Raw genomic sequence first — 57671 nt, forward strand, 5'->3', positions numbered from 1 at the left:
GAGTTCGAAGAAACTTTTATATATTCGAAGAGAACATCTGACACTTTTTAAAACCTATTAACTGTCAGATCAAGTTGTGGCTATTACATTTTAAGATTACTAATTAATCATTGAACTAGAAGGTTAACCGTTTTCGAGTCTTTTTTATTCCATGCTTTGATAATGTAATATCCATTATCGAGCTTTTCTTTGTTAATTTCGAAGTTGTAGGATCTGTTTTTATCAAGTATTCCGTTAAAAATGGATAGTATACGCTTTCCAGTAAGGTTGTACAAAGCTACCGATGCCTCTCCCGTAATGTCTTGCAAAAAGGTTATTGTTGAAGTGTTACGTAAAGGGTTTGGATATACGTTCAAAGAAGTATTAACAGCCTTCAATTCATCCGACGGCTCTATACCCAATGTCATGTTCTCTTCTTTTGAAGCCATCAATCCCTGATTTGGTAAGCTGACTAGCTCTAAACGCCATCTTTGTCCATCAAGCCCTGTGTCATTCCATTGCCCGACGTTTGCGTTATGAGAGCTGCTGTTATATGCTACATCTAGGCACTGTGTGGTTCCCTTATGAACTAGCTTAAAATAGCCATCTGATACATGAACTATATTCCATCGTTGTGCATCACCACCATGATCTAACCACTGTCCAACATCTGCGCCTGGACTTGAAGAATTGTTTGCTACATCAAGGCACAAGCTCGTGTTTTTCCTTTTTAGTTTATAAAACCCGCCTGCTTCTAATGTAATTACCCATTGTTGACCATCGTCTCCGTTCCCGGTGGCCTGTACAACGTCCGCACCCGCTTGACTACTATTATTGTATGAAGCCAAATACTGGTTAGTGCCTTTATGTAGCAACTTATATGTCGCTCCAGAAATGACCTCGCCAACTACTTCCATTTTCCATCTTTGTCCGTCGACGCCGATATCATGCCACTGCCCTACATTGGCGCCAGCAGTACTCGAGTTATTTGCTACATCCAAACATAGAGAGCTTCCTTTACGAACGAGTTTATGGAAGCCATTGGGCTGAGGTTGAATATTCCAACGCTGGCCGTCGAGGCCGGCCTCTGTTGACTGTACCACGTTTGCACCTGCTATAGCACTATTGCCTTCAGAAGATAGCACCTGGTTCGTGTTTTTATGCAGGAGTTTATATGTTCCATCCGTTTGTAATGTGGTCACCCATTTTTGTCCATCGGACCCGTAAGGGTTCCATATTCCAACATTTGCGCCATCAGCGCTACTATTATTCGCTACGTCCAAACACAAAGGTGTCCCTTTACGCGTAATTTTATATGTTAATCCTGAAATAATTGTTCGATTGTTGGCCGGGTCAGCAGCGACGTCGCCCGAAGGCAAAAACAGGTTAGTAGAGGTCGACGCAGGCATGCCAAAAATCGGATTGTCATTAACATCCCACGTTATCTTCTGGATTCGAGTACTTCTCCCTGCCCCGCATTCACCAGCTGGATTAGTAGTTGCATGATAAACAATCCAGTCCTCTAGTCCATCAGGAGATTTAAAGAAATCGCTACCCCCAGGGCCATAAACACCATCATTTGAGGCTTTTGCGAAAACGGGATAATTTAGTTTTGTCCACGATCCGGGATTCATATAGTTTCCATCAGTATTCACTAACATTCCCACCGTATAATCTGAAGAAAAACAAGTAGACGCGGAGTAGGTCAGGAATGTTTTTCCATTCCGTTTAACTGTTGCCGGATTTTCATTTACTGCAGCGCCTACCATTTCCCATCCATAGGTAGGAGCTGAAAGGATGACTTTGTTACCGTTTACTGTCCAGGGATTACTCATAGTAGCGATCGAAATTCTAGTATTCTGATTGGATGACCATAGGTAATAAAGCGATCCATCGTCTTTGACTAAAATATTGGCATCAATTGCTCTGGCATCTTCATTTAATGGAGCTAACTTACCTTTAAATGTATAGGGGCCTAACGGGTCTAGCCCACTACTTTCTAATACATAGTTCCTGTGTATATTATTCAGCGGAGCATCAGCAGCAGAGTAATATAGATACCATCGTTTTTCACCGGGTGCACCATCCGGCTTGTTGAGCAACTTTAGATCTGGCGCCCACATGTAGCAACAGCGATTAGGGGTGCCATCTGTCCAGACTAGGCTTGGTGGCGCAGTCGCAAGACCCGCTATAGTAGCTGATTTAACAATGTCCAATTGATTGCCATTGGTAAAAGTTAAATAATAGAAGCCGTTATAGTAAACCATAGCGGGATCGGCTGCACCGGCCCGGACGGGGTTTTGAAATGTCTGGGCTTGCAAGGGTTTACTACACACAATGAGAAGAGTGATGAAATTTAACAAGATTATACAACCCAAGTTGCTCTTAAGCTGTAACCTTTTCGAAAGGAGTACGATTTGTTTCATAATACATTAGTTTTGAATGGATAGTTGGTTAATTATATTTAGGTACTACATAAATGAGATGTGACGATGTGCCTTGATTCTGTATAGGTTCCCATTTAAGGCTATTGCAGGTAAAGCTCTGAATGCCAGGGCAGATATAATCAACTTTAATTATTATGTTAATCGCTTGTATCCAAAACTAGGGCTTTAAGTTGTTATGAGAGAGCTTTCATCTGCGCTTTAAAGTATTCCACCCGTTTCATTAAGAATTAAGCCTTAATCAGTTAATATAAGCCTTGTGCCTCAGGCCAGTTGTTCAATGTTAGGGGAGTTTAGGCGTATACATCTAATTTATAGTTTCAAGAGGAATATTGTGAAAGCTATACCTTAGCTTCTAATCTAGTCAGCAAGAGATAAACACACCGATAAGATTCTAACTCGTCCTCCTTTCACTTGGCGATAATAAATTATTAACCATAAATTGCGATTTGCGTATATTTGCGGTATCTTGTTGTTTGATAAGCGCTAAAAAGGTCAGATGAGTTGCTGTGGCTAAATCATCGCACTGAATGGTGCCCGATTTGACGAATTTTTAGAGTAGGATACACCAATCAGAAATATTTAACGGGCTATCCACCCATTTTAACATGATGGAGAAGTTAATTGTTCCTTCGCAAGATTATGTTCGGTTTATTGATAAAGGTGAGATTGTACTTTGTAAATCTGACAGTTGTTATACCTGGATCCACTTGGTGGACGGCGAAGAGCTGGTGATCTGTAAATCTTTAACCAAGCTTTCTTTGGAGTTACATTCGACTCATTTTATTAGGGTGAATCAGTCTTTTTTGGTGAATAAGGGTTTTATAAAGCTTATAGATAAAAAAAAGAAACACATTAAATTGATTAATAATACGCAAGTACCCTTTACTATAACCTTGAAAGAACTCCTGCGCCTATTATGTCAATGAATTTAAATTATCTATTTATAGAATATCCCACGGGTTCAGTGTAAATTTTAAATATCAGCAGTAGCTAGTGTTTCTATATAAACCTTTTAATTGCTGCAGAATCTAGTACGGAAATAGTGATGTGGACAGACGTTTGGGTCAATCCTCGTCATTTAGACTAACTCAATGCGAATGATGGTGTATGAAGATCAGGCTTCAGAAGATCGATAGTATTTGTAAATGCGGTTTGTTGCGTTTATTATTGTGTAGTTAAAATTAATAAATGCACCTTTTGGTCGTTGTTAGTACTGGTTTTTCATAGCCATAACTCTCGAATTGTACCAGGCTTCGCTTCTGGGGCAAGTCTATGAGACTTGTCTTATAACATTAAACATTAATTGGATTAATGAACGTAAAAGCGAAGGCGCAGTTTTAACAGAGTTTACTACGAACCACCGGTTTGCGCCGAGGTAATCTTATGCCACGATCATGCATACACTTATCACTCAATGCACGGTTTAAAATTTATAAATATGAATAAAGCTATTTCATCTGCGGCGGTCGCAACAAACCACGGAATTATCAAAGGTGATTCCAGATACCTATCACTAGACGTCTTACGCGGGTTAACGATAGCATTAATGATTGTAGTTAATTCCCCTGGAGACTGGGGTTCTGTCTATGAGCCTCTTAAACATGCTGCATGGCATGGATTTACACTTACTGATCTTGTTTTCCCTACCTTCCTGTTCGTTGTAGGTAATGCAATGAGTTTCAGCCAAGGAAAACTACAGCACCTCACCGAAAGAGTTTTTATCAAAAAAGTTGCTACTCGGACAATCGTTATTTTTTCAATTGGATTCTTGCTAAATGCTTTTCCTTTCGTCTACTGGCCAGAAGAGGGCGTTATTCGCCTGATCGATTTCAGGTATGTCCGGATAATGGGAGTTTTACAACGTATTGCACTATGCTACTTTATAGCGTCGATTGTAATTCGATACCTCAGTGTAAGAAGGTCAATTCTTTTCGCCGTCATTGTCCTTTTTGGTTATTGGGCACTAGCTTATTTTGGGGGTTATCAACCATTACAGTATAGTTTGGAAGGCAATACTTCGAGGAGAGTGGACGATATCATTTTTTTAGATAGAAATTTGTACCACGGATTCGGAATACCTTTTGACCCAGAAGGATTGTTAAGCACTTTGCCGGCAGTAGTAAATGTTATAGCAGGATATTTTACAGGTCTTTTTATCCAAAGACAACTTAGCCCCAGAAGAACATTTTTTAAGCTCATAGTAGCAGGATGTCTTTTAATAAGTGCTGCTTCGTTATGGAATCCTTTTTTTCCTATTAATAAACCTATTTGGACCAGTTCCTATGTGGTTTATACCCTAGGTTGGGATATGTTGATTACAGCGTTTCTGATTGTAATAATAGAAGTAGCTGGCCTCAGAAAGTGGACATATTTTTTTGAAGTATTTGGTAAGAATCCGTTATTTATTTATGCAATTTCTGGCCCATTATTGCATTTAATGGGACTTATTAAGGTAGGTGGGCTAAGCGTATCTTCGTTGGTGTATGAGCAATTGTTCGCAGGTTGGCTGCAGGCGAAAGACGCTTCATTGCTATTTGCGCTATCGTATATGGTTTTGCTTTGGATTATAGCATTTTTGATGCACCTATACAGAGTGTATATAAAGGTTTAGTGGTATCATCCAATATTATGGCTTCGAGTGCCCGAAGGTATTAATTGCTATTTTAATCTGATCTCATAAATCCGTCTAAGCGTTGTCTTTATGTGATAAACTAATAGTCTCCATGTTTCCGGAAACCAACGGAAAAATTGAGCAAGTTAAAGCACTCTAGCAACATTCGACAACAGGTTCAACTATAAAGTTTAGTTTTCTCAGTGTTGAAGAATTCAACCCTATCTCATATAACTTATCTTTAGATATACTATCAATACTAGTAGCATTTATAGATCAACTGGACTCAATTTCAATCTTTAATCTTCTGGTTGAAAGCAGGAAAACAAATTTTTTTACTATAAAAATTTGTTTTACGATTTATTGCGTTTATTATTGCATAAAAAACGCTTAAAAACGCAAATTGGCGTACTCGCCTAAGTAGGAAATGATGGATCAAAGCTTGAACCCGGTTTTATTAAGTGAGTTGGTAATTGTATAGATACAGCGTATGTGGAATCACTGTCAATTACATCATTATTCCTTGATGCGCGGGCTAACTAAATAAAAAACGAGACTATAAAACTGAATGCAATGAAATTTTTAAAAACCAATTTTCTGCTGTTAATAGTTACTGCATTTTTACTTCAAAGTTGTGCGGTACAGCCCTCCCGAACGCAGAGTAGTATAAAATGGACCAAGGAAAAGGCAAACAAATGGTATGCTAAGCAGGGTTGGCTTGCAGGTGCGAATTTTATTCCAAGTACAGCGATTAATCAACTCGAAATGTGGCAGGCAGCATCTTTTGATACAGCTACCATTAACAGAGAATTGGGCCTGGCAGAATCCATCGGAATGAATACCATGCGGGTATATTTACATGATTTGCTCTGGGATCAGGATTCCACCGGATTCGTAAAACGAATGAATACCTTTCTCGAAATTACACAGAGACATAAGATCAAACCCATGTTTGTGTTATTTGATTCTTGCTGGGACCCGTTCCCGAAGCTAGGCACACAACGGTCGCCAACACCATTTGTTCATAATTCCGGTTGGGTTCAAAGTCCTGGGTACGAAGCATTAAAAGATTCGACACAATACCCGCGATTAGAAAGGTATGTAAAAGGCGTAGTCCGAAACTTCCGAAATGACAAACGGGTGTTAGCTTGGGATGTTTGGAACGAACCAGATAATACGAATAACTCCTCTTATGGTAAAAGAGAGTTACCAAACAAGGTACAATACGTATTCCCTTTGTTAAAGAAGACTTTTGAATGGTCAAGGTCAGTCAATCCGAGCCAGCCGCTAACATCAGGAGTGTGGTTGGGAGATTGGTCATCGCCTGAAAAAATGAAAGAGATAGATAAGCTGCAATTAGAAGAGTCGGATATCATTACCTTTCATAATTACGATAGTAGCGAAGAGTTTGAGAAGCGGATAAAGTGGCTGCAGCCGCTTGGAAGGCCAGTTATCTGTACGGAGTATATGGCTCGTGGAAATAGAAGTACATTTCAGGGTTCGATGCCGATAGCAAAGAAGTATAACGTTGGTGTATATAACTGGGGACTGGTGGATGGCAAAACTCAAACGAAGATGCCATGGGACAGCTGGGATAAAAAATATACAGGGGAACCGGTAATCTGGTTTCATGAAATATTTCACACAGATGGTAGGCCTTACCGTCATGAGGAGATCGTACTGATAAAGAAACTTACATCGGATGCGAAGGCTACAAAATAGTAGTGACACATAACATACCTGGAACAAAAAGCTTTTTGATTAGACTCATTAGACAACCAAAGAATGAAACAATTGGCTCTTTTGGCCGGAATGTTTTGCTTGGCTGCATGTAATTTTTCAACGATAAAACAAGATAAGGCCAAGCAGAAGAGGTTGCCTCAGATTTATAAACCAAGTTAAGCCTAAATTCTCAATGAATAATGAAACTCCAAAGAATTAAAGAAGCGATCCTTTTAGTGATTTTTATTGCTGGCGGAAGTATATCCTACGGGCAATCCAAACTAGAAAACCCGGTATTTAACGTTAACTTTCCCGATCCTACGGTTATTCGGGTTGCTGACACTTATTACGCCTATGCAACTAACGGCTCAATAAATGGTAAAAACTATAATATCCCTGTAGCAGTGTCTACCGACTTACAAAATTGGAGCCTTGCAGGAGACGCACTGCCGCAAAAACCAGGTTGGGCAAAAAAGGATTTCTGGGCTCCTCATGTTCTTTATGATGCCGCTATCAAAAAGTATGTGATGTTTTATTCAGGCGAAAAAGGACTGAATATAGGTAAATGCCTGGGTGTTGCTTTTTCAGACAAACCAGAAGGACCATTTGTGGACAAAGGAGAGCCCCTTGTATCTGGGAAAGGATTTGTAAACATTGATCCCTTTGCATTTATTGATCCGAAAAGCGGTAAAAAGCTCTTGTATTGGGGGTCAGGACATGAACCCATTCGGGTTCAGGAACTGTCGGACGATTGGAAAACATTTAAAAATGACAGCAAGCCACAGTTTTTAGTGTTCCCTGGCAAGGAAAAAGACTACGATCAACTGGTAGAAGGAGCATGGATAGATTACCATAAAGGAACATATTATCTGTATTTCTCAGGAGACAACTGCTGTGGGCCGAAAGCAAAATACGCTGTGCTGATCGCCCGCTCAAAATCTGCCTTTGGTCCCTTTATAAGATTGTCAGAAGAAAGGAAGATATCCAGCAGCGTGATTTTACGAAGGGATTCAATCTGGATTGCACCAGGGCATAATTCTATTTTCAAAGATAAAAGGGGCAGTACTTTTACAGCCTATCATGCTATTCCGATTGCAAAAGATTCCTTAAAGCAGGAATACGAAACTCGTGTTATGCTCATAAAACGCGTTAAGTATGAAAATGGCTGGCCGGTTATTAAATAGTGTATTTGAACTATTGAGCTTGATTTAATATCAGTCATCTATACAGGGTGCTGACATTGCAAGGAATTGCACACAGCGATATGATATAATGAGCGGATAAGTACTATAAATAATGCGAATTATATAAAGGTAGAAGCGAAGGTTAGCGCCAAGAATAAATTAATCTTAGGTCAGGATTTAATCACATTGAAAATACAGGATTAACACAACAATTCTTAAATGAAGAAATTACTATTAGTGCTCACATTTTCAATTTATAGTTCTCTCGTATCAGCAGGACTTCGCTTACCTAATTTTTTTGGAGATCATATGGTCTTTCAGCGAAACGTACCAATTGTGATATGGGGATGGACCGATAGCAATGAAGCTGTTTCAGTTCAGTTTGCTGGCCAGGTTGTTCAAACTAAAGCTGATTTAGACGGTGAATGGCGAGTAAGACTGAAATCGATGCCTGCTGGAGGCCCTTATTCATTAAGTGTAAAAGCAAAAGAGGAAATTATTTTAAAAGACATCGTTATTGGGGAAGTATGGTTGTGCTCGGGGCAATCTAATATGGAGTTTCCGTTACATGAAGTTGAGAATGCGCAGGCTGAAATTGCTCAGGCGAATTATTCTAAAATAAGGCACATCGTTGTTCCAAAAGTCATTGCAGATCAACCTAAAGATGATATCGGAAAGTCGTCCTGGCAAATAGCGGATCCCGAACATGCCAGAGACTTCAGCGCTGTGGGGTATTTCTTTGCAGTAGAACTCTATAAGAAGTTAAGAGTTCCAATTGGCTTAATCAATGCGTCTTGGGGAGGTACAAATGTCGAAACTTGGACCAGTACTGTAACTTTGAAAGAAAGTTCGGAGTTTGAAAACCTGTTTCCTCCGGGTTATAAACTCAAAATAGATTCGATTGCAAGTGCAAGAAAAGCATCAATAAATGCAACAATTCAGAAAGTGCAAGGGAGACTGGCTGATTCGAATCGGGTACGGTTATGGAAGGATTTCTCTTTTAATGATGGGCATTGGCCGCTAATGCAGTTGCCTGGAATATGGGAAAGTCAAGCTCTTTCAAAGTTTGATGGAGTTGTGTGGTTCCGAAAAGAAATTTATCTGAACGAAAATGCTGTTGGAGAAGAAGCAGTTTTAAGCCTTTCAAAAATAGACGATTCGGATGAAGTTTATATTAACGGAGTTAAAGTGGGCGGCTTGTCTAACCAATACAATACTACCCGTGTTTACCAGATTAAGCCCGGCACCTTGAGGGTCGGAAAAAATGTTATCGCTGTCAGAGTGGAAGATACCGGTGGTGAAGGTGGAGTTTATGGCAACGATTTGTTCGAGCTAGAATTGGGTAATACTAATATTAAATTAGATGGTCCTTGGCGTTTTCAAGTCGAGTCTGTTAGTTATCTCAACCTCTTTAATAACCCCAATGCTCACCCTTCGCTTTTATTTAATGGGATGATCAGTCCCCTGACCCAGTTCGTGATGAAAGGAGTGGTATGGTACCAGGGTGAAGGAAATACAGACCGGGCTTACCAATATCGGAAGGCATTTCCGTTGTTAATAAACGATTGGAGGAAGCAGTGGGCTATAGGGGATTTTCCCTTTTATTTTGTGCAACTATCCAGCTTCCATGCCAACGGGGGAGACAGCAACAAAGGAAGTGCTTGGGCCGAACTCCGCGAAGCACAACAAATGACACTTTCGCTGCCGCGAACCGGTATGGCTGTAACGACAGATATTGGGAATACTATAGACATTCATCCCAGAAACAAGAGAACTGTAGGAACGCGATTGGCAGCCATAGCGCTGAATAAGACCTACAAGAAGAATACAGCATGTTTAGGCCCACGCTATAAAAGTATGAGAGTTGAAAGTGATCATATTGTGCTTTCCTTTCATCGAAAGGGGGGGAGTTTAAAGGCGGTAAGTGATATTAGCGAGATAAGTGGTTTTGAAATATCAGGCAATGATAGGCAGTTTAGTAAAGCAAGAACATATATTAAAGGCAATAAGGTGATAATATCCTCTGAGAATGTGGCTAGACCTGTGGCTGTCCGTTATGGCTGGGCGGACGATGCAGGTCTGGCAAATTTGTACAATAAGCAAGGTTTTCCAGCTGGACCTTTCCGAACAGATTCATGGAAAGGCATTACCGAAGGAGCGAAATATAACATTAGTGAACTTTAAAAGCTCTGGCCTTGAACTGAATCTGGAGATATTGACATGCTTAAGAGGTTTGCTGCATAGGAACTTGGCATAATATAGATACTCCATTACATCGTTAGTTTAAACCCTTTTTTCGGAAGCTTTGATTAACTCGGAAATTTACCCAAGATCAAGAAACGCATTACTGCCATTATATGAGTACTATTCAATTACCTTTCTTGAATGAAACGATAGAAATTAATCGAGAAACAATAGCTGATTTTCGAACGGATGGTCATATTCAGATAAGGTCTGTTTTGGGGAAAGAGGAGGTGAACAGTTATCGTGAAGTAATTAGGAACGCAGCATATAAGTATAATACCGAAAAGCGTAGGCTGGAAGAGCGAGACACTTACGGCAAAGCTTTTTTGCAAATCATGAATTTGTGGGAGGTAGATGAGCAGGTTCGGCTTTTTACTCTGGCTAAACGGTTTGGGAAAATAGCAGCTGATTTGCTCGGGGTAAAGAATGTAAGACTTTATCACGACCAGGCTTTATATAAAGAACCAGGAGGTGGTTTTACTCCCTGGCATCAAGATCAATATTATTGGCCTCTGGATACAAATAATACCATAACGATGTGGATGCCGCTTGTGGATATTACCGCCGAAGCTGGAATGCTCACTTTCGCTTCCGAATCACATACTCATGGCTTTATTGAAAATCTGGCAATTTCTGATGACTCTGAGCTTCGGCTGGAAAAGTATATAAATGAAAATGGATTTAGCATTACACGCCCTAAGGTAATGCTTGCCGGTGATGCAAGTTTTCACTATGGGTGGACTTTACATTCTGCTCCTGCTAATATCTCCCGCGTAACGAGAGAGGTGATGACAATAATTTTTTTCGCTGATGGAGCACATGTAACAGAACCTAAAAGCGATCATCAGGAGAATGATCGACAGCGTTGGCTTAACGGGATTGCGCCAGGGGCTTTAGCCGCATCTAGATTGAATCCGCTAATCTTGTAAATTGCATCCATCGAATATTTAAAAATATAATTTCCGAAAGGTGACGATAATGTTTGCTCTTGGCCAATTCAAAGTAATTCCCTTTATGGCTGTAAAATAAATTAATAATTTTTTTGAATTTGCGGTTATTTGCGTGTATAATTGTATATGTTTTTGACAATAAACGCAGTTTGATAGTGTTGCCTTCTCTTTGGGGAAGCCCTTCCCCTCATTTGGTTATAATTGGTTAAAGCACGGGCTCTCCGTGCTTTTTTATAAAGTTTGAACCTGACGGGAATGAGAGTTGCTAACGTATCGTTCGTTTAATTGGGTAGGGCGTCTGGAAATATCAGTTCCTGAGCCGCTGGCAAGAACTTAGAAAGAAATCACAGAGGAAGAAATTGCTATACAAAGTTTATGGAATACACTAAAGAAGAGTTAGAGGACTTAAAAAATTTTTACAAGAATCAATTGCTTCAGGATACACTGCCTTTTTGGTTTCCAAGATCTTTTGATAAGGTGCATGGTGGCTATTTGTTGATGCGCGACAGGGACGGTACCCTTCTAGACGATGATAAAGCTGTATGGATACAGGGAAGAGCTGCATGGTTATTGGCTACATTGTATAATACAGTAGATGCCAAACAGGAGTGGCTTGATGGTTCAAAACTTGGCATTGATTTCTTGGAGAAACATTGTTTTGATTTGGATGAGAGGATGTTTTTCCACGTCGCAAGAGACGGAAGTCCTATACGGAAGAGGCGATATTTTTACTCCGAAACATTTACTGTTATAGCAATGGCTGCCTACGCTAAAGCGAGTGGTAGTGAAAGAGTTGCTGACCGTGCTAGAAGGCTCTTTGGTAAATGTCTTGAGTATTCAGCTGATTTATCACTATTGCCCCCGAAATTTACAGGTTACCGTCCATCTAAAGCGATAGGCGTTCCGATGATTATGATTAATACAGCTCAGCAGCTCCGCGAGACAATAGGGGACCCTAGGTGCGACGAGGCTATATCGAAGTGGATTAAGGAAATTGAGCAAGATTTCGTTAAAGATGACATCAAATGCGTTATGGAACAAGTAGCCCCCGATGGTGCTATTATTGATCATTTTGACGGGAGGATGATAACGCCAGGACATGCTATTGAAGCTGCATGGTTTATATTTAATGAGGCAAAATACCGAAACAACGATCCTCATCTTGTTGGTTTGGGGTGCAGAATAATAGATTATATGTGGGAGCGAGGCTGGGATAATGAGTATGGAGGGATTTATTATTTTAGAGACGTCTACAATAAGCCTGTGCAGGAATACTATCAGGATATGAAGTTTTGGTGGCCTCACAATGAGTTCATCATTGCGACATTGATGGCCTATTTACTTACTGGAGAGCCTAAATATGCAAGCTGGCATCGAATGGTTCACGACTATTCCTACAATCATTTTCACGATAAAAAGAATGGTGAATGGTTTGGCTACTTGCATCGTGATGGCTCTATTGCGCAAACTGCGAAAGGGAATCTATTTAAAGGCCCATTCCATTTGCCAAGGCAAGAATGGCACTGCTGGAAGATGCTTGAAGACATTTAACTGTCTTCATGGTACTCCTGCCGAATAAAAGCCGCGCCTTATTGTCCGTTCAATTGCGCAGATTAATTAATGCACCTAGCACAAAAGCGAGAATAGCTCCCGGTGGATTCATTTTATCACCACTTAACGATTGCCAGTCAATCTAGAAGACGTATTATTTCAATAGCCCGATTTTTTGCTTCTGCACATCGATTTCTTCCTCTCCGATCTAAAGACACAAATTTTAGTCAAAAGCGTAGCAGGAATTACAATCAGCAGAAGGTTGCGGCTAATTTAACTTAATAGGCTTTAAAAGGGCCAAGTATATTCGAACGATACAATGCCAGAAGTGTAGGAGATCGCGGTGATAGTAGTTGACAAAAAAATTACTGAACTGGAATCTTGTCTCTCGCCATTGGAGTAATCAATCAACTTATGTATGTGATAGCCTGATGTCAAGTGGAAATTCCATTAGCAGTTTTCTGCGGTTTTGCTCGATTTGCGGGAGGATAAGTTGTATTGAGGGTAACGTCCTCTAAATCATGTTAAAATAAATTTGGAATTTAAATTATTTGCGTTTATAATTGTTTATTGCTAATCTCAAAAACGCAATAACAAATAAACCATAAACTAGTATATATGATGAGACTACTATCTTTTTATTTATTCGTTCCGCTTCTACTGTTAGGTGCGGGAAACGTTCGGGGGGGCGCGCGTTCTAATTTCAATGGCATTGGTTATTTAAATCGGCTGCACACAGGAGATAAAATCGTGCTTCGTTCTGTCTCGTGGGTTCTTAAAGGTATTGTGGTAGACGAGAACAATGAACGTCTGCCGGGCGCCACCGTGCGCTTGGTGGGAAGTGCTAGTGTGGCCACAACTAACGGGGACGGAGAGTTCATAATAGAAATCAGCAATGAGAACGACTCTTTATCTATTGCTTTTATCGGCTATAAAACCAAAACGGTACGAGCAGGAAGTGAAAGAACAATCACAGTGAAGTTAGAGCCGGACATTGAAGGTCAAAAGCTTAGTGAAGTTCAGGTTATTGGTTATGGAACTCAGAAAAAGACCACTATGGTAGGTTCTGTAGCGTCCGTTTCGGTTAAGGAGCTTCAAAAGTTTTCCACCCCTTCCTTGAGTAATAGTATCGGAGGTAAATTACCAGGTGTTATAACACGCCAAGCCTCAGGAGAGCCTGGGTATGATGCCGCTGCTATTTATATTCGTGGGATGGTTTCTCAGGCTGGTGAGAGGAGGCCGTTAATCATCGTCGATGGCGTTGAACGTGAGCTAAACAATTATTGGAATACCATCAATGTGCAAGAAATAGAGTCTTTTTCTGTTCTGAAGGATGCTACTGCCACTGCTGTTTATGGGAGTAGGGGAGCAAATGGAGTGATTATGATTACCACAAAGAGAGGAGCTCTAGGTAAGCCAAAGGTTACATTCAGGAGCGAAACTGCCGTGTTGTCAGCGATACGGATAACAGACAACGTGGATAGTTACGAATATGCTTCATTAATGAACGAGGCGAGTGTAAATACGGGAGGAGCGCCGGTATATAGCGATGCTCAATTGGAAAAATACAGGAATGGTTCAGATCCCTACCTATATCCAAATGTAAACTGGAACGATGTAGTGCTCAATAGGCGGGCCTTGCAAACTATAAACAATCTAGGAATCTCAGGTGGAAGTGAGTCGATAAAGTATTATGCCAATCTTGCTTTCACATTACAAGAGGGTAATTATAATGAAGATGGAAGCATTCCTTACAAAACAAACGCTGCATTGAAGAAATATAACTTCCGATCCAATGTTGATATTAGCTTAACTAAAAATCTTTCTGTAGATCTAGGGGTGTCTGGCATCATACAAAACCTCAATCTTCCAGGCGAATCGGCAGCAAGAATTTTCGAGCGACTGAAGTTAATCACACCTCTCTCCATGCCTTTAACTAATCCCAATGGAAGTATACCAGGAAACACCGGGGATTTGGTGTTGAACCCCTATTCCCTTGCAACCCAAACAGGCTATACTCGCCAATTCTATAACACTCTCGTTAGTAATTTAGGCGCGAGATGGAATTTGTCATCTGTGACAGAAGGATTATCTTTAAGGGGATTGGCTGCTTTTGATGTTGTTGACATAACGCAGAATATTCGCAATAGGACTCCATCAACCTTTCTTTACAGCAAAAATTCGCTCGGTGAAGATGTCTACCAGCCTTTGGTTAATGAAACACCTTTAGGGCTCAGGAACTTGTTTGAAAGTTATAGAACGATCTATGCAGAAGCAGCAGCCAATTATGATCGCACATTTGGCAAGCATGGTGTTTCTGGCCTATTGTTAGCTCAAAGGAGGGAGTATGTAGACGTCGCCACGCAGAATTCAATAGCAAATTTACCGGAAAGAAGGCAAGGGCTTGTTGGCCGGTTCACGTATAATTTTGATTCTAAATACCTTCTTGAATTAAATGCAGCATACAATGGTTCGGAGAACTTTCCCAAGGGGAAACAATATGGTTTCTTCCCTTCTATTGGCGCCGGTTGGCTTATATCCAACGAGGGCTTCTGGAATAGTAATGTTGTCAATTCTCTAAAACTTCGAGGATCCTATGGACGTGTTGGAAACGACAGGATTGGTGGAGCTAGATTTTTATTCCAGACGATTGTGGAAAAAAATGGCCCAGGCTATGACTACGGACTAGGCTATAATAATGGCATTGGAGGAATTGTTGAATCCAGAATTGGAAACCAAGATGTAACCTGGGAGCTTGCAAAGAAATCTAACATAGGCCTAGATTTAGGGTTGTTTAATAATAGAATTTCCTTAACGGCTGATTTATTTCATGAACGCAGGGAAGATCAGCTGTTACAAAGGGTTTCTATACCCGTGTATACAGGTTATCCAAGTAGTACAGTTCCATTTGGAAACGTGGGTATATCGACCAACAAAGGGGTTGATGCTGGCTTGCAAATAAGAAATACAACAAAGAAAGGATTTTATTATTCTTTTCTGGGCAACTTCACCTTTGCTAAAAATAACATAGTAGAAAACGACATTCCCTCTCCTCTTTATCCGCAGCAGGAGTTGCGCGGGAATGTAATAGGTGCAAATTTGGGGTACGTTGCTTTGGGTTTCTTTAAGGATCAGGCGGACATTGATGCCAGCCCCAAACAGACCGAACTAATGTCTATTATCCGGCCAGGCGATGTTAAATATAAAGATCAGAATGGCGACGGCCTTATAAATAATGCAGATCGGGTTATTATAGGGAAGTACGGAGCTGATCCACAAATCATGTATGGTTTCGGAACCACTCTTGGCTGGAGAGGAATTGACTTTACTATCTTTTTTACCGGAGCCGCGCGTAGGGACTTCTTTTTTAACGACAGGAACTTTTCCATGTGGGCGTTTCAGCACGGTCTGGGGACTTACAACGTGAACCAGGAGTATTATGATAATCGATGGGTGCCGGGTGCCGATAACACCAACGCAAAATATCCGGCGGTGGTGCCTGGAAGTACCAATAATTACATTATCTCTAGCTTATGGCAAAGAAGCGGTAACTATCTAAAAATAAAGAATGCTGAAATCGGCTATTCATTACCAAAAAGTATAACCAGAAGGGCAGCAATCAACACTGCAAGGTTATTTGTTCAGGGGACTAATCTCGCAATATGGGATAAAATAAAGATCATCGATCCTGAGTCCGATTTCGGTACAGGCGGCTATCCAACCACGAGCAACCTGAATTTTGGTCTAGAAGTTAATTTTTAATAGTTAATATCCAATATATGAAACCCATAATAATTTTATTTATCCTTTCTATTCTGCTTAATACTGCATGTAAGAAAGGTTACCTCGATAAAACACCAGACGGTGATTTGACTATTGATCAGGTTTTTCAAAATCGCGAGTACACCGAGCGCTTTTTGGCTAATGTATATTCTGCTCTCCCTCGGGAGCTAGTACTCCCAGATAATCTTAGTAACCCCCTGCCAAACCCATTTATGGGGGCTTCGGACGAGCTGGAAATGTCTTATGAGCCGTCGTTTAGTAACAATTTAAATTCAGGAACTTGGAACCAGTCCACCTATACCCACGATGCGTGGTCACACTACTATATTGCATTAAGAAAGGCAAATGTGTTTATCGAAAACATTGATAAGCTTCCGGTAGGGGGATTGGTAACAGAAGAATTAAAACAAAGATGGAAAGCTGAAGCAATTTTCCTTCGCGCGTTTTATCATTTTTTGCTTATAAGATTGTATGGTCCTGTTCCTATTATGGATAAAAGTGTATCATTAGGTGCTGATTATAATAGTATAACCCGTCAGCCGATTGATAAATGCGTAGCTTTTATAGTAGATAATTGTGATGCCGCGCTAGCTGCACTACCAGCGAAGTGGATTGCAGGGAGCAATGCTGGCGAATTTGGCCGACCGACCAAAGCGTCAGCTTTGGCTTTGAAATCAAGGGTTTTGCTTTATATGGCAAGTCCCTTATGGAATGGAAATCCCGATGTTGCGAATCTGTCAAATAAAGACGGAGTAAAACTGTTTCCTGCTTTCTCGGCAGACCGTTGGAAAGCTGCTGCTGATGCGGCTAGAGAGTGTATTGTTCAGTCAGAATCTGCTGGTTATAAACTGTATAGATCTGCAGGTAACGACCCAGTTGCAAATTATCAAGAAACGTTTTATATTGACTACAATGACGAAGTCCTTTTTGCCCGGCCGCATGCTGGCTATTATGATTTTGATATTTATAGTGAGCCAAGAGGCATGCCGGGGATCGGGTTTAGTCTGAACTCACCAACTCAGGAGATTGTTGATGAATATGAAATGGCAGCTACCGGGCAGCGTCCTATTTTGGGATACAATGCTGATAAGTCACCGATCATTAATCCCGGATCAGGATACGTTGAGACTGGCAACACGGCGACTGAGACTAGCTACTACGTCGCTGGTACACGTAATATGTACGTAGGCAGAGATCCGCGGTTTTATGCAAGTATTATGTTTACCGGCGCAAAGTTTAAATGGGATGCTCCTCATAATAGGACCACTCCTTTGGAGTTTTGGAAAGGAGGGCTAGATGGACGACCCACAAATAATCAAGGTAATTATAGCGAAACCGGATACCTTTTAAAGAAGCTGACGCATCCTGCATATCAAAGGATCGGCCATTCAGGTCCGCACAGGAACTGGATATTCTTTCGTCTAGGCGAGCAATACCTCAATTATGCGGAAGCTCTTAATGAAGCCGAGGGACCTATCGCTGATGTATATAAGTATATTAACCTTATACGAAGAAGAGTAAATATGCCAGATTTACCCTCGGGACTATCAAAAGAAGCTATGAGAGATGCCATAAGGCATGAACGGAGGATAGAGCTTGCATTTGAAACGCACCGGTTTTTTGACACCCACCGCTGGAAGATTGCAGAGGTTACCGATAATACGTTTATTCACGGACTGCAGGTTGATTTTCTATACCCAGGCAATATTCCATTCACAATGTCAGACAATGCGTTTTATGTAAGAACTCCGGTTGAAAAGAGGGTGTTTGATAAGAAACATTACTTATGGCCAATCCCACTTTATGAGTTAGAGAAAAACAAGAATCTTGTTCAAAATCCGGGGTGGTAATTTGTGATTGATTAATTGCTGCAAGAGGTTTCTCTTGCAGTAATTACTTCAATGGTTATTGACTATCACATTCTTCGGATTCAATCTTTGTTTGAAACATAAAGATATTTAGAAAGAGCTAATACAATTATGAAATATCAAGATGTCCATCTTCATTCCCAATCAGCTTATGTGGATTTGTCCGGGATTTTAGGCGAAAAGGCGCCAAGCGGCCCATAATACATATAATTGTTTGCCGGATGGCGAGTTTAGTTACTTGGCCTCAACAAAAGCTGCTCGTTATATTTTCTCTCGCTATGAAAAAGTGCTCGGCAAATACCTTTTCAAATATTTTAGTCTTGCCGCTGAAAGAGTATTCTCCTTTTAACAGGCGGCTTAAATAACAGAAATAGTTAGCAAGTCACTTTAGCTTATTTCGCGTAAGCTACTACTGAAATGCATTTACTTCTTTACTAGTTTAGATTCAATGGTAATTTATAAAGTCTTTATGTTACAGCTTCGAACAGCTGCGATTGCAATGTTATGTTGTGGTTCAGTTTTTGGTCAAAGTAGCCCCCACTCAATTATCCCAGAGCCATCTTTAATCCAACTTTCAAAAGGCAATTTCAATCTAGCACCGAATGTCGCTTTATATTATAATGACGCAGAAGCGAAGAAGAGTGCTGAGTTATTTAGGGAGTTTGTTTTAATCAGGTGTGGGTTCAAACTAAAACTTATTAATTCTAACAAAATCAGGTCGAACTCGATTAGCTTTCGTCACGACATATCGGCGAAGGAGCAAGCATATGAACTTACTGTTGAAAAGGATCGGATTAAGCTGGCGGGCAAATCTAATGGACTATTCTATGGAGTCCAGACCTTGCAACAACTTATTCCTTTAAGAAAAGGTTCAAACGAAATCCATATACCCGTTGTAAGTATCCAAGATTCGCCACGCTTTGACTATCGTGGTCTGATGTTAGATGTAAGCAGACACTTTTTTTCGGTTCCTTATCTAAAGAGGTTCTTAGATGTTATGGCTCATTTCAAGATGAATAAATTTCACTGGCACTTAACCGATGATCAAGGGTGGAGAATGGAAATCAAAAGGTATCCGAAATTGCAGACGGTTGCTGCATGGCGTGAACCAACCGAAATGGAAAAAAACTCTCCTTATGTAAAAGACCGGCGTTACGGCGGGTTTTATACACAGAGCGAGTTGAAGGAGGTAATTGCTTATGCTGCAAAACGGCACATTACAGTGATTCCAGAAATTGAAATGCCAGGCCACTCGTCGGCCGCTTTAACGGCTTATCCTAAATTAGGCTGCACTGGGGGGCCTTATACCGTGCAGAAACAAGGAGGAGTTTATAAAGACGTTTACTGTGGGGGAAAGGATTTGACATTTGAATTTTTACAAAATGTATTATCGGAGGTGATAGACGTGTTTCCGAGCGAATATATCCACATAGGAGGGGACGAAACACCGAAAGATAACTGGATTAAATGCCCTCATTGTCAGAGCCGAATAAAAAGAGAGGGTCTTAAGGACGAGCATGAGCTTCAAAGCTATTTTGTACAGCGCATCGAAAAGTTTGTGAACAGCAAGGGGCGCAAGATAATTGGCTGGGACGAAATACTGGAGGGCGGGCTCGCACCTAATGCAACAGTAATGAGTTGGCGCGGAGAAAGTGGAGGAATCGCTGCAGCAAGGCAAAAACATGATGCGATAATGAGCCCCTATACCTTTCTGTATTTCGATTATTACCAAAGCAATTTTAAATCCGAACCCCCAGCTTTTCCCGCTCTTTTGCCGCTACAAACAGTTTATGGGTACGAGCCATTGTCTGAATCTTTAAGAGATGATGAGCATAAATATATTAAAGGAGTACAGGGAAATACCTGGACTGAAATGATAGTAGATGAGAAGCATGTCGATTACATGGTATATCCAAGGGCATTAGCAGCGTCAGAAATTGGGTGGTCTGCTCCCAGTAAAAAAGACTACACAAAATTTTTGCAGAAGTTATCTATCCGACTTGCCGACCTCGATGCTAGGCAAGTCAGCTTCCGGATCCCAGAGCCAGAAGACTTAAGAGATTCGGTTACTACCCAAGAGCAACTTGAGCTAGACTTCAAGCCTTCAGTGCAAGACGCCATAGTGTATTATACGCTGGATGGCACAGACCCCAGTCCGATGAGTAAAAGATGTGGTCCATTCCGGATTTCTTTAGTTGACAACGAACCCGTTATAATAAAGGCGATGACGGTGCTTCAATCTGGGAGACAAAGTCGAGTTTATTCAGCTAGCTATACTAAGAAGGCTTACAAAGCAGCCACACCGACATCAACGGTAACCAAGGGACTGGCCTTTAAATCGAAATTCGGAATCGTACAGAATGCGAAAGAAATAAATATTTCCAGGCCTGACACAAGTGGCATTGCAAGTTCATTTTCGACTATTCCCTTTGGTGAAAGAACCAAGTTTTACGTTCAATATGAAGGTTATTTGCATGCAGATGAAGATGCTGTGTACAAATTCAAGGTCAAATCCGACGACGGCGCAGTTTTATACTTAGACGACGAAATAACGGTAGACAACGACGGAGAGCATGGGCCGGTTGAGAAGCAGGGAGTAGCCCCACTCCGCAAAGGTTACCATAAAATTAGACTTCAATATTTTGACTCTGGAGGCGGGAAGCATCTGAGTGTGTCAGTGGAGAAAAATGGGAAGCCTTATTCGATAGGTGAAAGATTATTTCATTAAGCAGCTTTAATTTAAATCAAATGCCGTTCGCGGCAGGTAGCAGGTAAGGAGACTTTCCAAATGCCGATTTGAATGGATATATCCTGACCCGGGATAGGAAACTGCTTACTATTGCCCAGGAATGTCACTAAGAAATGCCTTCTCGTAAACAAGCACCCGAGGCACGTGGCTATGCCTCGAGTAGATGAGAATTGATGAAAAGTAATCGATTTACAAATAAACCATTGCTATAAACATAAAATGAATTTGCAGATCAAGTCTTTTGACGAGTATAAGCGTGTTTACGAGTACAGCGTAAATGAACCGGAAAAATTCTGGGCCGAAATTGCCTCGTCTTTTACCTGGAAAAAAAGATGGAACTCGGTATTAGAATGGAATTTTAAAGAACCCAATATTAAGTGGTTTCAAGGTGCAACCTTAAATATAACAGAAAATTGCCTTGACCGCCACCTTGAAAATAATGCAGATACTCCTGCGATCATCTGGGAACCCAATGATCCCGAAGAGCATCACAGGGTGTTAAGTTACCGCCAGTTGCACGATAAGGTATGCCAGTTTGCCAATGTTCTCAAAAATAATGGCGCTAAAAAAGGCGACCGGATATGTATCTATTTACCTATGGTGCCCGAATTAGCCATTGCTGTATTGGCTTGTGCAAGAATTGGCGCCGTGCACTCGGTTGTTTTTGGTGGTTTTTCTGCACAGTCAATCGCAGACCGTATAAATGATGCAGCATGTTCTTTGGTTATCACTGCCGATGGTGGTTTCAGAGGCAACAAAAATATTCCGCTTAAAGATATTATTGACGACGCCCTGGTGCAGTGCCAGAGTGTAGATAAGGTTATTGTGCTAACACGCAGCCGGACGCCAATCTCTATGATTAAGGGTCGCGATGTATGGTGGGAAGATGAAATTAAAAAAGTAGAGACACAAGGAAATCCCGACTGCCCTGCCGAAGAGATGGACGCAGAGGATATGCTGTTCGTTCTTTATACATCCGGTTCTACCGGAAAGCCTAAAGGTGTGGTACATACCTGCGGCGGATATATGGTTTATGCCGGATATACATTCGCCAATGTGTTTCAGTACCAACCGGGCGAAGTATACATCTGCACGGCTGATATCGGCTGGATCACCGGTCATTCGTACATCGTTTACGGCCCGCTTTCACAAGGAGCAACCAATGTTATGTTTGAAGGAATTCCTACCTACCCGGATGCAGGTCGTTTCTGGGACATTGTAGAAAAACACAAAGTGAATATACTTTATACAGCGCCTACAGCCATTCGCTCGTTAATGAGCTTTGGCGACGAGCCGTTGAAAGGAAAAGATCTAAGCTCAATAAAGAAATTAGGTTCTGTTGGAGAGCCAATTAACGAAGAAGCCTGGCATTGGTACGATGAGAAAATTGGAGCTAAAAACGCGCCGATAGTTGATACCTGGTGGCAAACTGAAAATGGCGGGATTATGATTTCGCCTATTGCAGGAGTAACTCCTACAAAACCCGGCTATGCAACACTTCCCCTTCCGGGGATACAGCCCGTTCTGGTGGATGAAAACGGAAAAGAGATTGAAGGGAATGGGGTAAGCGGGAATCTTTGTATCAAATTCCCATGGCCCGGTATTATCAGAACCACTTACGGAGATCACGAACGTTGCCGGCAAACTTATTTCTCGACTTACGAGAACATGTATTTTACCGGCGATGGTTGCTTGCGCGATGAAGACGGTTATTACCGGATAACAGGCAGGGTAGATGATGTTCTGAATGTTTCGGGACACAGAATTGGAACTGCTGAAGTGGAAAATGCAATTAATATGCATTCTGATGTGGTAGAGAGCGCGGTGGTTGGTTATCCTCATGAAATTAAAGGACAGGGTGTGTATGCCTACGTTATTCTTGGTACTTCAAGTCATGATAAGGAACTCACCCGTAAAAATATACTCCAAACAGTTACCCGGATTATCGGCGCCATAGCCAAGCCCGACAAAATTCAATTTGTTACAGGTTTGCCCAAAACGCGTTCCGGTAAGATTATGAGAAGGATTTTACGGAAAATTGCTGAAGGGGATATTGCGAATCTGGGGGATACTAGTACATTATTAAATCCGGCGGTTGTTGACGAAATAAAAGATGGCATTTGAGCACTCCCCTATGAGCTAATTAAGGTTCCGTCAAAGCCTGGGAGTGTTTAGAACACCTAGCGTTACGAGTTTGACTGAGGTTTTAAGGTTGGAAGTACAAATTTAAGAGAAAAATTTGGAATTGATTATTTTTGCGTTTATCATTGTATTTATAAACGAAAAATAACGCATATTAGGAGATTGTTTGCGTGAGCATGATAGCCAAATATTAATAATCATACCCATAGTATTTGTAAAAGATTTGAAGATAAGCTGTTTTGGCTTGTGATGTAAAATACAGGTATCTGGATGATGCATTTTGCAGGTGATTTGAAATCGACTGTATTTACGGTTTTAAAATTTCGGAAATAATAATGAATTGGAATCAAATTGATATCTGGATTGTAGTTGGTTACCTTTTACTAATGTTAGTGATCGCATTCTGGCACCGCAAGTTTGCGAGCTCGAGTATGGATAATTTTTTTCTGGGAGGTCGTCAAATTCCTGGTTGGATGAATGGTATATCTTATACATCGGCTCTTGTGAGCCCCGATGCAGCAACAGGTTATGGAGGTTTAGCGGTAGCAACCGGGGGGTTTATATGTTGGTGGTATTTAAGCCGATTCGGTTTTGCACTTTTTTTAGGAGGTGTACTTTTTGCGTTTTTTTGGAGACGTCTGAATTTGTTTACTACACTAGAGTTTTATGACCTTCGTTTCGCCCCCCGTGCAGCGGCGGCTATGCGTCTTTGGATCGCAATTCGGACTTCTTTGATTGCGATGCCTGCATGGACTGGGATTACTTTGCTTGCTGCCTATAAGATCATGGGTCCTGCATTCAATTTATCCAAAATCGAGACTTTAGCTCTTGTTGTTCCTATATCGCTGCTCTTTGTTTTCTCATCTGGTTACAAAGGTGTGGTCGTCTCTAATCTTATTCAAATGGTTATTTTCCTGATAGGAACAACAACGTTACTAATTTTAACAGTTTCTCATTTTGGTGGACCTGCTGAAATGGTGGAAACCATTACTAATCAATTTGGAGCGGATAGCGCGGAGATTTTGGGTATAACTCCTCCAGTCGATCACTCAGTTTTTCCTTTAGCTGCCGCTATGGGATGGTTGGTAGGTCAAAGTATAGGATATGGAGGTGACGCGGCACCAATGGGAGGTGCTATGGAAGGTCAACGTATTCTATCCACCCGTAGTCCATCTGAGGCATTAACGATGTATGTTGTTACCGCATTAAGTATGTTTATATTGCTATTGCTCGTTACTCTACCTTGTATCAGCGCGGCGGTACTTTGGCCTGAGTTGCGACAAACAGGCGCCGACCGGGAGCTGGTTTACGGAAGACTCATGAAAATGTTATTACCTGTTGGTGGGATGGGATTGATGGTTGCAGCGATGCTTGCCGCTACAATGTCGACCGTGGGAGATAATTTGAATTTCGGAAGCCAAGTGCTGGTGAGCGACATATATCGACGCTGGGTCGTCCGCTCGGCTAAGGAAGGGCATTACATGCACGCCGGGAAAGTTGGAATGGTGATAATTTTAGCCCTATCGGTAGCAGTAGTGTTCAATGTTCTTGTTATCACTGATGTTGCCATCTTTATGCTATCTCTCAGTGCTGCAGAGCTACCCGCTAACTGGGCACAGTGGTGGTGGTGGCGTTTTAATGGACCAGCTCGAATTGCAGCGTCTTTTGGTGGGGCAGCTATCTTTTGTATTGTTGTTCTTGGGCCAAGATTTTTAGGTTATTTAGGCATATCATGGGCAGATGTGCTTTTGATACCCTGGTATTGGCAAACATTATTAGTAATGGGACTGAATACCATATTATGGGTTACTGTGGCACTCGCTACGAAGCCGGATCCTGAACACCTATTAAGGAGTTTTTATATAAAAGCTCGCCCTCTTGGGTGGTGGACGCCTTTCAAAGGTCTTGGCCAGTCGTCCGACGTATACCCAATCAAACCATTGATACGAGGAGTAGTAATTGCTTTTGCGGGAGCTGCGTCTGTTTCGCTTTTCATTCTTGGTCTTACAGAGTTGTGGTTTGCACGTTACCTAGCAGGTGCCTCTAAAGTGTTTTTGGGAGTGATAGTTTTTAACATATTCTGGATACAGGCAAAGAAATATTTAATATTTCTTAACAAGAGGTCGGCTGGCAATATCCAGACGGAATTGGTCCGAAAAGGGGCGAGAACGCAAGTGTTAAAGAAGAGCGAACAATGAGGTCAGATCCAAGGGAAGTAGTTATCTGACTTTGCAGATGTAAGTTGAAGCAAATCAAGAAGTGCGTTTAACTAAACGCTTGCTTAGGGCAAAAGGTCGGACGTGAAATCAAGCGTGTTTCTACCTTGCTAAGGCTGGCTATCAGAGTCCTGAATGTTTTATCAACGTGAAATTAGAAATGAAAGTATGATTTTAATAGCAGACAGTGGCTCCACTAAAACTACATGGAGTTTGCTAAAGAATGGTTCGGAGGTATTGCGTTTTGATACCGAGGGGTACAACCCTTACTTCGTTAGCGGGCAACAAATCTCTAATTCTTTACTACGAGCACTCGACGTAGCCGTAAATATAAGTCAGGTTTCAGCTGTTTATTTTTACGGCGCAGGTTGTGATGGAGAACGTAGCAATATAGTTAAGGGTGCTTTGGAAAACGTGTTCTGGAAAGCGGAGGTTTGTATCTACTCAGACCTCTTAGCGGCAGGTAGGGGTTTGCTCAATGCAGACAAAGGCTTTGTTGCAATACTTGGCACAGGTTCCAATACAGGTTTATATGATGGAAAAGATATTGCGCTAAATATTGATTCCCTGGGATTTATTCTTGGAGATGAAGGAAGTGGTGCCTTTATCGGAAAAATGGTCTTAAGAGATTATTTAAGGGGGCAAATGCCGACAGAGGTTAGGCTGCGGTTGGAAGGGCAATTTGGCATAGAAAAAGGAGAAGTTTTATATAACGTGTATTCTTTACCGCTTGCCAATCGGTACTGCGCGCGATTTTGCACTGTGTTGGAGGAAGATTGTTTGTATTCCAAGGTTTTATTGCGATATGCGTTTCATATGTTTTTCAAAAGTCTGGTTGCTTTGTATCCAGACTACTCCCAATATAAGTTTAATTGCATAGGTTCAGTTGGCTATGCTTTTCAATCGCTTTTGAAAGAAGTGGCGGCCGACTACGGAATGGGCATTGGTGCAATTGAACGTTCACCGATGGATGGTTTAATTGAATACTATTCACAAAAGGAGCCAGCATAGCATGAAACCTTTATCAATTGAAATAGACAAGGAAGCAACCTCGAACAATAGGTCTATACTCATAATTGGTATGCTTTTTTTTATCTTTGGATTTGTAACCTGGCTCAATGCCGTCCTGATCCCCTACCTAAAGATAGCTTGCGAGCTCAATAACTTCGAATCTTACCTTGTAGCATTTGCATTTTACATTTCCTATCTGGTGATGGCCATTCCCTCAGCGGTGGTATTGAAGCTAACAGGATTTAAAAAAGGGATGTCTGCTGGTTTAATTGTGATGGCCGTGGGCGCTGCAATATTTGTTCCGGCAGCCATGACCCGGATTTATAGTCTCTTCCTGTTAGGGCTGTTTATCCAAGGGACTGGTCTGGCCATTCTTCAAACCGCCTCGAACCCTTACATTACAATCCTAGGGCGACCAGAGAGTGCTGCTAAAAGAATAAGTATTATGGGTATCTGCAATAAGGTAGCAGGTGCAATTGCTCCCATTGTTCTGGGGGCTATAGCACTCAAGGATACAGATGTTTTAACTCAACGGCTTTCAAAAATGGATATAGGACAGCAAGGGGCAGCGCTTGATGCTCTAGCTGCCAGGGTAATAGTGCCGTATACTGTAATGGTTCTGGTGTTAATTTTTCTCGCGGTCATAGTCCATTTTTCCGGTCTTCCCGAGATTGATACCGATAAAGAGGACGAAATTACGGCCGTCGCAAATTTAGATAAGACAAGTGTTTTGCAATTCCCGCATTTATTGCTAGGTGTCTTGGCTGTGTTTTTATACGTGGGTGTCGAGGTAATGGCCGGAGATACGATAATAAGTTATGCTGCCTGGCAAGGAATAGCGCTGTCAAAAGCTAAGTTCTTTACGTCTTGCACATTAGTAGGTATGATTGCTGGTTATCTGGTTGGGATTATATGCATTCCAAAGTATTTGTCCTCAGAAAAGGCCATGAAGCTTTTCTCCATTTTGGGCGCTTTTTTTACGCTATTTGCGACTCTAAGTACTGGCTATCTCTCTGTATTCTTTATTGCTCTTCTCGGCTTTGCTAATTCGTTAATCTGGCCTGCTATTTGGCCCCTGGCTTTGTCCGGGCTAGGGAGATTTACCAAGGAAGGTTCTTCATTATTAATTATGGGAATAGCTGGAGGTGCTTTGTTACCCTTGCTTTATGGAGCAATAGCCGATCGATTTACCCCGCAACATGGTTACTGGATAATGATACCGGCGTATATTTTCATTTGGTATTATGCTTTTTTGGGGCACAAAAGGAGGTAAGGATAGTAATGCGAAATCAAACAAGAGTATTCATCAAACTAGATACTTATCGTGATTGAATTGAAACCTAACGAATTTACGGCGGGAGTCGCTGTTGAAGATATTACACCACCACTTGAGGTTGGTTTATTAATATCCTCTGTCGAGGGGAGATGGACTCGTTTTCAATCAGTGCGTTTGCCGTTGAAAGCAAGGATACTTGTAATCGGCCCTCCTCATGACCGGTTGGCCATTGTTTCACTGGATCTGCTTGGTCTTAGCGCTACTGTTGTTGGATGTTGGGCTGATTTTAAAGCCCGGTTATCAAGCCTACTTCCGGCAGATAGAATTTTAATTACCTGTACCCATACCCATAATGCTCCGGAAACACTCGGACTTTCAGATTTGTATGAAAGCGAGGCTTTTTCTACCTGGATTGCTACTGTTCAGAAAAGAATAAGGAGGGGGATAGACGTTGCGTTTATGTCTGCGCAATCTTGTTCTGTGAGAATTGCCGATTTCGAGGTCGGTGACTATAGTTTGCAAAGAAGGATATCAACAGCCGATGGAATGGTAATTTCAGACTCCCTTCAACCCATTTCAAAAGATCTGATGGAACTTGGGCCAGTAGATCGGAGAATTCATGTTGTTCAGTTCAAGTCGTTGCAGGGAAACGTGATATCTACAATGGTCCATGCCGTTTGCCATCCAGTTCATGAGATGTGCTTACCCCAGGTTTCGTCTGATTACCCAGGAGAACTTTGTGCGTCTCTTGATGCATCTCGTGCTTGCGGTATATCGCTGTTTTTAAATGGAGCAGCAGGGGACATCAACCCCACGACCGTGTCTTGTGGGCATGAGACTGCAGCAGCACATGGGAAGGCGATTGCGGCAGTTGTTAAAGGATCAGTTGCTCATGCAGAAAGGATTGAGCCTTTACCATTCGCATTTAGGACCGAAGAAATTATGCTCGAGCCCAGAAAGTTTGAAGGAGCCCCGGATGTAAAAAACTGTATTGCTAGAGTAGCGGTTTTACGTCTCGGGTCGTTTTCATTCGTCTTTTTACCCGGTGAACCATTTGTGGCAATTGCACTAGAAATTGAAAAGGCTTCGCCCTTTGGGAAAACGATTGTAGTTGGTTATTCTGAGAATAGTGTCGGATACATACCTACAATTGCAGCGTTTGATGAAGGTGGTTATGAAACTGGTCCCGGAAAATGGTCTTTTGTTCAGCCCAATGCTGAGATCTTAATACGGCGAACGATCTCAACAATGTTGTCCGATTTATACTCACTTAAACTTGAAGGGGACGGGTCTTAAACGGTTCTGATAACAACGATTCAACCCAGATGATTCTTCAAGTTGACAAAGGATGTCGGCTATCATCGCCTGATGGTACGGTCGAAATTGCGATACGACCGCTGGTCCTCTAACAAGGGGAGATTTTTCTAAGAAGGCTATTTTGACAGGCAGAGCGAGATTTCTGTCGCATATAAATTTACATTTTTTGTTACACACGATTTAAATAATTAATATGATAATGAGATTTTTATTACCAGTTAAATTCACATTCTTTTTTCTGCTGATCGCAGCCACTGCTTTTTCTCAAAAAAAGGAAGTAATGTTTGTCGGTGATCCGAAAAACGACCTATTCGCTTTATTGAACCTAGAAGGTTATCAAATAAAGCGATATTCGGATATATCGGCTGCCATTTATGCAGCCCCTCGAAAATCGGGAATTTTCATTGTTTCTGATACTTATCCACTTGTCTCTGAAAGGCATCAAATTTCAAGGGAGCTACAAAGTAGGGCCGCAAAAAAGAAGTTAAGGATATATATCGAGTATCCAGCGTCTTTTTTTGGAGTTAAAATTGATGCAAAACCTGTCGAGACGAGATTAGAAAGGGCAGTTGTAACAGGGGGTGTTTTCGGCTCTAGATTAAAGCCGATGAGCCTGGTAGCCATACACAATTGCCATGTCTTGCCAGCTCATGTAAATAATCCTTTAATAGTATTGGCGAAAGTGGTCGGGTTTGATAAAGCGGAGTATGGCTTAGACAGCACAAAATCTTACCCGCTCTTGTTTATAAACGGAAACACAATGGTTGCAACTACCAAGTTGAGCAATTTCGTCGCTGCGCGGTATGGTCCTAAAGAATCAATAAAGCAGGTCTGGTCCCATATTTTATCTTGGGTAACGGATGATAATAAAGTTCAAATACGTGACTGGCCAACAGACGTGGCCCCAATGTATAAACGGGAGGATTCATTGCCTTCCAACGCAAGACTAAATAGCGTGAGAAAAGGTGTGGAGTGGTTTTATAACGGCCGGTTCTTTGTCCATCCAGCATGGAATGATTTGTGGCTGAAGTACCAGGGAAATGGTGAAAAACCCTTCGGTCCCCCAGTGGATCAAAACCTTCCAAATGGAGATGGTAGTCTAGGTATTTTGGAGGGACATGCCTCTACAATTAACTATGATGGAACCCAACAGTATCGCTACTGGATGCGTGCTGACGTTCAGGGGGAGGCAAGTATGGCCTTGGCTGCTGCCAGCCGTGCTTTTAAAAGTAATGAGTATAAAGAAAAGGCGGTTAACCTCATCGATTTTGTCTTTAAAAATTCAAACCTGAGAGCTGGAGCAAAGAACGATAAGAATAGCCCTGCATTCGGATTGATAGGTTGGGCAACAACTCATCCTGGAGTTTTCTACGGCGACGATAATGCGCGGGCAATACTCGGAATTATTGGAGCATCGGCTTATCTTAATACTAATAAATGGGATAAGGAGTTATCGGAGGCAATAATGGCCAATTTCAGGACTACGGGTAAGTTAGGTTTCAGTGGTGAACGACTCGAAGAAAGCGAGTTGCTGAAATCTGGGTGGCAGCACTTTGGTAAAAGAGATCTATTTCATCCTTCTCCTCATTTTGAATCATGGATGTGGGCATGCTATCTGTGGCTTTACAATAAGACAGGGTATGAACCTCTTCTTGCCAAAACAAAAATAGCTATCAAAATGACTATGGACGCCTATCCGAATAATTGGCTTTGGGGGAGCAGCATGCAAACGCAGCGTGCCCGCATGATCCTGCCTTTAGCTTGGCTCGTAAGAGTTGAAAACACAGAAGAGCATCGCAGATGGTTAGATTTGGTTACTACTGATATGCTGAAGTATCAGGTTGAAAGCGGTGCAATTCGCGAAGAAATTGGAGAAGGTGCCGGTAGGTTTAAGGTTTTAAAATCTAACGCAGATTATGGCTCCGATGAGAGTTCTCTTATTTTTAAGAATGGGGACCCCGTAGCCGAAATGCTTTATACTTGTAATTTTGCGTTATTTAGTTTGAACGAAGCTGCTCATGCGACTGGAAATGAGCGGTATAAAGCGGCTGTTAATAAGTTGTCCGATTTTTTAACACGCATACAGGTGAAAAGTAAGGAACATAAGGACCTGGATGGTGCATGGTTTAGGGCTTTCGATTATGACCGTTGGGATTATTGGGCTTCGAACGCGGACGTTGGCTGGGGTGCCTGGTGCACATTAACTGGCTGGATTCAAAGTTGGATTGTGGCGGGCCAATTGCAAATACAGGAGGACGAGAGTTATTGGAAACTTACTCAGAATTCACAAATAAATTCACAGATGAGAGAAACACTTGAAGTCATGATGCGTGGTCCGGCTAAATGAGGGCTGAATTATCATCAAGGTGTTTGGTATTACACGTCAAACGCTAAAAGGCAGAGTGCATTAACAAGGATACAACATGCATCGAGGGTGATAGTACTAGTGCCTAAGAAATGTTGTATAGCGATTTCAAAGAATAGTAAGGCTTTTATTGCTAAATTAAAAGCCTTACTACTTAAGAAGAGAGTAATGGCTCAGCGTGCATTCCGAATTTCGGCATGCAAAATACTTGCAGGCGGCCCGTGATATTTCCCTTACAGTATCCGGGAGAAATATATTCCGAAAACCTTTAAATCAGTTTGAGCTCATCCCTTTTGTACGGGGCTAAAGCAGGACTGTCAGGGGAAAGCTCTGTAACTAAATAATTCACTTGGCTAGAATCGCAGATCTTGATCCGTTGGCTGGTATTTAGCTTTTCTGAAATACTTAAGACTGCCACTTTATTAGCACATCTTATAAGAGCTTTCTTAACCTGAACAACTTCCCAATCGATATCAGTAAGTCCATCGTGAATGGAGAATGCGTTTGCTCCAAGGAGGCACAAGTCTACTTTTAAACTTGCCAGCTCGTTTATAACGCTGGCACCAATGTGCAGGTTTGCGTTTTTGCTCAGCTTTCCTCCAATCGTTATTACGTCAAGATTGCTGTGTTCAGAAAGAGTTATTGCAACCTGTGGACTTATTGTAAAAAAGGTTATCCGGAGGTTGTCAGGAATCATTTTGGCCAGTTCAATGATAGTAGTACCACCCTCGGTTACTACCACCATATCATTCTTTAGTAGCTTAAGTGTTTTTGACGCTATCTCTTGTTTGAGATCTTGAGCATAAACGTTATTAGTGCTGAAGAAAGGAGGTACAAAAGACTTACTAATTGCTCCACCATGTACTTTTAGAATCTCTCCACTATCGACAAGTTCCTTTAAGTCTCGCCTAACTGTATCGTCCGACACTTTCAGAATATCTGCTAAATCGGTCGATAACACTTTATTATGCAGATTTATTTCTCTCATAATAATCTTAAGACGTTCTTTTCTGAGCATAATCTTTAAGTAAATTTTATTACGCTGGTAAATGTACGTAAATGAATAAAAATACTGAAAAACTTGCATTTGAATAATTTTGCGTATATATTTACAAAATAAAACGCAAGAAAACGCAAATTGATTGCTATTTTGGCAGAAGGCTGTATGCGCGTATCAATTCTATCGAAGGGGCGCGGATAGTCCATATTTGGTGATATATGCTTGACCACGGAACGCAAAATATTTTAGAGGGAACTCAAGATCGTACAGTGTTAGCTGAAATGTAAGGGCAGTCGTTGTCGAATAAGATCGGAAACAGCCGGGTCAATGGATTTAGCAGTTGAAGAAATTATTGTTCAGAGTATCATAATTCTGTGAAGTTCATCGATGATTTCCATATCTCCAAAATAAAGTTAACCCACAGTGTTTAGCGAGAAATGCGCTCACTGACAAAGAAATTACATATATCAATAGTTGGCACTTTAAATAACATAGTAGTAAAATCAAATTTAAAACAATGGATTCAATACTAATAACCGAATATTCTTCCACCCACCGGCACCTTGAAAAATTAACTGTTGAAGAAATCACTGCTAAAATTAACAGTGAGGATAAGATTGTAGCTCCGGCTATAGAAGAAGCACTTCCTCAGATAAATGCGGTGATTAAGTGTATCGTGTCAAAGTTGAACTCCGGTGGTCGGGTATTTTACGTAGGAGCGGGGAGTGGGGGAAGGCTATCAGTACTCGACGTAATCGAGCTTCCAACAACTTATGGGGTTCATAAAGACTTGTTCAATGTGATACTCGCTGGGGGGGCCGAGCGTCTTATAGACGCACTCGAAGAAAAAGAAGATGATACAGCTGAGGCGTGGGCAAAGCTTCAAGAGTGTTCGATAAACAATAAGGATATTGTAATTGGTATATCTGCCAGTGGGACGACCCCTTTTGTGTTAGCTGCTTTAAAACAATGCCGGAAGAATCAAATAACAACTGCCTGTATAGTTAGTAACCCTAATTCACCAATTGCAAATAATTCCGATTTTCCAATCGAAGTGATTACAGGTCCTGAGTTTATAACAGGAAGTACACGGATGAAGTGCGGCACAGCGCAAAAAATGCTTTTTGACATGATAAGTACTACTACAATGATTCAGATGGGGCGTGTGGAGGACAATAAGATGGTGAATGTCAAACTGATTAATGAGAAGATAATTGACCGTGGCGTTCGGATGCTTATGGAAAAATCGGGAATTCAAGACTATAATGAAGCACGAGACCTTCTTTTAGCCGCAGGAAGTGTTAAGGGTGCTTTGGATAACTTGTTTACAATTAGATAGCAGCAACTCTTTTAGTCTAATTAGCTCGCAGCAGCTCCATTGTCTTTTTGGTAAGTAACGAGGCATTATCGTATGTTGGTTTGTGTTTGGTGAACTGATATAAAGTAGCCCCGCCGACTTAACAGAAGCTGATGAAATAACTGTTGAGATATTCTATAGTTCAATATATACTTGATTAGGATTCAACCGCAGTTGATGACATCTATGTTATTTAGTATGATGTAAGAGCGGTTGTTTTTAACTTTTTTATTCATAGCATTAGCACCTTAGTCCTTTATACTAAGTCATAAATTAAGAATCACAAAATGGCCATTTTAAATCTTTTAGAAGAAACCAGATTTGAAAAACTACCAGTTGCAATTTTTGCAAATTCGGAAGCCGCCTCCAGAGAGGTTGCCCGTCGCATAGCGGAGGTTATAACCGAAAATGATAATATTGATCGAAATACAGTAATTGGTTTAGCGACAGGCGCAACTCCTGTTCTTTTATACCAGGAGCTTGTTCGATTATATCGGGAGGAAGGGGTGAGCTTTAAGAATGTTATCACCTTTAATCTAGATGAGTATTACCCAATGCAACCTAACTCAAAACAGAGTTATGTTACGTTTATGAAAGAACATCTGTTTAACCATATCGATATTGACTGGAATAATGTTCACATTCCGGATGGTACATTGGAAGAGGAGCAGGTTGCTGAGTATTGTCTTGAGTATGAACGTAAAATAAGCCTTCATGGGGGAATTGATATTCAGATTTTAGGTATAGGCCGCACGGGGCATATTGGATTTAATGAACCAGGTTCAGCCCCAAATTCAGGAACCAGGTTAGTGACTCTAGCCGACTTAACCAGAAGTGATGCATCTGAAGACTTCGGGGGTAAAGAAAATGTACCAACTAAGGCCATTACAATGGGTATTGGGACAGTATTCAAGGCTAAAGAGATTATCCTGATGGCTTGGAGTCATAAAAAGGCTTCAATTATAAAAAAAGCTGTTGAGTGCGAAATATCAACCCATGTACCTGCTACCTTTCTTCAGTTATCTGATAAAGTACAATTTGTGCTTGACAAGGGAGCGGCTTCTGAATTAACCCGGTTTGACACTCCATGGCTGGTAAAGGATTGTGTATGGGATGATGAACTGATAAAGAAAGCGGTGATATGGCTGTCTTACAAGGTTGCGAAACCTATACTAAAGCTCACAGAAGATGACTACAATAATAACGGTATGGCACAACTGGCTACGAACTATGGGCCGGTATATGATATAAATATCAAAGTATTTAATAGGATACAACATACAATCACTGGTTGGCCGGGAGGAAAGCCAAATGTTGATGATAGCCAAAGGCCGGAACGTGCAAAGCCGGCTATTAAGCGGTCTCTGATATTTTCACCACACCCTGATGACGATGTAATATCGATGGGCGGTACCTTTATACGTCTGTCTGACCATGGTCATGATGTACACGTCGCTTATCAAACATCAGGTAACACCGCCGTATGGGATCATGATGCACTGCGGTTTACAGAATTTGCAATTGATTTTTCTAAATCCCGCAGCCTGGATACAAGAAGGCTTGAACAGGAATATCGCGATATGCTGAAGTTCCTGAAATCAAAGAAACCCAATCAGGCCGATACTGAAGTGATTAAGACAGTGAAGGGCCTTATTCGTAAAGGCGAAGCGATTGCAGGTGCACGTTTTGTTGGCTTAGATGATAGCCATATTCATTTCATGGATCTGGAGTTTTATGAATTATCGAAGACCGAGACGAAAAGTAACTACGACAATGATATCCGAAAAACTAAGGAACTGCTACAAGAAATAAAACCGAATCAAATATTTACAGCAGGAGATTTTGCTGATCCTCATGGGACGCACAAGGTCTGTTTCGATATTCTGCTCGAGGCTTTAAAGCAGCTAAAGCTGGAAAAAACGGATTGGATACAGGACTGTTGGGTGTGGCTCTACCGCGGAGCATGGCACGAATTCAAAATCCATGAGATACAAATGGCAGTACCTTTATCACCCTTGGAAGTAGAGAGGAAACGAAACGCAATATTCAAACATCAATCACAAAAAGATTATCCAGTTTTCCCAGGAGACGATTCCCGAGAGTTTTGGGTTAGAGCTGAGGATAGGACCCGAGAGACCGCTAAAGCTTATAATAGACTGGGATTAGCAGAATACGAAGCTATAGAAGCGTTCGTAAGGTACATTTTTTGACACCAGACGGAGCTAGGATGTGCAAGGAATAAAGGCTTGATACTGGTGTCTACGTCAATATATGTATTAGTTACATTAAATAAATTACCATGAAAGTAAACATAACTAAATTTCTTCACGAGAAAGCTTTCTGCTTGATTTTATGTGTAAAGGTTGTACTTGTAACTGTGTCGTGCAAACAATCAGATTCTCCTCCCAGGGAAAGTAAGCCCAATCCGGATGTTCGTTATCCGGTCAACCAAGCAGATCCCAGCATTTTTTATTTTGATGGTCAATATTATCTATATGGAACGAACGATAACAACCCGGATAATGGGTTTCTCGTTTATGTGTCAAATGATATGAGCACATGGGTGCTAAAAAAGCAAGCCATGTATAAAGGTGACTCTTTTGGCGATTGGGGATTTTGGGCACCTCATGTATTCAAGCATGGCGAAAGATTTTATATGGCCTACACAGCTAATGAGAGAATTGCTATAGCAGAAAGCGACAGTCCTTTAGGCCCGTTTAAACAGACAGTGAAAAAAGCTCTGGAATCACCAGTTAAACTGATCGATCCTTACGTGTTTTTTGACGATGACGGTAAGAAGTATCTTTTTCATGTACGCCTTGGTAATGGCAACCGCGTTTTTGTGTCGGAGATGAGTGAGGATTTGTCGGAGACGAAGGAAGAAACGACAGTGGAGTGTATCCGTGCATCTCTCCCATGGGAAAGGGTTCAGGGGGCAGTGGCCGAGGGACCGACCGTCGTCAAGAATAACGGCTTATACTACCTAGTGTATTCTGCTAATCATTATCAAAGTAAAGATTATGCAGTAGGATATGCGGTGAGTAACAATGTATATGGTCCTTGGACCAAGTTTGAGGGCAATCCTATAATCAGCCGAAACAGTACTCTTAAACCAGGAAGTGGCCACGGAGACCTTTTTAAGGATAAAAACAACGAGTTGTGGTATGTCTTTCACACACATAATAGCCTTAACAGTATTAGCCCGCGTCTTACAGCCATAGTAAAAGCGTCCTTCGTGGAGGATAACAGCGGAACTGATAAATTTCAAATTGATAATAGCAGTTTTAGCTACCAGAATTTCAGTTACTAAGGTGAGCTGGAATGGGAAAAGTAAATGGAGATAAAGGTAATACTAAGTCTAGTGCTTTAGTCCATTATCAGGGATACATAGGAAGTTTAAGAAAGACGTATCGTTTTCCTGATTATCATTTTCCAACCACAATCATCAAACCCGGTCGAACGATGGCGTTTATTATTACTCTTCATGCTTGGCAAAATTACAACTGTCCTCTAATTGTATATTGCATGTAAGCGGCTTTAGTTCGTCTCGTATGGCTCCAAACTGAAACTTCTAACATTGTGCTTCGGTCTTATCATATTCAGTTAAGCTGTGTTGCACTCTAGTGTTTGATAGCCTTTCGCAATTGATGGTGGTTATACGAGCCTGGAAGATTAAGAGCAAGCTCGAAGCGGACGTTTTCCAAAACAGGATGCGGGTGCAGTGGTATTTTCGTTGTCTATTTTGACGCATCTTCGTGGGCCAGTAGATTAGGTGCCTCCTTTAACAAATACTGTCGCAGTTTCCTTGGAGAACTTCCATGTTCTTTTTTAAAAGAGCGTATAAAAGCTGCCGGCTCGGAATATCCAAGAAGATACGACATGTTCGTAATTGAAAATTGATGATGTCGGATAAGAAAACCAGTGATTTCGTGTTTTAGTGATTTCATTATCGACTTGAAGTTGTTCCCCTCGGAAGAGAGCCTCCGTTGCAGGGTTCGAGGCGTCAAATTTAACACATCACACACCATATGAATATCAGGTAAAACTGGACTCGCCATTTTCAAACTGATAACCCTGATCTTTCTGCTGAACGACTCATCAGGGCGCATAGCTTCAATGAGGCTTAAATATTGGGGAATGAGCGTATCTAAACCCCATCCTTGATTATTTTGAAGCGTTGCTTTCAAAATTGTGTGTTGAAAGTTAACCGAAAACATTTCACCTTTCTTCCAGTGATTAGGATATTCCCTCTTATAATATGGCGAAGTCACTCCGATGGATGTAGCTTCCCCGCTCAGTAGCTGAATTTCCCTCGATATTACTGTAAGCATGGTTTCGAGAAGCACCCTTGAGACCAGTGAGGTTTTGTCATGGGTGCTTAGAACGATCGATGCAATGTTTCCTGAACGGGAGCTAGTTGTAGTCACTAGCGGTAAGGTGCGATTTAGATAGTCCTGACAATAAAAAAGAGCCTCTTGTACAGTGGTGCTTTTTAATGATACACTGAAAATGGCACCTAGCGTTTTCAAGTTGAGATGATTTCCTACGCGTATTCCAAGCTTGTCATCTTTCAATAAATCGACTATTGTTTCAAGAATATAGACAAAATCATCGCCGTCGACAATTAAGTCAGGTTTGTCCAAATCAGGCAGCGGATGTCCTAAAGCTTTACCTAGCTTTTTAGAAGAGATTCCACGCAGTTCGGCGTAATCAGTAAATGCTTTTAGGTGTAATGCAAGAACATTCACTTTGTCGTCCAATATCAATTTTGTGCTTTTCTTGGAAGCTAATTTCGTGTAGTAAATAAAAGCAAAAAAAATGAAAGCTTATCACCTCGATTTGTTCAATGATGTTGACGGCATTGTACTTCATGATCATGAAATGCCAGTAGTTAAGGGTAACGAATTGTTGATTCGTATTAAGGCGGTATCGTTAAATCGCCGCGATACCTACATTTTAGATCAGACGTACCCCTTGCCTGCTAAACAGGGAATTATCCCTGTAAGTGATGGAGCGGGTGAGATTGTTGCAATTGGGCAAGATGTTAGTCGCTTTGAAGTTGGCGACAAAGTAATTGGTTGTTATTTTCCGAGGTGGCGCGACGGAAAAATGGGGTACGATGTGGTGGATCAATTAGGTTGTACTATGAATGGTATGCTTACCGAATACGCTGTTCTGCATGAAGATTCTGTAGTGAAATTTCCTGCATTCCTATCATGGGAGGAAGCGGCTACGTTGCCTTGTGCAGGCCTAGTTGCCTGGAGTGCCTTGATGGGCCCTAGTGCTATTACACCCGGTTGTACGATACTGACAATCGGAAGCGGTGGCGTTTCCCTGTTTGCCATTCAGTTTGCTAAAATGGTAGGTGCGACAATAATTTCACTTACTTCGAGCGATAGCAAAATGGAAAGGCTAATTTCTTTGGGGGCTACCCATGTTATTAATTATCGCACCGACACCGAGTGGGATGAAACAGTTCTTAAGATAACTAATAATAAGGGGGTTGACAGGGTAATCGAAACGGGCGGCACAGATACATTGGAAAAATCTATCAAAGCAACTGCCCTTGGAGGTGAAGTAGTTGCTGTTAGCCCCGTAGGTACACTAAACGACAACCAGACTAATGAATTAAAGTATTTCCTCCATTCTTTATTTGTACGGTTAGTGACTTTAAAGCCATTATTTGTCGGTAGTCGCCTAAGCCTTGAGAGCATGTGCCGTGCAATTGAAAGTAATCGCGTTCGCCCTGTAATAGATAAGGTTTTTTCATTCGAGGAGGCGAAAGAAGCGTATCGTTATTTCGCAACAGGTAACCAAATGGGCAAAGTAATAATTAAGGGGTCAATTGATCAGTAGAATAAAAAACAAAATTATGGTACTTAAAAGAACGTCAATTGCAGAGTGGGGAGGAGCCTCAACTGCAGGTAAAGGAATTCTTTCAACCGGAAGTAAACTCATAGAGAACGGGCAGTATTCATTTCCCTCGAGATTTGAACAGGCAACGGGTACGAATCCGGAGGAACTGATAGCTGCAGCATTTGCGGGATGTTATTCTATGGCGCTTTCGTTCATCTTAGATATGGATGCTATTAAATCTGAGATTATTCGAACTGAAGCCACCTTGAGTATGGAAGTTGGACCTGGAAACGTGGAAATCACCGGAGTTCACCTTCAAGTAACCGGGGCTGTTCCAGGAATTGATCAAGCTCTGTTTTATACTTATGCAGAGAAAGCTAGAACGAGTTGCGCAGTTTCTAGAATCTTAAGAATACCGATATCACTAGAGGCTGTTTTACGTTAAATGATATATGAACTCCTAGGATATTTAAGAATGGTCAACCTCTTTGGTACTATCAAGGGAGGAAACGCACTGATTTTATACGATTTCGGAGATTTACTTCTTACCAGAAACCAGATAGAGTCATCAGGTAATTTGAATCGTACGGAAATCATTGGATCTCAGTATTGCCTATTGATAGTAACGGAAAATAATTTCCTCTTAAAAATGAGTGTCTATTCTGGTATAAGGGGAGGTATCTAAAAAAGTACGACCTTCTGTCATCCAACTCCATGGAAGGAAATTTAAATCCTTTACCATGATTTTCCATTACTTGGGATCTCTATTCTAATCAAAGTAATTTTGTTGCTTATCTTTCTCTTTTTTCGCTGCAGCCGCTGCAATCACTAGAGCAATGCCACAGAAAGCAAGGCATACGAAAGCTCCAGTTATGTTTTCCCCCTCTTTGAAGAGGGGGAAGCGAATCGCATAATAAATATGTAACATGATAAGCCATAAGAATAGAGTTATGCCTAATAAGATACCAACCAACTTTGTTTTGAAGTTTATTAAAAGAGCAATACTGAATCCGCCCAAGGCGATACCTGAAATATATGTCCACATTAACGCCCAGGGTATATATTTAGGGACCATTCCGCTAACTTTTTGTGCTCCTGCAAGATGGCCGTAGCCAAAAATGCCAAGCATGAAGGCAAAAAAGAATTTCCCAGCAGGAGTGAGTTTATTTAGAGCATCAAAAAAATTATTGCGTTTCGCATCTTGAGATGCAGAGGCCACTATTAAAGCGCCACCGGACAACGCCAGAAGCTTTATTGCATCTATCCATGTGGCTCTCACCTCGGGTTGATCAAGTAATCGCACTGGCAGGTGCCCCACAAGTAGAAAAATAAAAAATACCGCTGCCAGCATCAAGCTACTTTGCCTTACATGCCTGCCGAGACAAATGAGGATACCTGAAACAAGAAGGTAAATCGCAATGACGTATACGAAAATTGTAAATCCTGCCACCGATTCTGGTGATACAGGCATAATTACTGGTCTGAAGCCATTGAAAAAGAAATGAAGTATCGCTATTCCGGATACACCTAGGCCGAAAAAGACCCTTCCACAAATTTTTAGTTTTGTCATGTTTTTAATTTATGCGTTGAATTCTTCAAAGTAAGCGATAGTAGCGCCGGAAACGAGAGTCAAAAACCTAACAAAATCCTACACAAAGCAAACAAATTGAAGATCGCACAGGCGAGTGGAGCAATTGATAACAGTAGTCGCTTTAATGTCCTACAACTGGACGAGACGGAACCATTTTTTCGTAGGTTCGATGAGAGCAATCTGGGTGACCCGTCAAACGGACATTTCTTGTATAGGATCCAAGAAAGGAGCGATTACCCATCAGAAAAAACTATTTTAGGAGTTGAACGCGGACATACTTAAATGAACAGAAATTTATCAGGTTGTTAGATGGACGACAGAATAATAATTCAGGAAAGTATAGGCAAGATTTTCAAGCAACATGGTTGGCCTAGCGTAAGCGGTATGACACAACGCAATTTCGAGCATCTTAGTAGTGAACTTTATAAGAAATCAGGCATATTAATTAGTGGTGTGACAATCAAGCGGCTTGCAAATGGGAACTTCAGTCGGATGCCTCAAGTTGCCACACTCAATGCAATTGCCAATTATTTTGATTTTGAGAATTGGGAAGAATATAGGGCTTCATTGGACAAAGACGAATTACGGTTAATTTCAGGAGCCCCATAAAAGTCTTCGAAAAAAAGCGCTAAACTGTTAAGGGGGGCTTTTCTTGGTTTAGTAATAGCCGTATTGGTCTTTGGAATACTCTATTTCTCGTCGCTCAGGCCTAAGATTAAGAACATTCAAAAGGCGTCACTTTCCGCACATAAAACTACAGCTAACCAGTTGCCCAACACCGTTATATTTAATTACAATATTGATGAGGTTGAAGCAGATAGTTTTTTCATTCAGCAATCGTGGGATAAAAATCGGCGGGTACGTATCTACAAAAACAACTATACACTGACCGATATTTATTATGAACCAGGTTACCACACAGCCAAACTAATAGCAAACGACTCTATCATCAAAACAGTTCCCGTAAATATACCAACCAATGGATGGTTCTTTTATGCCAACGAATATAAAACAAGATATCACACTGAATATATTAAGGTACTTAGCCCTAATAGGAACGGATATTTGAGTATCACGACAGATGATCTGAAAAGAAGTGGCGTGCATACTGATCGAGAGAAAATGTATCTCTATTCTTTGTTTTCTAAAAGATTGAATATTAGTGGTGACAATTTCAAATTAAGAACGCGTGTTCGAATGAAGGAAATTATTAACAACTTTTGTTCTTATATTACATTGGAATTATATTCCCAGAAACATTTTATTCTTGTAAAAAGTACGTCTCAAGGGTGTGCAAGCGAGGCGATGTTATCTTTTGCTGAGAAGAAAATCAGTGGAAGAAATACAGACCTAACTTCAACAACCTATAACGTTAGGGAGTGGACAGAAATTGAGGTAGACGTAAAAAACAAGCATTTTACGCTTTATATTAATGGTAAAAAAAGCTTTAAAGGGGACTATCGAGCTGACATGAAATCCATTACAGGATTATCGTTCATATCAAATGGGTTATGCGAAGTTGAATATATTGAACTGAAAGGCCAGGATGGAAAAGTAGCTTATAAAAGCAACTTCAAGGATAGCGTAGAGCAGCACCGGAATAACGAACCAACAAGCAGATAAAAGCCCCAGTTGCATCTATTGAAGGTAACGCTGACAAAGTTTAAAATAGGTAACCGGGTCGCTGGTGCAGGATTCGAAATGGATCGCAAAAAAATGGGGGCAGATATGGGAAGAAATAGTCACTGAACTGAAAATAAACCGTAATTAACAAAGTATACTACTATATGAAAGGGGCTCTGTATCGCTACTTTTTTTATCTATTATTCTTTATCAATACCACAAAGTTAGGCTGTAATGGAGACACTGGAAAGCAGTACTAAAATTGGGTATTCGGTTTCCGAAGCCTCCGAATGGAACACTGAAGAGAAAGGTTAATATTTTGCGGACTGTGTCATAAATTGTAAAGCTATTTGATGACTCGCCTTTTGTGATTAACAGCCCTTCAAACTGGCGAAAAAATCTATAACCATATGAAGTTTACTATTTATACAATTTTTCTTAGTTCACTATTATTTTTCCATCCTGTAGTTGTATAAAACAAACGTTTAGATATTTCAATAGAAAACCCAGCCACTAAAATTCATAGGCAGGCTTGGTTACACATTTAAATAACTCTTCAAATAATTTGCCGTTTCAGAGTTTTTATAGCCTAATAAACTGTCCACGGTCCCCTGAAAAATAAGCTGACCACCGCATTTGCCAGCGCCCGGTCCGATATCAATGATCCAATCAGCTTGTGAAATTATGTCGAGGTTGTGTTCAATAACAATTACTGTGTTGCCCATTTCTACAAGCCTTTCTAAAATGTCCAGCAGCATTTGTGTGTCAGAAGGGTGGAGCCCAATGCTTGGTTCATCAAGGACAATAATATGATTTCTGACCTCTAGCTCAGCACTTAACTTCAAACGCTGGCGCTCTCCCCCGGAGAATGTATTCAGGCGTTGCCCTAGTTTGAGGTACCCAAGGCCTAATTCTGTGAGCAACCTAAAATTGTCTACAAACTCCAGTTCCCTAAAGAATGTTAATGCCTCCTCAATGGTCAACTCCATTATTTCGGTTATATTCTTTCGTTGAAATTTATATTTCAAGACTTCCGGAGTAAAGCCGCTTCCATTACACACTTCGCATGGCAACTCAACATCATCCATGAAAGCAAGGTCGATCTTTTCGAAACCCAACCCTTTACAGTTGGAACATGCTCCCAGGCTATTGTTGCTGAATAGCTGAGTGCTTACTTTATTTGCCTGCGCAAATACCTTCCGGATCTTATCAAAAATCCCCAGGTATGTAAGTAATGTTCCTCTGGAACTCCCGATAATCGGCGACTGGTCGATGATCCTTACTTCAGGAAATTGACTTGGTAAAACCTTTCTAATCAACGTACTCTTCCCGGAACCAGCTACCCCTGTAACTACCGATAATACATTCAATGGAATGTCCACGGAAAGCTCTTTCAAATTGTACATGGTTGCGTCCTTAATCTTGATCGTCTCCACTGCTTTCCGCGGGGAGATCTTGTGACTTCTTTTTTGTGAAAAATACGCCCCTGTTCTGCTGCCTGAAGTTTTGAGGTCATTGAATGATCCCTGGTAGACAATTTGCCCCCCATCTACTCCCGCACCCGGACCTATATCTACAATGTGATCGGCTATCTTTATAATATCTGGATCATGTTCTACAATGAGCACCGTATTTCCTTTATTCCGAATTTTATTAATAATGCTTGAAATATTGTCAAGATCCTTGGGATGCAGACCAATGCTCGGCTCATCGAAAATGTACAGCAGGTTTTCTAAGCTGTTACCAAGATGTCTCACCATTTTAATTCTTTGAGATTCGCCGCCAGACAAGCTACTGGTCGACCGGTCTAATGTTAAATATTGTAACCCAATGTCTACTACATTATTGAGTTTCATTTTTAATTCTTCCAATAGCGAATTAAAAGGCTTGGAAGAAATTGTTTTTATAAATTTTAATAATTCATCAATCGGAAGCATGGCGCAATCTGCGATATCTTTTCCGTGGATCTTACAAGATAGTACGTTTTCATTAAGTCTCTTACCTAAACAATCTGGGCAGGTAGTGGATACAACAATCTTTTGCAGTTCTTTCTTTCTTATATTATGTTCTTTAGAATCTCTTTTTAAGAAATCATTTTCAATTCTCGGAAGCAGCCCAATGTATCGCATCGTTTTCCCCCATGAGCTATTAGGGTGGGTGGGCATGTGTTCATCTGCATTCAGTAAAAGGTCCCACTCCGTCTTACTAAAGTCCCTTAGCTTTTTATCAGCATCAAAATATCCTGAATTGACATATCGCAGCCATCTATAACCTCCGGGTTGAAATGTAGGGAATAAAATTGCACCCTCGTTCAATGACTTATTTTCGTCTAAAAGTTCCTTGGTGTTAATCTTGCTTACAAATCCTAGGCCTTCACATGCCGGACACATTCCTTGAGGATGATTAAACGAAAATACTCCCGAATAACCAACGAAGGGTTGGCCGATTCTAGAAAACAGTAAACGTAATGATGTATAGATGTCAGTCGCAGTTCCAACGGTAGACCTCGCGTTGCCGCCCAGCCGCTTTTGACTAATAATTACCGGCACATTTAGATGTTCAATCTTATCGACGTCGGGCACACCATAATGGTTTAAACGATTCCGTGTAAAACTATTTTGGGTCTCATTAATTTGTCGTTGAGCTTCGGCTCCTATAGTTTTGAAGACAAGCGATGATTTTCCTGATCCGGATACTCCTGTGAAAACCGTGATCTCGTCTTTGGGTATTTCTAAGGAAATGTTTTTAAGATTGTTTTGTCTAGCTCCAACTATGTTTATGTGTTTATTATTTGGCTTCACTGGTTTTGAATTTTCGTTAGATTAAACCAAGGGTGACATCTGTATGTCAGGAGTATTTTAGTGTCTTGCAATAAATTTTATGGTGTCTATATTTGAACAAGACGTCTGATTTAAGGATTATGATACATTAAGGAAGGTCTATGATGAAAAAACGGTTTTTGATGTGGCCTTTTACATCATCAAATCTCCCAGCTGAAATCTATTTCCTAAATTTTGGATGAGGCGATATATTAGGCTAGGGTAGTTCTTCCATGATGATAAAACTATTGATGTCTATTCTTTTTTCTGAAGCGTTTCGCTTTATTTTTAATCCAGGCGTCGGCCCCACCAACAAATGTTCAAGTTTGATTTAGTAGGAAATATTACGAGCTCCCCAGTCTATTGGAGCCTGTTTTAAGCTCAAGATTCCACCTCCAAGTAGAGAAAGGTATTGACTCGCCATATTGGGCTCAACGTACTACTACTATATACTACTACATACTCCCACAGTTCTAAAAATTCAGTTGTAGATTATTTGGCTTTTTTTTGAAGCAGTTCCATAATCTCTTGATACGCATAATAATAAATACCACCAACTTTTTTACCATAAAGTACACCATTATTTCGATGGGTGGTCAGCGTATTTTTTGTTATGTTCAGCATGGTCATTACCTCGAACGATTTGAGCCATTTTTTTCTTGGTGCTTGAGTGTAATTTTTTAAAAGGTTTTCCATATCCGCTAATAATCGAATTCTGAATTCATTGAGATCCTCAACAGTTACAATTTCAGTAGGCATGTCCTTAAGTTTAGAGTACAAAAGTGGTGAGGGGAAATTATTCTCATGGTACATTTTCAAAAATGTACCATGAGAAATTTCGTTTTTTTGACCTTGCACCATTAATCTTGAAGCTATGATAACTGAAAGAATTTGTATCTACCCAAAAGACGTCATGCTCATCACAGGAAGAAGCGAGCGCTCAGGTTGCAGATTGTTGCAAACCATTAAAAAGAAGTATAATAAAACCAAAAACCAGTTTGTATCTATCTCCGAATTTTCGGAATATACCGGCCTTCAAATTGATGAGATTAAGCAATTTTTAAACTAGAATTAACAACTGATTGTAAGTGTAATTTGGTTCATTTTGCGCTTGTTTCTTCTCGAAAAGTGGTATATTTGTATCGTCACTCAGGTGCAGTACCTACTAGAGTACCCAAGATAAATTGTTCTTGGTAAAGATTTGAAAGTCAAGTGATTACTATAAGTCGTTCGAGCCCAGGTGGAGCTTGTGCTTTGTCGATGATTTGTGCTGCAAGACAGGAAACCAGTGAAGTTATGGCTAAAGCAGTAGAAAACACTGTGGCTTTACTTATACCGATTCAGTTCATGGATGAGTTAATGAAAGAACACAAAACCTGGTACTATTTTGTGTTGGAAACTTATCGTAACCGATACGAAGAACTGCTGACTTTGGTCGATAACATCGCCTTTAAAAGTATGGATCAGCGCCTGGAGTTTTATCTCAAACAGCAGCATGAAAAGTTGCACACCCGCGAGTTGAACATTACCCACCAGGAAATTGCTAACGATCTAAGCACATCTCGCGAAGTCATCTCCCGGTTACTGAAGAAAATGGAACAGCGCGGCAAGTTATCTGAGGTCTTTCACAAGCTTTGAACCTTGGTTTATAACTAATGTTGATTTCTGATACCTGGAACAATGAAATTTGACCTTGAAGCTTTTCCATAATTAGATGATTTAAAGTGAATGAATTAATTATGGCGCTCCAGAAGGGCTGATTCAGGACTAAGGGCAAAGTGGAGATTAGAAAAATGTGGAGGCTCCAGGGACTGGATATCCATTTTTTTTAATACTACTTTGGCAAAGCGGACCCATGTCCTGAATCGGCCCTAACTTTGTGCTATTGATTAAGAATGATGATTAATTACTAAATCGTTCAGCTTCAATCCGCCGCTTTTGTACTTTTGTCAACTATGGGAATGCCGCTTAGATTAACTTTCAAAGACCAAGACTTTGGTTTCAGATAGAAAATGAACGACTTATTACAAAAGGCACGATAGAAATACCCGTTATATTAGAGGGCCAGTCAGTCTTAATATTAAGAAGGGATGATAATTGGGTGTTAGAAGAGAACAACCTTGGGCTACCATTGGATTTGATTCAAGCAATAGGGAGAATGATTGAAACCAGATTTAGGCTATAAAAAAAAGGAGCTCTAGGCTCCTCAATCTTATTTTTCTTTATTCTTTATTTCTGTTACTTCTTTTCTCATATCTGAGGCCAGCGTCTTAATATCTTGCAATCCTTTTCTAACTCTTGTACCTGCGGCACTGTTACCGTTGTTATAAAATTTGTCTGCGTCGCCTTCAATAGATGCAAGAAGGTCTTTTAATTTGTTGTAATTGTTCATGATTTAAAGTTTGATCGCCAATATCAGAAAGTAAACTGAATAATCCAATACTATGTCTTAGTGATATAGTGCGGAGTCTTTTCAGTAACCAGCCCCGCATTTTTCACTTGGATTGTCTATTCGATGGTGAAAATGCGGGGCTACCCGCGACTTTTTGAGAGGTAGGGGGATTTCTCCCCCTTGGTTTTAATTGAATAGCATTTGGTTCTTTTCAAATTGCCCACATAGTTTAAAAGCCGTTTGTGATTTGTGCAACCCGCTCCCAAACTGAATGGATTTCAATTTACTTTCATCATCTTTATATGTTTTCACATTTTGAAAGTAACCAGAGACGGCATTGTATGCACCAAACAAAGTGCCTTTTGTTGTGTGGCTTTGTTGTGTTTCACTGGAAAAGGCAAACTCACAAACGTTATTACAAACATTTTTAAAATAGCTTGAGTGTTCATCTTCTTTGCCTTTCAGAACGTTTTCCAGAACTTCCTTCGATGGTGCCATTGCTTGTTGGACCAACTGCAAAACTTGCTTGTCAGTAATTCGGATTCTTGACCATCTATTGAAAATATCGCCTAACTCAGTTGCCAGCTTATTTGTTATGCCCATAAGTTCGTGCGCCTGTTTTAACTTATCCTGTGCGCTTTCGGTGTGCCGGATTTTTATAGAGTTACTCATGTTGTTTAGCGCACAGTTTAGGGTGTTATTGCAAACAATCCTCACAGGTGTAAAAGCCGTTATAATACTGCCTGAACCATCGTGCGAAGTGGTGAGAAATAAATATTTCTCAATTAGATCGTCAAAACCAACTCGGATGTTATCGGGTAACTTGGCAGTTATAAAAATCCGTTCCCCTTTACCCAATGCACCTGCAGTCTCGTATAATATCCCATGGCCTCCTCCTACAATTGAGTCGAAAAACGAAAATGCATCTATATTCTGCACCACATGATATTCGCGCCCTACCACACCTAAAACATCTTCGGTATCTGTGCGCATGGTGGCAAAATAGTTCGGAACTTCAATTTCGGGAATGATTATATCGGTATCCTCGTTGCCGTGAAAGTTTTCATTATCATAAGTAAATAGTGGTCGCTTCTCGACCAAGTAATCTAAGCCAGCATATTTGATAGCTTCCGCACTGGTTGGGTAATCACTCACAATTTGCCCTAATCCATGCCATGCCTTTTCTTTCACTGAGAAAAAGCTGTGCTTACGGGTCTGCTCGTTATATTTTATGTTATGTGCCATGCCGTTATTTTTTGTGGTTTCTGATTCTTGTCAATAAAAATTCTGTCTTTAAAACCTTCACGTTTTCGGTGTCGGTTGCTTTGAACTCTGATAAGGTTTCTATTTCGTTGACCGTATCAGAAATATTTTTGAAGGAGGATTGAACCTCAACCCTTACCATCAGGTATAGTATTTCATTCATAGGAATTGTAGTTATTTAAAAAATCATTCAGCTCCATGCTGAACCGATTCGGATCATCTTTAGAAAGTTGCTCGGTGTAACCCTGCCAAAACAGTTGGTCAGTTACTTCCATAAATAGGTCAATCATTTGTAGCTGCTATTAAATCGGTTATAAAAAAATGCCCCGGCTAAAAGCCGGAGCATGTCGGTTTAAGGACGTGGAAATACGATGTTTGATTCGATTTCTCCAAGTTTAGAAAGGCATGCATTATGAATAAACTCTGCCACTAATTTTATTAACCCCGATGTTGTAGTTATGAATTGTCTGTTCTTATCATCAACAATCATCAATTTACAGCCCTGAAAGTGATTACTTTCGAGTTCGTCGCCTTCTTCAATTAAGGCGATTTCAAAGGCTTCTAACTGATTAATGCGGGTTAACAGGTTTTCACGCTGAATGCATCTGCGATGCAAGTCATTTACAACTTTTAAAGTTGATTCAAGATTTAGAGCGGGTTTGATAAAGGGTTCATTAACTTTCACTTCATCTTTAGAAGGCTCCTGAACTTTTTCAGGTAAAACTAATTTTTCTGGATTTTTTCCATCTTCCAATTTTAATGGCTCTTTATCTTTTTGTCCATTTGCCCCCGCAGTTGGTTTTGGACTTGCAGTTTGAGTTTGTACTGCTTCTTCTCTTCTTTCTTCTGTGCTGTGCACTGCTCCGTTGCTTTTTTCTGATACTTTCATTTTGATAGAAATTAATGGTTAAAAAATCTGTTATCACCAATTCGGCATGCGCCTCATTTGGCTTTTGATAGAGGCAAAAAAATTGCGCGGGGGGCGGGCGAGGCGAGGCTTTGAGGCAAATAAAATACTACCCGAAACGAAGTGAAGGTGAGGAGATTTTTTTGTCCAAACCCGAAGGGCTTGGCCTTGCCTGCCGAAGAGCTTTAAATTTGCCTCAGCAAAAGCCAAAATGAATTCTCATCAATGGTCGCTTCTAAGTATGGAGTAGTTTAAGGGCTGAATGCAGGAACGGAATGAAGCTTTTTCTAAAGTGTCTGAAGCGAAATTGAGAACTACCTTTCAGGCGCATGCCTGAATATTGTACCCGAAGGGCCGATAGCTCTTCGAAGTATGAGAAGTGCTGTCGGGTGAGCCAATTTAGCTGAAGCAATGACTAACCCTGATCGCAGCGGCAGCCCGCAAGCATGAGGACTATAGCGGAGAGCTGGATAAGTTCAAAATATTTATGCTTCATTCGGTATTTGGCTATCAAATCCATCTTCGATATATAAAACAGCGGCTTCGTTAAGTATGGTCGTGATGTAGAGATTTTTGCTTTTGACCGCTTTGTGCATATCGTCCTTCTTCAGATTGAGGATTATCACTTTTCCATTTCGGTAAATACTACTTACAAAGTCTTGCATTTCATTTTCAGTACTTCCTGGTGAATCAGTCACTGTGAGAAGTTCATAGTCACAGGATTCTATAACTCTTGCTTCCGAAAAGCAACTGAGTGCTGCATCAATTCTCAGATTACTTGCAAAGCAAAGTATCTGAAGAGGTTTAAACTTCTCGACAATACCTTTTATCAACTCGTCTAATCTCTTCTCCTGGAGAGGATTCATCAATTCAAACATCTTTTTCATTAGGTTCGTGCTTTCAACCAGATAAACAAAGATAGGAAATTCTCCTAAATAGGAGTATGCTAATTAGGAGTATGTTTAAAATGTGTTTTTAGGTTACTTTATTGCATGGAGAAGAAGGAGATACATCCTGAGAATACAGAAGTCGAGCCAAAAGAAGAGCTAAAAAAAATTGGGGAGAGACTAAGAAAGATTAGAAAAGAAAAGGGCTATTCAAGTCCAGATAAGTTTGCCTATGAGCATGGCATCAATCGCTCTCAGTATGGAAAATATGAGGCAGGGTCTGAGGATCTACGGATTAGCTCGCTTATAAAGGTACTTAACAAACTAGGAGTGACGTTAAGTGAATTTTTTTCCGATAAATATTAACTAAAGATTAAAACATTAAAGCTTTTTTGCTGTTACTGCAACAACTAATCTAAATTCATGAGGCGTGTTCTGTGTATTGATGATGATCAAGATATCCTCGATACGTTAAATATTATCCTAGCGACCGAGGGGTACTCAGTACGCGTTTCAACTTCTCCAGGAACCATTTTCCAGCTAGTTCAAGAATTTAGTCCCGACTTAATTTTAATGGATATCAATATGCCCAATTTTAATGGTTTGGAGATATGCAAAGCTTTAAAGGCCTACATCAGCACGGAGAACACTCCTGTCATAATGGTATCTTCCGATGAAAGCATTGAAAAAGCGATAAGTGATTTTGGGGCACAAGATATTATCCGAAAGCCTTTTAGTATAGATCAAATCGTTGAAATAGTAAAACTATACCTGGACCCAAAGGTGGTTTCTCTCTTTCCTGATAATACTGACTTAAAAGAAGTCAATTAGTTGTTTTAGGGCAACCAAACAACGACATTAATGCTGCTTCATTAAGCGCATGCTCATCTAATATCCTTTTAGAAATCACAGATAAACACCTAGGTAATACTACGACATTGTCCACGGAGTTAGTCAGGTTCTGAATCAAGAAATTTTGGACTTTATTACAAAATTGTTCTTTTAGGTAAGTATCGGGGAGGCTAATGACTTTCATACTGAATATTTCTCTTTTATAATCCAATACTATGCCATTCACTTAGCTATTGATGTTATCTAATTATTACTATTCTAGTCTCCATCCATCATCATACTTGGAGAAGTTTGCTTTACGTGTCTGTTTACCTTCAAGCTTTTCTTCAGAAAGCACATTAAAGGGTGTGATATTCTTATAAGATGTTGTATACTCAACTACTGCCTGGTTGTCATTTACCATTTGAATACCAGTAACCTCTTCTAAATCTTCATCTGCCAGCTTAACCACACGCACATTATCGTCTTTATATTTCTCAGGAGTTTCCAAAAGGTAGGGTTGCGCTTTTTCTGTAAACGTAATAAGCGGTTGCCCCGCCTCGGACAAGGTTTGTGTCCGTTTTACTTGAAGCACTCCAGAGCTTTCCAAACCTGCCGCAAGCATGCGTCTTGCGAAATTTGGGTCGGCGGTAAAGATTCGATATGAGCTTGCCTTGGGATACATTCCACTTTCCTTTATGATTTGAAAAGCCTTTTCTCTGTCAAGTTTATCAGAGGAACAAGAGGCAATCAGGAGAATCAGGGCAGAGTATATTAGCTTTTTCATAGAAGTAGGTTTAAAAATAAAATTAAAAATTTTTTTAATCAGAAAAAAAGCAGCTCTATTGAGCTGCTTCTAAAACTAAACGGATAGCTTCCGTTTCCTAGTTTGTTTTTGCTTGGCAGGCTGTTCATCCAAGTCTTTCTTTTGCATAGGCTTTTTTAAGGTATCCTGTGAAGTTGATAGGCTTTTGCCCGAATTTTGGTTCTGAAGACTTTGTCTTTTGAGCAGATGCATTTTCGAATCATATACGTTGATGTTTTTGAACTGTGGAATGGCTTCTATATAAAATTTGCCTTCCTTACTCTCCGGATTCATCGACACCTGTTGAACATTGCCTTTGTTTAAAGAGCTAATAAGCTGCTTTTTTTGCTCGGGATCTTGCAGCTCTTTAATAGGATAATTTGAAAGTGTTTTCCCGAGATCGAAGCCGTACTTTTCACTAAACTGCTTAAGTAAGTGATTCCCCTTTTTATCAGTATTTTCAAAATCCAGTTTTACCCAGGCACTATACTTTTCACCCTCTTTGCTTACAAGGTCTTTGTATACCGAACGACCTTCTAATAGATTGAATGCTTCTTTTGCAGTGATGCCACTTCCTTTATTCACATAAAAAGAGTGCGCTTTGTCGTTTTCATGCTTGCCATTCTTTAGACCGGCGTCATAACGGTTGAAGAAATACATATCTGAAGTATTCGACTTTTTAAAATGGAGAGTGTAATCCATCTTGTTGTTAAAATGAGGGATCTCAATCTTCAGCTGAAACTCAGCTTTTTGAGCTTCAATGTTCTTTTTCAAGTCGTCATTAAGTTTGTCTCCAAATCCAAAGTACTTTAAGTTGGTCTGAAGGAATTCTAAATTTTGTGAGTTCATATGAGTTGATTTTAATGTTCTTAGAAAGGTCTTGATTCGCTTGGTACAATAGCGGTCAAAATGAGATGTGTTGTCATGCTCAAATTGTCTAGCATCACTTGCTTTAGAAAAGCAGTGGAGATCTGATATCGAGTTTATCATATCTGTACTATGATGAACGAGCCAGGTTTTTCCATCAATTAGTTGTTTATTCAAGAAGTCGAAGACTTCAGAATAGGCGTTTTGGGTAACCTCCATAATCTGCTATTTTGAGGCCTTAGCTCGTTCTATATCTCGCTGTGTAATTTTCAGGTATTGATGCCGTGCTCCGTCCCGTTCATAAACTTCGACAAATAACGCTTTGTCCTTCGCCAGAGGGAATTTTGATAGAGCAAACACGTATAAGGCCGAACTTTTGCCTTCGATAGTATGATTATCAGTACCATGAGTATAGAGCGGGTAGATCTCCTGCTCCTGCGTTACTGTTCGCTTTGCGGTCTTAAGATCACGAACATAAAAGCGAATAAAGTCTACATCGAAATTGATATTGGATCGATTCCTAATCTTTAGTTTATAGAAAAGATTGTCGCCGGAGATGGTAATGTCGCCAATTTGTGATTTTACCGAATGGTGCTTATCAGATGCCACAGAACTGATTTTATTAGTGCCGACCAAACTTTCCGCCAAGTCATAGGCTGACGGCTTTCGTCGGCTTGGAGCAGCGATAGTGTTCAAAGAGATGGTCTTGAATCTCCCGGCTCTCCCATAAGAAAATGCAACCGGGAACTTGTAAGATTGGCCATCAGAAGTTTTGATTGAAAAGTTTGTTTCTTGGAAACCTACCCCAGCAGCCTTTAACGCCAAAATATTATCCTGCTTTGTGATTGCAATTAAGTTGCCGTTTGAAGTAACAGGGCCATTGATTGCGGCTGGAAATTGAACGGCTGTTATTTTGTTGTGACTAACATAGATCGTGTCTTGTCCAAAAGCCGTTTGCTGAATAAACGCAGCGATTATCACTGCTATTAGAATTAATGCTTTCATGATTGATGATTTAATTTCTCTGATTATTGTCTCTTAAAAGCAACTGATAGCCTGCTTTCACTTTGACCCGCACTTGCTTTACTTTTCTGCTGAAGAGTCCTTTGGCAGCCTGAATACCTGCCCCGGCTACCTGTGCTGAAACTGAAGGGTCCATTGTCATGATTTGCAGGCTTTGAATAGCATCATCAACACCTTTCTTGGAGGCATCCCTAACGATTGCTCCGGGTATGTAGAGGCCCTCTAAACCATCTAAGTCGAACGCCGACAGAGAAACCGGAAGAATAGAGTTTTTATATCGAAGCGTTTTTGTCTCGATTTTCAATCGCTCACCATCTACGGAGGCTATTCCATAAATAAATTCGTTCTTTGGAATGAGGGTGCTGTTAACGAAGATGCTATCCAACAATCTAATTTTGACGACCGAGCCGGTTACGATGTCTTGATCCTGATGGATAGTTGCCTGAATTGAGTTACTTACCGGATTAGAATACCTGCTATTAATTGATTTTGCAATCCGGTACAAACCCTGGTTGTTTATGTTACCTGAAGCAACTTGAACCGAATACACCTGTGCAGCACCAGTAACGCTCTGCTTCTGTCTTTCCCGGGCTCTTCCCGGATGTTGAATGTCCAATATTTTCTCGAGCACAGAATTAAGTTGTGCCATTTCCTGGTCTGTTCCATTGCCGCTCTGCAGGCTTTCCATTAGATTTTCTAACCGACTAACATCTGAGCTCATATTGGAGGTTCGGGATGAGTACCTTGGCGTTGTTGAATGATAGCTTACATCAGGAGATGCAGACTGCCTGTTGAGCTCTGTGTGAATTAATGCGAGTCTCTCATTAATCTTTTGCTCATTGGGATCTACTGCATTATTACCGTTTGCAGCGAAAGCTAACGGATCATAAGCATCATCATCAAGGCTCGTTTCAGGCTCTTTTGCTGACGTTTCATAAACACTGAACTTGTCCTGCTTGTCATTGGGGTTAAACTTTGCTTCTGGTAAGGCAGTATTAAATCCCTTTTGCTGTGCTGACAATACTTTTCCCGATGCATTTGCTTTGCCACCATCTAAGGCCCAAAATGCCATGGTAATGAATGGAATCACTAATAAGGGTAAAACCATCAAGAATTTTCTTTTTTGAAGCGTTTCCGCTGATTTTTGATTTTCCATAGTTTTTTAAATTTTAATGTAGATTATTTAATTGCGTTGAAAATGAGATAGAGGCTTGCCACTCCAAAGGCGACGCTGATTGCAACTAAAAGAGCTTCCTTCTGCGTCCTCGAGAAATGAGCTGTTCTAGCATTTAAAAAGGTTGCTAGTTGATGCTGGCTTTTTATTATCCGGTTAGCTATTCTCTGTGCCAATTCTTCCTGATGTGGCATCAGCTTGTTCCTGTTGTTCTTCCTGAAGATCATGGCTACCGGTTTTGAAGTATAGTATCTTGATTGCTTACTGTTTTCCAACGTTCGATTAGAAAGCCATGGGGATTGTTGTCTGACCTGCTTACACTTCTTAAGAAGCCTTCAGTTACCAGATTTCTGGTAACGGTAGAAGTGGCTCTAACTAGCTTCTGCAACGAATAGCACTTAAAAAAATAGGGATATTGGTTCAGGTCTAATTGAATACTGTCGACGCTTATTTCCTGGCTGACGTTGGCGGATATCAGGTTTGAATAGTAACCGCTTTCCTTGAGATTGTCGTATTGAGATTTTGCTGAGCGGTCAGCCAGATACAGAGCCCTGCTTACATTTGTTTGAATTACCTTATCGTCGGGGTCTAACGAAAAGAAGTATTCGTGAAATGTTTTTACATGGTCTTTCGCCTCAACCTGTATGTTATCCTTTCGATTAGCCGAGAATGCTTCGAGAACCTTTCCGTTTGCAAGGATGTAAATGCGGCTTTGAGCTGTCTCTATCGCTTGGTAACTTTTTATTAAAGCAAATGCTGAAATAACTATACACGATAGAATCAATACGATACTAAAGGCCTTGATGTGCTTGAAGGCGGTATCTATGTTTTTGAGTTGCTGGAACATGATAGATGTACTTAGATTAATTACCATTTAGTTTGTCATGATTGAATTTAGAGGCGCCATTCTTCCCGTTGAAGTAGCCGGAAGAGTTCGCAAAATCAGTCATGCTCTGCGTCATCCTTCCTCTTTGATCACCTAAGGCATCAGCCATCATTCCCGAATTGGGTGATGAGGAGAGGGCGGTGTTGGAAGAGTTACTTACGATGGTATTTACTTTTTGAAGAAGTGCATTTCCGCCGCCTGCGTGAACGATATAGTTCGCTACTCCGGGTACTGTAAAGTATCCAATTATGCCAATCACCATGAATATCAAATACGCTGTATCAGTGGAGCTGAAAAAAGTATCCCCAGTGCCTTGAACTTGTGAGATGTCCAACTTTAGCATGTTTTCCTGGATCTTTCCTAAGATTGACCCGAAAATATTGGAGACAGGTAGCCATAGGAATACATTCACATACCGGGCTATCCAAACGGAGAGTGTATGTTGAAATCCATCAAATACTGCAAACCCAAACACAAGCGGACCGAGGATCGCGAGTACAATGAGATAGAAAGTCCGAATGGTGTTGATACATAGCGCTGCTGCCTCATAGAGTACCTGTAAAACTTCGCTCATCCATTGCTTTATGGAGTTCCTGAAGTTATAAGCCTGCTTATCCATCCAAAATTTGATGTCATTTCCCAAGCTTTCAAATGTTCCTTCATCGGTGCCCGCTTCTTTGGTTGGGTGGGTATATTCATACCACTTGTCCCTATCGCCCTGGCCGTTTTCACCAACATACATTTGCCATGTATCTGATTCCTTTATTGCCTCAGCTTTCTTTTTGAGTAATGCAGCGATTGCTTTATTGGAATCTTTGACCATTCCACCGGTTGCATTTACAATGGGTTGTAATACTCCGTTCATCAAAGACAGTACAGAAGGAAAAAGGAGTACTGCCATTCCTAATGCAAATGGCCTAAGCAGGGGATAAAAATCAATAGGTTCCGCGGCGGCAATGTGCCTCCACACTCTCC

General features: G+C 40.8%; 47 protein-coding genes (1 of these 47 running past the window's edge). 28 read left to right on the forward strand and 19 right to left on the reverse strand.

Annotated features, from left to right (window positions below):
* Positions 1-107: 107 nt before the first annotated feature.
* Entirely contained in the window at positions 108-2405 is a 2298-nt protein-coding gene (locus J3P43_RS19175) for a family 43 glycosylhydrolase (RefSeq protein ID WP_255905537.1), read from the reverse strand.
* Positions 2406-3034: 629 nt separating this feature from the next.
* Here J3P43_RS19175 and J3P43_RS19735 point away from each other — a divergent pair.
* The 16 genes from J3P43_RS19735 (at position 3035) to J3P43_RS19250 (ending at position 31397) form a co-directional block, all read left to right on the forward strand.
* Complete coding sequence (locus J3P43_RS19735; RefSeq protein ID WP_369414815.1) at positions 3035-3352, forward strand: LytTR family transcriptional regulator DNA-binding domain-containing protein; 318 nt, start codon at positions 3035-3037, stop codon at positions 3350-3352.
* 512 nt (positions 3353-3864) lie between these two features.
* A complete protein-coding gene (locus J3P43_RS19180; RefSeq protein ID WP_255905539.1) occupies positions 3865-5037 on the forward strand; it encodes an acyltransferase family protein in 1173 nt (390 codons plus the stop codon).
* 573 nt (positions 5038-5610) lie between these two features.
* Positions 5611-6759: a cellulase family glycosylhydrolase gene (locus tag J3P43_RS19185; RefSeq protein WP_255905541.1), complete on the forward strand. Its 1149-nt coding sequence runs from the start codon at positions 5611-5613 to the stop codon at positions 6757-6759.
* Positions 6760-6959: 200 nt separating this feature from the next.
* Entirely contained in the window at positions 6960-7943 is a 984-nt protein-coding gene (locus J3P43_RS19190; RefSeq protein ID WP_255905543.1) for a glycoside hydrolase family 43 protein, read from the forward strand.
* A gap of 219 nt (positions 7944-8162) precedes the next feature.
* Positions 8163-10127 carry a sialate O-acetylesterase gene (locus J3P43_RS19195; protein ID WP_255905545.1) on the forward strand — a complete coding sequence of 655 codons (1965 nt, stop codon included), beginning with the start codon at positions 8163-8165 and terminating at the stop codon, positions 10125-10127.
* Between the two features lie 173 nt (positions 10128-10300).
* Positions 10301-11116 carry a phytanoyl-CoA dioxygenase family protein gene (locus J3P43_RS19200; protein WP_255905547.1) on the forward strand — a complete coding sequence of 272 codons (816 nt, stop codon included), beginning with the start codon at positions 10301-10303 and terminating at the stop codon, positions 11114-11116.
* A gap of 396 nt (positions 11117-11512) precedes the next feature.
* The gene (locus J3P43_RS19205) at positions 11513-12688 is read left to right on the forward strand and encodes an AGE family epimerase/isomerase (RefSeq protein ID WP_255905549.1); all 1176 of its coding nucleotides are present in this window, start codon (positions 11513-11515) and stop codon (positions 12686-12688) included.
* Positions 12689-13306: 618 nt separating this feature from the next.
* Positions 13307-16450 (forward strand): SusC/RagA family TonB-linked outer membrane protein, encoded by a 3144-nt coding sequence (locus J3P43_RS19210; protein WP_255905551.1) that lies wholly within the window; start codon positions 13307-13309, stop codon positions 16448-16450.
* A 17-nt stretch (positions 16451-16467) separates the two neighbouring features.
* Positions 16468-18321: a RagB/SusD family nutrient uptake outer membrane protein gene (locus J3P43_RS19215; RefSeq protein WP_255905553.1), complete on the forward strand. Its 1854-nt coding sequence runs from the start codon at positions 16468-16470 to the stop codon at positions 18319-18321.
* 517 nt (positions 18322-18838) lie between these two features.
* Positions 18839-21067, forward strand: coding sequence for a family 20 glycosylhydrolase (locus J3P43_RS19220; RefSeq protein WP_255905612.1), 2229 nt, complete (start codon positions 18839-18841; stop codon positions 21065-21067).
* A 240-nt stretch (positions 21068-21307) separates the two neighbouring features.
* A complete protein-coding gene (acs, locus tag J3P43_RS19225) occupies positions 21308-23212 on the forward strand; it encodes an acetate--CoA ligase (RefSeq protein WP_255905555.1) in 1905 nt (634 codons plus the stop codon).
* Between the two features lie 353 nt (positions 23213-23565).
* Positions 23566-25428: a sodium:solute symporter family transporter gene (locus J3P43_RS19230; protein WP_255905557.1), complete on the forward strand. Its 1863-nt coding sequence runs from the start codon at positions 23566-23568 to the stop codon at positions 25426-25428.
* Positions 25429-25614: 186 nt separating this feature from the next.
* Positions 25615-26457, forward strand: coding sequence for an N-acetylglucosamine kinase (locus J3P43_RS19235; protein ID WP_255905559.1), 843 nt, complete (start codon positions 25615-25617; stop codon positions 26455-26457).
* Between the two features lies 1 nt (position 26458).
* Positions 26459-27730: a sugar MFS transporter gene (locus J3P43_RS19240; protein WP_255905560.1), complete on the forward strand. Its 1272-nt coding sequence runs from the start codon at positions 26459-26461 to the stop codon at positions 27728-27730.
* A 60-nt stretch (positions 27731-27790) separates the two neighbouring features.
* The gene (locus J3P43_RS19245; protein ID WP_255905561.1) at positions 27791-29029 is read left to right on the forward strand and encodes a hypothetical protein; all 1239 of its coding nucleotides are present in this window, start codon (positions 27791-27793) and stop codon (positions 29027-29029) included.
* A 220-nt stretch (positions 29030-29249) separates the two neighbouring features.
* Positions 29250-31397 carry a hypothetical protein gene (locus J3P43_RS19250; RefSeq protein WP_255905562.1) on the forward strand — a complete coding sequence of 716 codons (2148 nt, stop codon included), beginning with the start codon at positions 29250-29252 and terminating at the stop codon, positions 31395-31397.
* Between the two features lie 286 nt (positions 31398-31683).
* Here J3P43_RS19250 and J3P43_RS19255 read toward each other — a convergent pair whose 3' ends face one another.
* Positions 31684-32433, reverse strand: coding sequence for a DeoR/GlpR family DNA-binding transcription regulator (locus J3P43_RS19255; RefSeq protein ID WP_255905563.1), 750 nt, complete (start codon positions 32431-32433; stop codon positions 31684-31686).
* A gap of 499 nt (positions 32434-32932) precedes the next feature.
* Here J3P43_RS19255 and J3P43_RS19260 point away from each other — a divergent pair, with 499 nt between their 5' ends.
* The 3 genes from J3P43_RS19260 to J3P43_RS19270 all read left to right on the forward strand — a co-directional run bounded on the left by J3P43_RS19260 (position 32933) and on the right by J3P43_RS19270 (position 37082).
* Positions 32933-33754: an N-acetylmuramic acid 6-phosphate etherase gene (locus tag J3P43_RS19260; RefSeq protein WP_255905564.1), complete on the forward strand. Its 822-nt coding sequence runs from the start codon at positions 32933-32935 to the stop codon at positions 33752-33754.
* A 305-nt stretch (positions 33755-34059) separates the two neighbouring features.
* Positions 34060-35982, forward strand: a complete 1923-nt coding sequence (nagB, locus tag J3P43_RS19265) for a glucosamine-6-phosphate deaminase (RefSeq protein WP_255905565.1) — start codon at positions 34060-34062, stop codon at positions 35980-35982.
* 89 nt (positions 35983-36071) lie between these two features.
* Entirely contained in the window at positions 36072-37082 is a 1011-nt protein-coding gene (locus J3P43_RS19270; protein ID WP_255905566.1) for a glycoside hydrolase family 43 protein, read from the forward strand.
* 427 nt (positions 37083-37509) lie between these two features.
* On the opposite strand, the gene J3P43_RS19275 is transcribed toward J3P43_RS19270, so the two are convergent.
* Positions 37510-38532 (reverse strand): AraC family transcriptional regulator, encoded by a 1023-nt coding sequence (locus J3P43_RS19275; protein ID WP_255905567.1) that lies wholly within the window; start codon positions 38530-38532, stop codon positions 37510-37512.
* A 58-nt stretch (positions 38533-38590) separates the two neighbouring features.
* Here J3P43_RS19275 and J3P43_RS19280 point away from each other — a divergent pair, with 58 nt between their 5' ends.
* Genes J3P43_RS19280 through J3P43_RS19290 form a run of 3 tightly spaced genes read left to right on the forward strand, consistent with a single transcriptional unit; the run spans position 38591 to position 40313 of the window.
* Entirely contained in the window at positions 38591-39628 is a 1038-nt protein-coding gene (locus tag J3P43_RS19280; protein ID WP_255905568.1) for a zinc-dependent alcohol dehydrogenase family protein, read from the forward strand.
* A gap of 16 nt (positions 39629-39644) precedes the next feature.
* Entirely contained in the window at positions 39645-40073 is a 429-nt protein-coding gene (locus J3P43_RS19285; protein ID WP_255905569.1) for an OsmC family peroxiredoxin, read from the forward strand.
* Positions 40074-40313 (forward strand): hypothetical protein, encoded by a 240-nt coding sequence (locus J3P43_RS19290; RefSeq protein WP_255905570.1) that lies wholly within the window; start codon positions 40074-40076, stop codon positions 40311-40313.
* 84 nt (positions 40314-40397) lie between these two features.
* Here J3P43_RS19290 and J3P43_RS19295 read toward each other — a convergent pair whose 3' ends face one another.
* The gene (locus J3P43_RS19295) at positions 40398-41198 is read right to left on the reverse strand and encodes a DoxX family protein (RefSeq protein WP_255905571.1); all 801 of its coding nucleotides are present in this window, start codon (positions 41196-41198) and stop codon (positions 40398-40400) included.
* A 330-nt stretch (positions 41199-41528) separates the two neighbouring features.
* Between J3P43_RS19295 and J3P43_RS19300 the strand changes: the two genes are divergently transcribed.
* Both J3P43_RS19300 and J3P43_RS19305 read left to right on the forward strand, forming a co-directional pair.
* Positions 41529-41828, forward strand: a complete 300-nt coding sequence (locus tag J3P43_RS19300; protein WP_255905572.1) for a hypothetical protein — start codon at positions 41529-41531, stop codon at positions 41826-41828.
* 159 nt (positions 41829-41987) lie between these two features.
* Positions 41988-42842: a hypothetical protein gene (locus tag J3P43_RS19305; protein ID WP_255905573.1), complete on the forward strand. Its 855-nt coding sequence runs from the start codon at positions 41988-41990 to the stop codon at positions 42840-42842.
* Between the two features lie 536 nt (positions 42843-43378).
* Here J3P43_RS19305 and J3P43_RS19740 read toward each other — a convergent pair.
* Positions 43379-45643 (reverse strand): excinuclease ABC subunit UvrA, encoded by a 2265-nt coding sequence (locus tag J3P43_RS19740; RefSeq protein WP_255905574.1) that lies wholly within the window; start codon positions 45641-45643, stop codon positions 43379-43381.
* Between the two features lie 510 nt (positions 45644-46153).
* Positions 46154-46420, reverse strand: coding sequence for a helix-turn-helix domain-containing protein (locus J3P43_RS19315; protein ID WP_255905575.1), 267 nt, complete (start codon positions 46418-46420; stop codon positions 46154-46156).
* 115 nt (positions 46421-46535) lie between these two features.
* Here J3P43_RS19315 and J3P43_RS19320 point away from each other — a divergent pair, with 115 nt between their 5' ends.
* Positions 46536-46730 carry a hypothetical protein gene (locus J3P43_RS19320; protein ID WP_255905576.1) on the forward strand — a complete coding sequence of 65 codons (195 nt, stop codon included), beginning with the start codon at positions 46536-46538 and terminating at the stop codon, positions 46728-46730.
* 143 nt (positions 46731-46873) lie between these two features.
* Entirely contained in the window at positions 46874-47299 is a 426-nt protein-coding gene (locus J3P43_RS19745; protein ID WP_255905577.1) for a Crp/Fnr family transcriptional regulator, read from the forward strand.
* 574 nt (positions 47300-47873) lie between these two features.
* Here J3P43_RS19745 and J3P43_RS19330 read toward each other — a convergent pair.
* The 6 genes from J3P43_RS19330 to J3P43_RS19355 form a co-directional block, all read right to left on the reverse strand.
* Positions 47874-48053 carry a BF3379 family histone-like protein gene (locus J3P43_RS19330; RefSeq protein WP_255905578.1) on the reverse strand — a complete coding sequence of 60 codons (180 nt, stop codon included), beginning with the start codon at positions 48051-48053 and terminating at the stop codon, positions 47874-47876.
* Positions 48054-48239: 186 nt separating this feature from the next.
* Positions 48240-49298, reverse strand: a complete 1059-nt coding sequence (locus J3P43_RS19335) for a DUF932 domain-containing protein (protein ID WP_255905579.1) — start codon at positions 49296-49298, stop codon at positions 48240-48242.
* A gap of 4 nt (positions 49299-49302) precedes the next feature.
* Complete coding sequence (locus tag J3P43_RS19340) at positions 49303-49479, reverse strand: hypothetical protein (protein WP_255905581.1); 177 nt, start codon at positions 49477-49479, stop codon at positions 49303-49305.
* Positions 49472-49606, reverse strand: coding sequence for a hypothetical protein (locus J3P43_RS19345; RefSeq protein WP_255905582.1), 135 nt, complete (start codon positions 49604-49606; stop codon positions 49472-49474). The genes J3P43_RS19340 and J3P43_RS19345 overlap by 8 nt, the downstream gene beginning before the upstream one ends.
* 62 nt (positions 49607-49668) lie before the next feature.
* Positions 49669-50205 carry a hypothetical protein gene (locus J3P43_RS19350; RefSeq protein ID WP_255905583.1) on the reverse strand — a complete coding sequence of 179 codons (537 nt, stop codon included), beginning with the start codon at positions 50203-50205 and terminating at the stop codon, positions 49669-49671.
* Positions 50206-50708: 503 nt separating this feature from the next.
* On the reverse strand, positions 50709-51110 hold the full coding sequence (locus J3P43_RS19355; protein WP_255905584.1) for a hypothetical protein: 402 nt from the start codon (positions 51108-51110) through the stop codon (positions 50709-50711).
* 105 nt (positions 51111-51215) lie between these two features.
* On the opposite strand from J3P43_RS19355, the gene J3P43_RS19360 reads away from it, so the two are divergent.
* Positions 51216-51476, forward strand: a complete 261-nt coding sequence (locus J3P43_RS19360; protein WP_255905585.1) for a helix-turn-helix domain-containing protein — start codon at positions 51216-51218, stop codon at positions 51474-51476.
* 57 nt (positions 51477-51533) lie between these two features.
* On the forward strand, positions 51534-51941 hold the full coding sequence (locus J3P43_RS19365) for a response regulator (protein ID WP_255905586.1): 408 nt from the start codon (positions 51534-51536) through the stop codon (positions 51939-51941).
* Between the two features lie 274 nt (positions 51942-52215).
* Here J3P43_RS19365 and J3P43_RS19370 read toward each other — a convergent pair whose 3' ends face one another.
* From J3P43_RS19370 to traJ, 7 genes are all read right to left on the reverse strand, one after another.
* Positions 52216-52728: a hypothetical protein gene (locus J3P43_RS19370; protein WP_255905587.1), complete on the reverse strand. Its 513-nt coding sequence runs from the start codon at positions 52726-52728 to the stop codon at positions 52216-52218.
* A 75-nt stretch (positions 52729-52803) separates the two neighbouring features.
* A complete protein-coding gene (locus J3P43_RS19375) occupies positions 52804-53832 on the reverse strand; it encodes a hypothetical protein (protein ID WP_255905588.1) in 1029 nt (342 codons plus the stop codon).
* A 6-nt stretch (positions 53833-53838) separates the two neighbouring features.
* Entirely contained in the window at positions 53839-54618 is a 780-nt protein-coding gene (locus J3P43_RS19380; protein ID WP_255905589.1) for a DUF4138 domain-containing protein, read from the reverse strand.
* Positions 54619-54628: 10 nt separating this feature from the next.
* The gene (gene traM / locus J3P43_RS19385) at positions 54629-55792 is read right to left on the reverse strand and encodes a conjugative transposon protein TraM (RefSeq protein ID WP_255905590.1); all 1164 of its coding nucleotides are present in this window, start codon (positions 55790-55792) and stop codon (positions 54629-54631) included.
* Between the two features lie 23 nt (positions 55793-55815).
* Positions 55816-56037, reverse strand: a complete 222-nt coding sequence (locus J3P43_RS19390; RefSeq protein ID WP_255905591.1) for a hypothetical protein — start codon at positions 56035-56037, stop codon at positions 55816-55818.
* Positions 56038-56039: 2 nt separating this feature from the next.
* Positions 56040-56657, reverse strand: coding sequence for a conjugative transposon protein TraK (gene traK / locus J3P43_RS19395; RefSeq protein WP_255905593.1), 618 nt, complete (start codon positions 56655-56657; stop codon positions 56040-56042).
* Positions 56658-56673: 16 nt separating this feature from the next.
* Positions 56674-57671 carry the 3' portion of a conjugative transposon protein TraJ gene (gene traJ, locus J3P43_RS19400; RefSeq protein WP_255905594.1) on the reverse strand. 208 nt of this gene lie beyond the right edge of the window, so only the last 998 of its 1206 coding nucleotides appear in the window; its start codon lies beyond the right edge, outside the window; its stop codon occupies positions 56674-56676.

The sequence above is a fragment of the Paradesertivirga mongoliensis genome, from assembly GCF_024436395.1.
GTDB classification, from domain to species: domain Bacteria; phylum Bacteroidota; class Bacteroidia; order Sphingobacteriales; family Sphingobacteriaceae; genus Paradesertivirga; species Paradesertivirga mongoliensis.

Excerpts from the sequence above, each read along its gene's own strand:
- J3P43_RS19175 (WP_255905537.1), bottom strand. The coding sequence starts at position 2,405 with ATGAAACAAATCGTACTCCTTTCGAAAAGGTTACAGCTTAAGAGCAAC.
- J3P43_RS19735 (WP_369414815.1), top strand. The coding sequence starts at position 3,035 with ATGGAGAAGTTAATTGTTCCTTCGCAAGATTATGTTCGGTTTATTGAT.
- J3P43_RS19180 (WP_255905539.1), top strand. The coding sequence starts at position 3,865 with ATGAATAAAGCTATTTCATCTGCGGCGGTCGCAACAAACCACGGAATT.
- J3P43_RS19185 (WP_255905541.1), top strand. The coding sequence starts at position 5,611 with ATGAAATTTTTAAAAACCAATTTTCTGCTGTTAATAGTTACTGCATTT.
- J3P43_RS19190 (WP_255905543.1), top strand. The coding sequence starts at position 6,960 with ATGAAACTCCAAAGAATTAAAGAAGCGATCCTTTTAGTGATTTTTATT.
- J3P43_RS19195 (WP_255905545.1), top strand. The coding sequence starts at position 8,163 with ATGAAGAAATTACTATTAGTGCTCACATTTTCAATTTATAGTTCTCTC.
- J3P43_RS19200 (WP_255905547.1), top strand. The coding sequence starts at position 10,301 with ATGAGTACTATTCAATTACCTTTCTTGAATGAAACGATAGAAATTAAT.
- J3P43_RS19205 (WP_255905549.1), top strand. The coding sequence starts at position 11,513 with ATGGAATACACTAAAGAAGAGTTAGAGGACTTAAAAAATTTTTACAAG.
- J3P43_RS19210 (WP_255905551.1), top strand. The coding sequence starts at position 13,307 with ATGATGAGACTACTATCTTTTTATTTATTCGTTCCGCTTCTACTGTTA.
- J3P43_RS19215 (WP_255905553.1), top strand. The coding sequence starts at position 16,468 with ATGAAACCCATAATAATTTTATTTATCCTTTCTATTCTGCTTAATACT.
- J3P43_RS19220 (WP_255905612.1), top strand. The coding sequence starts at position 18,839 with ATGTTATGTTGTGGTTCAGTTTTTGGTCAAAGTAGCCCCCACTCAATT.
- acs (WP_255905555.1), top strand. The coding sequence starts at position 21,308 with ATGAATTTGCAGATCAAGTCTTTTGACGAGTATAAGCGTGTTTACGAG.
- J3P43_RS19230 (WP_255905557.1), top strand. The coding sequence starts at position 23,566 with ATGAATTGGAATCAAATTGATATCTGGATTGTAGTTGGTTACCTTTTA.
- J3P43_RS19235 (WP_255905559.1), top strand. The coding sequence starts at position 25,615 with ATGATTTTAATAGCAGACAGTGGCTCCACTAAAACTACATGGAGTTTG.
- J3P43_RS19240 (WP_255905560.1), top strand. The coding sequence starts at position 26,459 with ATGAAACCTTTATCAATTGAAATAGACAAGGAAGCAACCTCGAACAAT.
- J3P43_RS19250 (WP_255905562.1), top strand. The coding sequence starts at position 29,250 with ATGAGATTTTTATTACCAGTTAAATTCACATTCTTTTTTCTGCTGATC.
- J3P43_RS19255 (WP_255905563.1), bottom strand. The coding sequence starts at position 32,433 with ATGCTCAGAAAAGAACGTCTTAAGATTATTATGAGAGAAATAAATCTG.
- J3P43_RS19260 (WP_255905564.1), top strand. The coding sequence starts at position 32,933 with ATGGATTCAATACTAATAACCGAATATTCTTCCACCCACCGGCACCTT.
- nagB (WP_255905565.1), top strand. The coding sequence starts at position 34,060 with ATGGCCATTTTAAATCTTTTAGAAGAAACCAGATTTGAAAAACTACCA.
- J3P43_RS19270 (WP_255905566.1), top strand. The coding sequence starts at position 36,072 with ATGAAAGTAAACATAACTAAATTTCTTCACGAGAAAGCTTTCTGCTTG.
- J3P43_RS19280 (WP_255905568.1), top strand. The coding sequence starts at position 38,591 with ATGAAAGCTTATCACCTCGATTTGTTCAATGATGTTGACGGCATTGTA.
- J3P43_RS19285 (WP_255905569.1), top strand. The coding sequence starts at position 39,645 with ATGGTACTTAAAAGAACGTCAATTGCAGAGTGGGGAGGAGCCTCAACT.
- J3P43_RS19290 (WP_255905570.1), top strand. The coding sequence starts at position 40,074 with ATGATATATGAACTCCTAGGATATTTAAGAATGGTCAACCTCTTTGGT.
- J3P43_RS19295 (WP_255905571.1), bottom strand. The coding sequence starts at position 41,198 with ATGACAAAACTAAAAATTTGTGGAAGGGTCTTTTTCGGCCTAGGTGTA.
- J3P43_RS19300 (WP_255905572.1), top strand. The coding sequence starts at position 41,529 with ATGGACGACAGAATAATAATTCAGGAAAGTATAGGCAAGATTTTCAAG.
- J3P43_RS19315 (WP_255905575.1), bottom strand. The coding sequence starts at position 46,420 with ATGCCTACTGAAATTGTAACTGTTGAGGATCTCAATGAATTCAGAATT.
- J3P43_RS19320 (WP_255905576.1), top strand. The coding sequence starts at position 46,536 with ATGATAACTGAAAGAATTTGTATCTACCCAAAAGACGTCATGCTCATC.
- J3P43_RS19330 (WP_255905578.1), bottom strand. The coding sequence starts at position 48,053 with ATGAACAATTACAACAAATTAAAAGACCTTCTTGCATCTATTGAAGGC.
- J3P43_RS19335 (WP_255905579.1), bottom strand. The coding sequence starts at position 49,298 with ATGGCACATAACATAAAATATAACGAGCAGACCCGTAAGCACAGCTTT.
- J3P43_RS19340 (WP_255905581.1), bottom strand. The coding sequence starts at position 49,479 with ATGAATGAAATACTATACCTGATGGTAAGGGTTGAGGTTCAATCCTCC.
- J3P43_RS19345 (WP_255905582.1), bottom strand. The coding sequence starts at position 49,606 with ATGATTGACCTATTTATGGAAGTAACTGACCAACTGTTTTGGCAGGGT.
- J3P43_RS19350 (WP_255905583.1), bottom strand. The coding sequence starts at position 50,205 with ATGAAAGTATCAGAAAAAAGCAACGGAGCAGTGCACAGCACAGAAGAA.
- J3P43_RS19355 (WP_255905584.1), bottom strand. The coding sequence starts at position 51,110 with ATGAAAAAGATGTTTGAATTGATGAATCCTCTCCAGGAGAAGAGATTA.
- J3P43_RS19360 (WP_255905585.1), top strand. The coding sequence starts at position 51,216 with ATGGAGAAGAAGGAGATACATCCTGAGAATACAGAAGTCGAGCCAAAA.
- J3P43_RS19365 (WP_255905586.1), top strand. The coding sequence starts at position 51,534 with ATGAGGCGTGTTCTGTGTATTGATGATGATCAAGATATCCTCGATACG.
- J3P43_RS19370 (WP_255905587.1), bottom strand. The coding sequence starts at position 52,728 with ATGAAAAAGCTAATATACTCTGCCCTGATTCTCCTGATTGCCTCTTGT.
- J3P43_RS19375 (WP_255905588.1), bottom strand. The coding sequence starts at position 53,832 with ATGGAGGTTACCCAAAACGCCTATTCTGAAGTCTTCGACTTCTTGAAT.
- J3P43_RS19380 (WP_255905589.1), bottom strand. The coding sequence starts at position 54,618 with ATGAAAGCATTAATTCTAATAGCAGTGATAATCGCTGCGTTTATTCAG.
- traM (WP_255905590.1), bottom strand. The coding sequence starts at position 55,792 with ATGGAAAATCAAAAATCAGCGGAAACGCTTCAAAAAAGAAAATTCTTG.
- J3P43_RS19390 (WP_255905591.1), bottom strand. The coding sequence starts at position 56,037 with ATGATCTTCAGGAAGAACAACAGGAACAAGCTGATGCCACATCAGGAA.
- traK (WP_255905593.1), bottom strand. The coding sequence starts at position 56,657 with ATGTTCCAGCAACTCAAAAACATAGATACCGCCTTCAAGCACATCAAG.